Annotated in this window: 48 protein-coding genes, 2 rRNA genes and 2 pseudogenes (1 of these 52 running past the window's edge); 24 read left to right on the top strand and 28 right to left on the bottom strand. The window is 61.5% G+C overall.

What is annotated here, in order from left to right; all coding sequences use genetic code 11:
- Positions 1-263: 263 nt before the first annotated feature.
- The 3 genes from K5Q02_RS09670 to K5Q02_RS09660 all read left to right on the top strand — a co-directional run bounded on the left by K5Q02_RS09670 (position 264) and on the right by K5Q02_RS09660 (position 3017).
- Positions 264-452: a hypothetical protein gene (locus K5Q02_RS09670; protein WP_225838629.1), complete on the top strand. Its 189-nt coding sequence runs from the start codon at positions 264-266 to the stop codon at positions 450-452.
- Between the two features lie 265 nt (positions 453-717).
- Positions 718-2094 carry an AAA family ATPase gene (locus tag K5Q02_RS09665; RefSeq protein WP_225838626.1) on the top strand — a complete coding sequence of 459 codons (1377 nt, stop codon included), beginning with the start codon at positions 718-720 and terminating at the stop codon, positions 2092-2094.
- Positions 2091-3017, top strand: coding sequence for a DUF4435 domain-containing protein (locus K5Q02_RS09660; RefSeq protein WP_225838624.1), 927 nt, complete (start codon positions 2091-2093; stop codon positions 3015-3017). Before K5Q02_RS09665 ends, K5Q02_RS09660 begins: the two co-directional genes overlap by 4 nt.
- A 207-nt stretch (positions 3018-3224) precedes the next feature.
- Here K5Q02_RS09660 and K5Q02_RS09655 read toward each other — a convergent pair whose 3' ends face one another.
- Entirely contained in the window at positions 3225-3512 is a 288-nt protein-coding gene (locus K5Q02_RS09655) for a hypothetical protein (protein WP_225838623.1), read from the bottom strand.
- 228 nt (positions 3513-3740) lie between these two features.
- On the opposite strand from K5Q02_RS09655, the gene K5Q02_RS09650 reads away from it, so the two are divergent.
- The 3 genes from K5Q02_RS09650 (at position 3741) to K5Q02_RS09640 (ending at position 8025) form a co-directional block, all read left to right on the top strand.
- Entirely contained in the window at positions 3741-6794 is a 3054-nt protein-coding gene (locus tag K5Q02_RS09650; RefSeq protein WP_225838621.1) for a sensor histidine kinase, read from the top strand.
- Positions 6791-7429 (top strand): response regulator, encoded by a 639-nt coding sequence (locus K5Q02_RS09645; protein ID WP_225838619.1) that lies wholly within the window; start codon positions 6791-6793, stop codon positions 7427-7429. Before K5Q02_RS09650 ends, K5Q02_RS09645 begins: the two co-directional genes overlap by 4 nt.
- A 158-nt stretch (positions 7430-7587) precedes the next feature.
- Positions 7588-8025, top strand: a complete 438-nt coding sequence (locus tag K5Q02_RS09640) for a helix-turn-helix domain-containing protein (protein ID WP_225838617.1) — start codon at positions 7588-7590, stop codon at positions 8023-8025.
- Here the strand turns inward: K5Q02_RS09640 and K5Q02_RS09635 are convergent.
- The 9 genes from K5Q02_RS09635 to K5Q02_RS09595 all read right to left on the bottom strand — a co-directional run bounded on the left by K5Q02_RS09635 (position 8022) and on the right by K5Q02_RS09595 (position 18850).
- Positions 8022-9467, bottom strand: a complete 1446-nt coding sequence (locus tag K5Q02_RS09635; protein ID WP_225838616.1) for an ATP-binding protein — start codon at positions 9465-9467, stop codon at positions 8022-8024. The two genes, K5Q02_RS09640 and K5Q02_RS09635, sit on opposite strands and share 4 nt — an antisense overlap.
- A gap of 217 nt (positions 9468-9684) precedes the next feature.
- Positions 9685-10641: a GlxA family transcriptional regulator gene (locus K5Q02_RS09630; RefSeq protein WP_225838614.1), complete on the bottom strand. Its 957-nt coding sequence runs from the start codon at positions 10639-10641 to the stop codon at positions 9685-9687.
- A gap of 167 nt (positions 10642-10808) precedes the next feature.
- Entirely contained in the window at positions 10809-11711 is a 903-nt protein-coding gene (locus K5Q02_RS09625; protein ID WP_225838613.1) for a LysR substrate-binding domain-containing protein, read from the bottom strand.
- A 51-nt stretch (positions 11712-11762) separates the two neighbouring features.
- On the bottom strand, positions 11763-12389 hold the full coding sequence (gene ycaC / locus K5Q02_RS09620; RefSeq protein WP_225838612.1) for an isochorismate family cysteine hydrolase YcaC: 627 nt from the start codon (positions 12387-12389) through the stop codon (positions 11763-11765).
- Positions 12386-14038, bottom strand: coding sequence for an MFS transporter (locus K5Q02_RS09615; RefSeq protein ID WP_225838610.1), 1653 nt, complete (start codon positions 14036-14038; stop codon positions 12386-12388). Before K5Q02_RS09615 ends, ycaC begins: the two co-directional genes overlap by 4 nt.
- 744 nt (positions 14039-14782) lie before the next feature.
- The gene (locus K5Q02_RS09610; protein ID WP_225839635.1) at positions 14783-16624 is read right to left on the bottom strand and encodes an amidohydrolase; all 1842 of its coding nucleotides are present in this window, start codon (positions 16622-16624) and stop codon (positions 14783-14785) included.
- A 148-nt stretch (positions 16625-16772) separates the two neighbouring features.
- Positions 16773-17591, bottom strand: coding sequence for an alpha/beta fold hydrolase (locus K5Q02_RS09605; protein WP_225838609.1), 819 nt, complete (start codon positions 17589-17591; stop codon positions 16773-16775).
- Positions 17592-17628: 37 nt separating this feature from the next.
- Entirely contained in the window at positions 17629-18192 is a 564-nt protein-coding gene (locus K5Q02_RS09600) for an antibiotic biosynthesis monooxygenase (protein ID WP_225838607.1), read from the bottom strand.
- 268 nt (positions 18193-18460) lie between these two features.
- Positions 18461-18850 carry a DUF3592 domain-containing protein gene (locus tag K5Q02_RS09595; RefSeq protein WP_225838606.1) on the bottom strand — a complete coding sequence of 130 codons (390 nt, stop codon included), beginning with the start codon at positions 18848-18850 and terminating at the stop codon, positions 18461-18463.
- A 219-nt stretch (positions 18851-19069) separates the two neighbouring features.
- On the opposite strand from K5Q02_RS09595, the gene K5Q02_RS09590 reads away from it, so the two are divergent.
- From K5Q02_RS09590 to K5Q02_RS09580, 3 genes are all read left to right on the top strand, one after another.
- Complete coding sequence (locus K5Q02_RS09590) at positions 19070-19432, top strand: RcnB family protein (protein WP_225838604.1); 363 nt, start codon at positions 19070-19072, stop codon at positions 19430-19432.
- A gap of 120 nt (positions 19433-19552) precedes the next feature.
- Positions 19553-19999, top strand: a complete 447-nt coding sequence (locus tag K5Q02_RS09585) for a hypothetical protein (RefSeq protein WP_225838602.1) — start codon at positions 19553-19555, stop codon at positions 19997-19999.
- Between the two features lie 191 nt (positions 20000-20190).
- Positions 20191-20850 carry a DedA family protein gene (locus tag K5Q02_RS09580; RefSeq protein ID WP_225838600.1) on the top strand — a complete coding sequence of 220 codons (660 nt, stop codon included), beginning with the start codon at positions 20191-20193 and terminating at the stop codon, positions 20848-20850.
- 66 nt (positions 20851-20916) lie between these two features.
- Here the strand turns inward: K5Q02_RS09580 and K5Q02_RS09575 are convergent, their stop codons facing one another.
- The 3 genes and pseudogenes from K5Q02_RS09575 to K5Q02_RS09565 form a co-directional block, all read right to left on the bottom strand.
- A complete protein-coding gene (locus K5Q02_RS09575; RefSeq protein ID WP_225838598.1) occupies positions 20917-22365 on the bottom strand; it encodes an AdeC/AdeK/OprM family multidrug efflux complex outer membrane factor in 1449 nt (482 codons plus the stop codon).
- Positions 22362-25504, bottom strand: a pseudogene (locus K5Q02_RS09570) (efflux RND transporter permease subunit). Before K5Q02_RS09570 ends, K5Q02_RS09575 begins: the two are co-directional and overlap by 4 nt.
- 14 nt (positions 25505-25518) lie before the next feature.
- The gene (locus K5Q02_RS09565) at positions 25519-26664 is read right to left on the bottom strand and encodes an efflux RND transporter periplasmic adaptor subunit (RefSeq protein WP_225838596.1); all 1146 of its coding nucleotides are present in this window, start codon (positions 26662-26664) and stop codon (positions 25519-25521) included.
- Between the two features lie 202 nt (positions 26665-26866).
- Here K5Q02_RS09565 and K5Q02_RS09560 point away from each other — a divergent pair, with 202 nt between their 5' ends.
- The 3 genes from K5Q02_RS09560 to K5Q02_RS09550 all read left to right on the top strand — a co-directional run bounded on the left by K5Q02_RS09560 (position 26867) and on the right by K5Q02_RS09550 (position 29042).
- Complete coding sequence (locus tag K5Q02_RS09560; RefSeq protein ID WP_225838595.1) at positions 26867-27502, top strand: TetR family transcriptional regulator; 636 nt, start codon at positions 26867-26869, stop codon at positions 27500-27502.
- A 153-nt stretch (positions 27503-27655) separates the two neighbouring features.
- A complete protein-coding gene (locus tag K5Q02_RS09555) occupies positions 27656-28501 on the top strand; it encodes a DMT family transporter (protein ID WP_225838593.1) in 846 nt (281 codons plus the stop codon).
- Positions 28502-28559: 58 nt separating this feature from the next.
- Positions 28560-29042, top strand: coding sequence for an LEA type 2 family protein (locus K5Q02_RS09550; RefSeq protein WP_225838591.1), 483 nt, complete (start codon positions 28560-28562; stop codon positions 29040-29042).
- Here K5Q02_RS09550 and K5Q02_RS09545 read toward each other — a convergent pair.
- On the bottom strand, positions 29035-29928 hold the full coding sequence (locus K5Q02_RS09545; protein ID WP_225838589.1) for a YihY/virulence factor BrkB family protein: 894 nt from the start codon (positions 29926-29928) through the stop codon (positions 29035-29037). The two genes, K5Q02_RS09550 and K5Q02_RS09545, sit on opposite strands and share 8 nt — an antisense overlap.
- A gap of 227 nt (positions 29929-30155) precedes the next feature.
- On the opposite strand from K5Q02_RS09545, the gene K5Q02_RS09540 reads away from it, so the two are divergent.
- Positions 30156-30560, top strand: a complete 405-nt coding sequence (locus K5Q02_RS09540) for a RidA family protein (protein ID WP_225838587.1) — start codon at positions 30156-30158, stop codon at positions 30558-30560.
- A gap of 77 nt (positions 30561-30637) precedes the next feature.
- Complete coding sequence (locus K5Q02_RS09535; protein WP_225838585.1) at positions 30638-30976, top strand: zinc ribbon domain-containing protein YjdM; 339 nt, start codon at positions 30638-30640, stop codon at positions 30974-30976.
- A gap of 32 nt (positions 30977-31008) precedes the next feature.
- On the opposite strand, the gene K5Q02_RS09530 is transcribed toward K5Q02_RS09535, so the two are convergent.
- Complete coding sequence (locus K5Q02_RS09530; protein ID WP_225838583.1) at positions 31009-31806, bottom strand: hypothetical protein; 798 nt, start codon at positions 31804-31806, stop codon at positions 31009-31011.
- A gap of 300 nt (positions 31807-32106) precedes the next feature.
- Here K5Q02_RS09530 and K5Q02_RS09525 point away from each other — a divergent pair, with 300 nt between their 5' ends.
- Positions 32107-33024 carry an ABC transporter substrate-binding protein gene (locus K5Q02_RS09525; protein ID WP_225838581.1) on the top strand — a complete coding sequence of 306 codons (918 nt, stop codon included), beginning with the start codon at positions 32107-32109 and terminating at the stop codon, positions 33022-33024.
- 217 nt (positions 33025-33241) lie between these two features.
- Here K5Q02_RS09525 and K5Q02_RS09520 read toward each other — a convergent pair whose 3' ends face one another.
- Positions 33242-34177, bottom strand: coding sequence for a DMT family transporter (locus tag K5Q02_RS09520; RefSeq protein WP_225838580.1), 936 nt, complete (start codon positions 34175-34177; stop codon positions 33242-33244).
- Positions 34174-34815 (bottom strand): carbonate dehydratase, encoded by a 642-nt coding sequence (can, locus tag K5Q02_RS09515; protein ID WP_225838579.1) that lies wholly within the window; start codon positions 34813-34815, stop codon positions 34174-34176. The genes K5Q02_RS09520 and can overlap by 4 nt, the downstream gene beginning before the upstream one ends.
- 176 nt (positions 34816-34991) lie before the next feature.
- Between can and K5Q02_RS09510 the strand changes: the two genes are divergently transcribed.
- On the top strand, positions 34992-35219 hold the full coding sequence (locus tag K5Q02_RS09510; protein ID WP_225838577.1) for a hypothetical protein: 228 nt from the start codon (positions 34992-34994) through the stop codon (positions 35217-35219).
- Position 35220: 1 nt separating this feature from the next.
- Here the strand turns inward: K5Q02_RS09510 and rimI are convergent, their stop codons facing one another.
- The 3 genes from rimI to K5Q02_RS09495 all read right to left on the bottom strand — a co-directional run bounded on the left by rimI (position 35221) and on the right by K5Q02_RS09495 (position 37757).
- Positions 35221-35673, bottom strand: coding sequence for a ribosomal protein S18-alanine N-acetyltransferase (gene rimI / locus K5Q02_RS09505; RefSeq protein ID WP_070881155.1), 453 nt, complete (start codon positions 35671-35673; stop codon positions 35221-35223).
- Positions 35670-36479 (bottom strand): energy transducer TonB, encoded by an 810-nt coding sequence (locus K5Q02_RS09500; RefSeq protein ID WP_225838575.1) that lies wholly within the window; start codon positions 36477-36479, stop codon positions 35670-35672. Before K5Q02_RS09500 ends, rimI begins: the two co-directional genes overlap by 4 nt.
- A gap of 144 nt (positions 36480-36623) precedes the next feature.
- Positions 36624-37757, bottom strand: a complete 1134-nt coding sequence (locus K5Q02_RS09495; RefSeq protein ID WP_225838572.1) for a lactonase family protein — start codon at positions 37755-37757, stop codon at positions 36624-36626.
- 169 nt (positions 37758-37926) lie between these two features.
- On the opposite strand from K5Q02_RS09495, the pseudogene K5Q02_RS24550 reads away from it, so the two are divergent.
- Together K5Q02_RS24550 and K5Q02_RS24545 are read left to right on the top strand one after the other, a co-directional pair.
- A pseudogene (locus tag K5Q02_RS24550) lies at positions 37927-38649 on the top strand (MCP four helix bundle domain-containing protein); the annotation flags it as partial.
- 39 nt (positions 38650-38688) lie between these two features.
- Positions 38689-39552, top strand: a complete 864-nt coding sequence (locus K5Q02_RS24545) for a methyl-accepting chemotaxis protein (protein WP_442963996.1) — start codon at positions 38689-38691, stop codon at positions 39550-39552.
- A gap of 66 nt (positions 39553-39618) precedes the next feature.
- Here the strand turns inward: K5Q02_RS24545 and K5Q02_RS09485 are convergent, their stop codons facing one another.
- Complete coding sequence (locus K5Q02_RS09485) at positions 39619-40509, bottom strand: LysR family transcriptional regulator (protein ID WP_225838568.1); 891 nt, start codon at positions 40507-40509, stop codon at positions 39619-39621.
- Between the two features lie 371 nt (positions 40510-40880).
- Here K5Q02_RS09485 and K5Q02_RS09480 point away from each other — a divergent pair, with 371 nt between their 5' ends.
- The 3 genes from K5Q02_RS09480 to K5Q02_RS09470 are packed head-to-tail and all read left to right on the top strand — an operon-like array spanning position 40881 to position 43916.
- Positions 40881-42230 (top strand): acyclic terpene utilization AtuA family protein, encoded by a 1350-nt coding sequence (locus tag K5Q02_RS09480; RefSeq protein WP_225838567.1) that lies wholly within the window; start codon positions 40881-40883, stop codon positions 42228-42230.
- A complete protein-coding gene (locus K5Q02_RS09475; RefSeq protein WP_225838565.1) occupies positions 42230-42553 on the top strand; it encodes an AtuA-related protein in 324 nt (107 codons plus the stop codon). The genes K5Q02_RS09480 and K5Q02_RS09475 overlap by 1 nt, the downstream gene beginning before the upstream one ends.
- 55 nt (positions 42554-42608) lie before the next feature.
- Complete coding sequence (locus tag K5Q02_RS09470; RefSeq protein WP_225838564.1) at positions 42609-43916, top strand: CitMHS family transporter; 1308 nt, start codon at positions 42609-42611, stop codon at positions 43914-43916.
- A 188-nt stretch (positions 43917-44104) separates the two neighbouring features.
- Here K5Q02_RS09470 and K5Q02_RS09465 read toward each other — a convergent pair whose 3' ends face one another.
- A complete protein-coding gene (locus K5Q02_RS09465) occupies positions 44105-45349 on the bottom strand; it encodes a saccharopine dehydrogenase family protein (protein WP_225838562.1) in 1245 nt (414 codons plus the stop codon).
- A gap of 197 nt (positions 45350-45546) precedes the next feature.
- Positions 45547-46644, bottom strand: a complete 1098-nt coding sequence (locus K5Q02_RS09460; protein ID WP_225838560.1) for a carboxynorspermidine decarboxylase — start codon at positions 46642-46644, stop codon at positions 45547-45549.
- 270 nt (positions 46645-46914) lie between these two features.
- On the opposite strand from K5Q02_RS09460, the gene mksB reads away from it, so the two are divergent.
- The 3 genes from mksB (at position 46915) to mksF (ending at position 51758) form a co-directional block, all read left to right on the top strand.
- A complete protein-coding gene (gene mksB / locus K5Q02_RS09455) occupies positions 46915-48159 on the top strand; it encodes an Mks condensin complex protein MksB (protein WP_225838559.1) in 1245 nt (414 codons plus the stop codon).
- A gap of 72 nt (positions 48160-48231) precedes the next feature.
- Positions 48232-48927, top strand: a complete 696-nt coding sequence (mksE, locus tag K5Q02_RS09450) for an Mks condensin complex protein MksE (protein WP_225838557.1) — start codon at positions 48232-48234, stop codon at positions 48925-48927.
- Entirely contained in the window at positions 48924-51758 is a 2835-nt protein-coding gene (mksF, locus tag K5Q02_RS09445; RefSeq protein WP_225838555.1) for an Mks condensin complex protein MksF, read from the top strand. Before mksE ends, mksF begins: the two co-directional genes overlap by 4 nt.
- Before the next feature lie 60 nt (positions 51759-51818).
- Here the strand turns inward: mksF and K5Q02_RS09440 are convergent, their stop codons facing one another.
- From K5Q02_RS09440 to K5Q02_RS09420, 5 genes are all read right to left on the bottom strand, one after another.
- Positions 51819-54116: a PqiB family protein gene (locus tag K5Q02_RS09440; protein WP_225838553.1), complete on the bottom strand. Its 2298-nt coding sequence runs from the start codon at positions 54114-54116 to the stop codon at positions 51819-51821.
- Positions 54109-54732, bottom strand: a complete 624-nt coding sequence (locus K5Q02_RS09435) for a paraquat-inducible protein A (protein WP_225838551.1) — start codon at positions 54730-54732, stop codon at positions 54109-54111. The genes K5Q02_RS09440 and K5Q02_RS09435 overlap by 8 nt, the downstream gene beginning before the upstream one ends.
- Positions 54719-55378, bottom strand: coding sequence for a paraquat-inducible protein A (locus K5Q02_RS09430; protein ID WP_225838550.1), 660 nt, complete (start codon positions 55376-55378; stop codon positions 54719-54721). The genes K5Q02_RS09435 and K5Q02_RS09430 overlap by 14 nt, the downstream gene beginning before the upstream one ends.
- A 414-nt stretch (positions 55379-55792) precedes the next feature.
- Positions 55793-55908 (bottom strand): 5S ribosomal RNA (gene rrf / locus K5Q02_RS09425).
- 140 nt (positions 55909-56048) lie between these two features.
- Positions 56049-56373 (bottom strand): 23S ribosomal RNA (locus K5Q02_RS09420); it runs 2568 nt beyond the window's last position.

Below are 56373 nucleotides of genomic sequence, written 5' to 3'. Positions count from 1 at the left end.
AGCTACGGGGCTAAAGGAAGAAAGGTGCAAGACGATCCGCTACGACAAGCGGGCAAACCTACGCACCAATGAACTGGACTTGATAGCAAATAGCTATCCTGAGTACTCTTTATGGCTCAGGACTGGTATGACTGCGCCTGAAAACGGCCAGATAGATCCAGATTATGCAGAAGCTGATCGAAACTTGACCGGTCAAAACGCGGGATAGCAATAACTCAGGAAGTAGCTAGACGCTGGTACGCCCGAAGGAATGGAGACCTCACGTGAAGAAGCTTTTGCTTGCCCTCGCAATTTTTTCAGCCCCTGACATTGCTGAACAATCAAAGCCAGTTGCCGCACAAGCAGAAGACACCATGCGTCCTACTGCTGAAGCCATAGGCAAGGGCACGAACGAGCTAGTTTATGATTTTCTCCTGACTCTTATAAAAATGCATGCAGAGCCCCTTAGCTAAATCCCCAATTTAAAAAATGGCAGCAGAACACAGCCATTCGCTAGGCGAGGCAATCTATCAAAAGTGCATTACGCCCAGTAGCTTAATCGATGATGAGGTGACGCGATGCATGGAAAATATGCATACGAACACTTATAAAAAATATCAGCCCAAACTTATGAACATAACAATATGTACAGATGCATCAATTCAAAGTTTTGAAATCAAAAAAAATAAATTAGGTGCTGAGAAGCCCTCCCACATAAACCACTAGGGATAACAGGAATTGGGATCAATAATTGAGTACTTTGCAATCTATGGACTACATGGATTCAAAGACGTAAAGATAGAATTTACAACTCCCTACAGCATACTTTTATCTGAGAATGGGCAGGGTAAAACAACAATATTAAAAACAATAGACGCAGCCCTAAGCGGTAATGTAAAAAAACTAAAGGAAATAAGCTTTTCCTCAATTGAAATAAAATTCAGAAAACTAAGAAACCCCATTTCTATTTTGAAAAATGATCTTGAGTACGAATGGGAATCAAGAGCATATGAGCATATAAAAAATAAAATAGATGATGAGTCCCTGTCAGACGTCCTTGACATGATTTCTAAACACTCATCCTATAAACAGCTACAAACATCAGTAACAAACTATTATCAAAATAAATACTACGAAACCCAAACTAAAAGTGCCATCAGCCATCTGAGGATATCTGCTGGCAAGAACTACCCCTTCAGTTCAATGGCGTTACGCGAGCTTTTTGAAGAGAGAGATTCAGTCGCGCTTAAGAAGCAAAATCTTAGCTTCTTTAATTCCATAAGAGAAAATTTCCCTCTAAAAACTCTTTACCTACCAACTTACCGTCGAATAGAAGACTTGATTTCATCCATCAAAGATGATGACGGGTTAACGGGCAATGAGCATATTCGTTTCGGAATGTCCGACGTAGAAGCCAAACTTGAGTCAATAAAGAAAGAAATCCTGACTTCTTGCAACGACTCAATGTCAAGAATAAACGGGGAAATATTAAACAGGCTCGTGAAAGGGCTTACCGTAACAACCGAAGATCGCAAAATCATAACAAAAAACCGCGACTCTCTTATGCTCGTACTAAATAGATTCGGAAGATCCTTGTCTGCAGACGATAAAGCTTTAATCATAGACAAGGTTAAATCAGAAGAAGACTTCAACAGCCCTAAAAATGAGGTGCTAGTTTACTTTTTGTCAAAAATGTACGACGCCTTCCTAGAACAGAGAGAGAAGGATAACGCCCTAAGCAAGTTTGCCTTTATATGCTCAAAATATTTTGTTAACAAGGGAATGACATATGATGAAACAACCCTTGAAGTTTTTATCACCTGCAACGATACAGGCAACGAAATTAAATTTGAGCAACTATCATCAGGCGAAAAGCAAATAGTATCTCTTTTCTCAAAACTTATCCTAGAAAAAAACAGAGGTTATTTCGTACTGTTTGACGAGCCTGAACTATCACTTTCAGTGGAGTGGCAAAGACTGCTATTACCAGACGTCGTTGATAGCGAAAGCTGCGAGATGCTTATCGCTATGACCCATAGTCCTTTCATAATCTCAAACATGGTGGATTACACAAGCGATTTGAAATCGTACTTTTTAGAGAAGCGTGAACAATGACCAGTCGCCTTAACTTGTTTATGGAGTACGCCGAAGGCGAAGAAGTACATTTCGTAGAGTATATAAAAACAAGACCCGCTGATGGGCTGTCCAAAGCTGTGATGGTATTAGAAGGGAAGGATGACCCAAAGTTCTACACCCCCAAATTTAGCTCCCTATTAAATCGAGAATGGACATCTATTTCAGTAGGCGGAAAGTCCAAGGTTTTGGAGCTTAGGAAAAAAATCAGATCACACCCAAAATTCTTTAACGATCTAACTTTTTTCTTCGTAGATAGAGATTACGACCAAACAATTACATTCAAAGACACATATGTAACACCTACTTACTCAATAGAAAATCTTTACTGTTCGAGAGAAACGGTAAAGCGCCTTATTGAGGCGGAGTGCGGACTAACCAGATCAGACATTACGAACCGGCTCGAAATAATAGATTTCCTATTAGAAGAGTATGAAAGTCTACGGAAGAAATTTCACACCAGTAGAAGCGTCAAGTTTTTAAATTCTGTATTTTATTATGTACGAACACAAAAACAGAATAAAAAAATCAGCTTAGATAAAGTCTTAAAACTTGAAGCATTGATAGAGAAAGACAAACTAAAAATCATTTTGACAAAAAATGAGCTGTTTATAAAAAACAGGAAAATCGAAAGAGAAGACTATATAAAAGCAATAGCAAATTCTTCTTGGCTAGCAATAGCCAATAACCCTGCAGATCGCTTTAGGGGAAAACAAGAGATATTGATTTTAAGGCTATATGTTAGAGAGCTCAAAAACTCTGGCTCAATTGCAAATAAAGCATTAGCCAAGTTTGGAATGAAAATATGTACTGAAAACCCATCAATGTCAGATCATATTTTATCTACCGCGTCTCAGTATGTACCCTCACCTAGGTGCCTAACGAAATTCCTTGCATCCATTTGAGTGACTACAAAACCATATTTTTTCTGAATTTATATGGTTTATGAGCATGGCAATATGCCATTTCTTCCGTTCTATGGGCTGTAGAGGGAATACAGGGCGGTGCTCAGGTGATTCATAATGCCTAGCGTGTATCCTCCCCCAAAAAACAAAAGGCTTATCAAACGATAAGCCTTTTCTCTTCAAGCATCGGCGCGAGCTAAACAACACCTAAAACACAAAATACCCCACCACCACCATCGCCCCACAAGCAACCGCACCCACGATAAGCAGCACTATGCTGGTTCTTGCGCCAGTGCGTGCCTCGTGGTGCTGTTCGTGCAGGTGCTGATAAGAAGGGGGCGTAGCCAGTTTGGTGGGGCGCTGGATTCTGAGGAGCTCGCTGGCAGCAAGCGTGGGGAGTCGGGGGTCAGGTTTTACCCTGAAGTTGTCCCATGATGCGTTATGTCCCTGCTGGCGGCGTTCTTCGCGCCACCATTCGTGGTCTTCCAATCCCATGATTCAGCCCTCCTGGCTGGTGATGTTCAACCCAGATGCTCATTCAGAGCGACGTTTGCAGCTCTGAGTTCAGTGCATAGCTGTAAACCGCTGAGTGCTGGTCGTTGGGTGTTAATTGTAGTCCCACTAACATTCCTTGTGCTGTGCTGCCTGTCACCGTAACGCTCTGGCATCGCCGCAAGCCTGGGCGCACAATCGCGGTTTCCGCGTTTGCCCTGACTGCCTGCCGTGAACTGCCCTCCCCCGACTCTAGCCGACGGCCCGCCTGTATTGGCAAGGCGCTGCTGCGCCTGGCTGTTGGCTGCACTGCTGGGGTTTGTCGCGCTGACGGCTCAGGCCGAGCCATTGGCAGTACGCGAGCACCACCGCTGGACGACGGCGGACGATAACGGCCCCAACCAGGTAGGCGCACTGGCGCAGACGGCGGATGGTTATCTGTGGCTGGGCAGCGATGACGGATTGCTGCGCTTCGATGGCTTCAATTTCGTGCGCTATCGACCCGGCGATGAACAGCCCTTGGGCACGGTCGCCAGCTTGTTGGCCGTGGACGATGCCTTGTGGGTTGGGCTGCGCGCCGGTGGTGCGCGGCTGGTCGCGGGGCAGGCCTCCCGCTATTTCGCGCCTGGGGATGGGCTGCCGACCGGCGCCCTCTACGGTTTCGCCCGCGAGGCCAGCGGCACGCTCTGGGCTGCGGCCCATGACGGGCTGGCACGTTTCGACGGGCAGCGCTGGCAGCGGGTAGGTGAAGCCGAGGGCTTTACCGCGAACAGTGCCCGCGCGGTATTCATCGACCGGGATGGCGGCGTATGGACGGCGAGCAGCGAGCGCTTGTACCACCGCCCTGCCGGTGTACAGCATTTCACTGAAGTCGCCGGCGAACTCGATTGGGCCAGCCAGATCGCCCAGGCGGCGGACGGCACGCTATGGGTCGCCGAGCGCTACGTGAATAAGCTGCACCACGTCGTGCAAGGGCCGGCGCCGCACTTGCAGAGCCAAGAGCTGGACTCGCCCATCAACGGGTTGTTGTTCGACCACAGCGGCGGGCTTTGGGCCAGCACGCCCGGCAACGGGTTGCGCCGCTATCCAGCCGCGAACGCCACGTTGCACAAAGCCGATGCCGAGCAGCTCACCAGCGCCCAAGGGCTGAGTGCCGATTACCTGTGGCCCTTGCTGGAAGACCGCGACGGCACGGTGTGGGCTGGCAGCAGTGGCGGCCTTGATCGTTTTCGCCTGGGCGAGCTGAGCGCCGCACCGCTACCCGCCGGCACGCTGAATGCCGCACTGGCGGTAGCGACTGACGGCGCGCTATGGGCGGCCAGCAATAACCAGGGATTGATGCGCCTGCAGGGCAACGACTTGCAGCGCTGGCCGATCCCCGAGCCGGTCACCAGCCTGATCGCCGCTGCCGACGGCACTGTCTGGATCGGCGGCCCCCATGGGGTCTGGCGCGGCACACCAGCGGGCATCGTGCTGCAGGCCAAGCTGCCCGAGCAGGCGCCGGCAGATGCCTCGATACGGGCGATGGCAGTGGGCACGGACGGCAGCTTGTGGGTATCGATCAACCGACTCGGGCTGTTCGTGCTGCACGGTACGAATTGGCAGCCAGTGGCCGGCCCCAGTGAAGCGCCAAGCCAGCTGATGCCGGTCAGCGCCGGGACGGATGACCAGGGCCGCCTGTGGTTCGGCTACCGGGACAATCTGCTGGTCACGCGCCAGGGCGATCAGGTATGCCAGTGGGGCGCGGCGGATGGCCTGACTATCGGCCACATTACCGCTCAGTTGCACCACGGCGGTATTTCCTGGGTGGGCGGCCAGCACGGCCTGGCGCGCTTCGATGGCCAGCGCTTCCAGACCCTGCACCTGCCGGACAACGGCCAGTTCGAGAATATCTACGCGATCCTCCCCGGCACCGCTGGCGACCTGTGGGTGCATGGCAAGGCCGGCATCGTGCAGCTGCCTGCGGCCGAGTTGCAGCGCGCCCTGGCCGAGCCGCAGCACCGCCTGCGCTACCGTTCCATCGGCCTGGACGGCAGCCTGGCCAACGATCCCTACCGGGTGCTGCCCTTGCCCACGGCGCTGGCCGGGCCGGATGGGCGGCTGTGGTTTTCCACCAGCGCCGGGGTGAGCTGGATCGACCCGGCCCGCCAACTGCCCGCCCCGCCGCTGCCGCCGGTGGTGATCGAAGCATTACAGGTGGACGGTGCGCCTATGCCGCTGCAAACCGCACTGCAATTAGCTGCCGATACGCAACGCATCGTCATCGATTACACGGCGCTGAACCTGCGAGCGCCGCACAGCCTGTCGTTCCGCTATCGCCTGCGGGGTTACGACCGTGACTGGATCGAAGCCGGGCGCCAGCGCCGGGCCACCTATACCGGCCTACCGGCTGGAGACTTCCGCTTCGAGGTGCAGGCCTTCGACCAGGGCGGTGGCGAGCCGGCGGCGCCGACAGTGCTGGCGTTCAGCGTCGAGCCGGTGTTCTACCTGCGGCCGCTCTTTTATCTGCCGCTGGCCACCACCCTGCTGCTTGGCTTGTGGTGGCTGCACCGCCTGGTGGTGCACAGGGATCGACGGCGCCTGCAGCTCCGGCTCCAAGCCCAACAGAGCGAACGCGAGCGGATCGCCCGGGAGTTGCACGACACCCTGCTGCAAGGCTTGCAGGGCCTGATGCTGCGCTTCCAGGCGGCGACCGACACATTGACTGTCGACCACCCCGCGCGGCCACGGCTGGAACATGCGCTGGATCGCGCCGACGAGGTGATGCACGAAGGCCGCGAGCGCGTGCAGGAGCTGCGTCAGCCGAGCCCAGGTATCGACTTGCCCGCCGCGCTCGAGCGCCTGGGGGCAACGCTGGATGAGCCGGGCATTACCTTTACCGTACAGGTCAAAGGCCACAGGCGCGCATTGCAGGCAGCAGTGCACGACGAGGCCTACCGCATCGCGGCCGAGGCCATCGGCAATGCGCTACGCCATGGCGCCGCGCGGCGGATAGAGATCGGGCTGGTGTATGGTGCGCGGTGCTTCCAGCTGCACATCGATGATGATGGCCAGGGCATCCCCGCCTCGTATGCCGCAGCACAAGGCCGGCCAGGGCGCTGGGGCATACGCGGTATGCACGAGCGCGCCAGCGGTATCGGCGCACGGCTCGAGGTGCGGCCGCTGCCCGCTACCGGAACCCGCGTGCAGCTGGAACTGAGCGCCCGCTTGGCGTATCCCGGTCCAACCCGAAGTGTCTGGCGGCGCTGGCTGACAGCGCGCCCCCGAACGGAAGACGATGCATGAACGACGCCCCCATCCGCCTGCTGGTAGTCGACGATCACCCGCTACTGCGCGAAGGCATCGCCGCGGTGCTCGAAGCCCACGATGACATCCTGCTGGTTGGCGAGGCCGCCGATGGCCTGCAGGCCGTGGAGCGCTTCACGGAGCTGCGCCCGGACGTGACCCTGATGGATCTGCAGATGCCCGGCCTCAACGGCACCGAAGCGATTCAGGCGATTCGCCGGCAGTTCAGTGATGCCTGCATCGCCGTGCTCACCACCTACAGCGGCGACGCGCGGGCCTTACAGGCGGTGCAGGCCGGAGCCCGTGGCTACCTGCTGAAAAGCATGCTGCGCAAGGAGCTGGTCACGGCCATCCGCACCTTGGCGGCGGGCAAGCGCTACTTCCCTGAACCGATCGCCAGCGAGCTGTTCGACGCCATCGCCCAGGACACCCTCACCGCCCGCGAAACCCAGGTGCTCAACAGCGTTGCCCAGGGTCTGGGCAATAGCGATATCGCTGCCCAATTGGCGATTTCCGAAGACACGGTGAAGGGCCATATGCGCAGCATCATGGACAAGCTCAAGGCGCGTAACCGCACCCACGCCGTGGCCATCGCAATGCAGCGCGGGGTCATCGATGCCTGGCCACAGGGCTGAGATGTCGCAACGTTAACCGCCGCCCTTAACCTTAATTAACATTACGCAACTCGCCCCCACCGCCCCACTCTCCAACAATCCGTATCGCCCGCGGCGTTCCCTGTAACGCCGCGCAGTTCCGCGCTCCTGCGGCGCTGCCAGCGAATACGGACATCACCATGAATCGAGTAGCACAGCCCCGCCCCACCCTCGTCGCCCGTGTGGCCGCGCCCGTGATCGGCAGGCTCACCGCCTGGCAGGAGGATGTTGCCAAGCAGCTGATGCTCGACCATCTGGATGCCGGTATTTCGGTGGCCGAAGTGGCCGAGGCCTGCGCCCTGTCACGCAGCCATTTCACCCGCAAGTTCAAGGAAAGCACCTGCCTGTCGCCCCATGTATGGTTGCGCCAGCAGCGAGTGGAAAAGGCCAGGGAAATGTTGCTGCAATCGTCGCTGTCGCTGTCGCTGACGGCTATCGCCATGGACTGCGGCTTCTTCGACCAGGCGCATTTCTGCCGGGTATTCGCCAAGAGCATGGGCATGAGCCCGCTGGCCTGGAAGCGTCAGCAGATGGCCGCGCAGCCAGCGGTGGCGATGCTCCAGCAGCTCGCCTGCTAAGCCGGTATAGGCAGCACCTGAGCCGCAACGATGGCAGCCTGGCGACGCTTCTCGGCAGCATAGGCGCGGGTGCTGTTGAGCATGTGGTAATAGACCAGATCGCCGTCGCGGCGCAGGCCGATCAGCGACAACGAGACCAGCCGTGACAGTGAACCGCAGCGCTCGCTGTCGCTGATCGGCAACCCTGCCAGCGCACTACGCACATCGGCCACGGTGAAGTATTCGTCGCACACCGACAGCCCGTGCAGGCAGTTACGCTGGTGCGCGTCGAGCAGCGCGTAGCTCCAGTCCAGCGAGGCCATCAGGCTGGAATGGCGAGCCGGCGTAGTGCGCCGCCCGAGCAGGCTCAGGTAACTGTGGTTTTCCAACTGGGCGAGGATGCCTTCCAGGCTCTGGGTGTCGAGCTGCGCCGCGGCCAGTTCAATGGCCAGGGGCAGACCGTCGAGCCGCCGGCAAAGTTCGACGACCCGCGGCACGTCGGTCTCGCGCAGGCGGAAGCCCGACTGCCGTGCGCGGATGCGCCGGGCGAGCAACTTCACGGCGGGATAGCGCAAGGCCGCAGCCAAACGCAGGTGGCTGCCTAGCGGTGGCATGTCCAGCGGCGCCAGCGCTTGCACGTATTCCTCACGAGTGCGCAGGGCCTCGCGGCTGGTGGCGACAATGCGCAGCGCTGGCGCAGCCTGCAGCAGGGCTTCACAGAGCGCGGCGCAGGCGTCGATCAGGTGCTCGCAGTTGTCCAGCAGCACCAGCATGTGGCGATCCGCCAGGGTGGCGAGCAGAAAGGCCTGAGCATCCTGACCGGGCGGTAACACGAGGCCCAGCTCCGAAACGAGCGCGGTGGGTAGTTGAGCCGGATCGCTGACCATCGCCAGGTCGACGAAGCGCACACCGTCGCGGAAGTGGCCGAGCTGCTGCTGGGCAACGCGCAGAGCAACGGTGGTCTTGCCGACGCCGCCAGGGCCGATCAGCGAGATGTGCCGGCGGCTCTGCAGACGGCGGGTCAGCTCGGCGATCAGCTTATCGCGGCCCTCGATGCGTACCGGCCGCCCAGGCAGGCTTGGTACGCCGCAGGGCTGCAGGTCGAGATCGCCAGTACGCTGGCTGACCTGCTCGACGTAGGCGACGAAGCTGTAGCCGCGCTGGCGCACGTTGGTGATGTAATCCCGCGACTGCGGGCAGACCCCCAGGGCACGGCGCAGAGCCGAGATGTGTACGCGCAGGTTGATCTCTTCAACGAAGGTCTTCGGCCAGACCTGGGAGATGATGGTCTCCTTGCTGACGATCTTGCCGGCGCTTTCCACCAGCACCAGCAGAATGTCGAGGGCGCGGGCGCCTATCGGCAAAGGCCGGTCACCATCGAGCAGCAGGCGACGCTGCGGGTGCAGTTCGAAACGGCCGAAACGCAGGACTGTGTCTTCGCCACCGGTGTCGAGATCGTGCATGACCGTTTCAGCGCCCCGCCAAGCCGAACCCAGTGGGTCTCGACCAGTCGGCAATACGCCGCTCCTTGCTGTGATAAGAGAATCATTCTCCGCCGTTCGCCGGCAGCACGACATCAGTAATGGGGTGTCGATTCGGCCATACAGGTGCCCATCACGGACAACAGGCGAACCGCTCTGGCATGGGCTTCATGGCCATTTAACAGCATGCCGACAGCGGTCAGCCGAACTGGTGGCGGTACTGCACCGGGGTCAGCCCCAGGCGTTTGTCGAACATCTGGCGCATGTGCCGGGTGCTGCCGAAACCGCTGCGAAAGGCCACGGTTTTCAGCGGCAGGTCGGTGCTTTCCAGCAGGCTGCGGGCGTGGTCGATGCGGGCGTTGAGCACGAAATCCATGGGCGTCATCTGCAGCTCACGGGTGAATACCCGGGCGAAGTTGCGCACGCTCATGGCGGCCAGCTCGGCCAGTTGCTCGACGCTGAACGGTTCCTGAATGTTCTCCAGCACGTGCTGCTGCACCCGCTCGAGGGGCGTGGCGCCCTGCCCGGTCGGCGGCAGCAGCGGGCTGAACTGGGCCTGACCGCCCTGGCGCTTGATCACCACCAGCAGCACCTTGGCCACATCCAGCGCGAGCTTCTTGCCGTGGTCGTCGGCGAGGATCGACAGCGCCAGGTCGATGCCCGCCGTTACGCCGCCGGAGCTGAGCAGCTTGCCGTCCTTGGTGAACAGTTGATCGCTTTCCAGGTGCGCCTTGGGATATCGCTTCGCCAGGCGATCCAGATAATGCCAATGGGTGGTCACACGATGGCCGTCGAGCAAACCGGCTTCACCGAGGATGAAGGCGCCGGTGCACACCGCGCCATGCCGACGCGACGCCGCAGCGGCGTCCCGCAGCCAGGCGTGCAGATGTGGGTGACTGGAGTTGTAGGCACCGGGGCCACCCGGCACCAGCAGGGTGTCGTAGGCGACCGGCGCCTCTTCGGCCAACTGATCCGCCTGCATGACGATACCGTTGGAAGCGCGCACGGCCAACGACGATGCTCCCAGGGTGACGATGCGGTAGTGATCGCTCTCGGGCAGATAGCGGTTGGCGACCGAAAACACCTCGATGGGGCCGGCCACGTCGAGCATCAGCACATCGGGAAAGAGCAGGATCGCCACGGTCTTGGTGGGCATGCGGATCTCGAAACACGGAGAGACACGGCCAGGCGTGGATGTCTGGCAGGTGTCGGGTGAATAATCGTACGCCGATTATCAGGGTACGACAGCCTGCGCGGCAGACCCGCAAGGGCTGCCTCAACGCAACCCTAAAGTGTTGCTGGCACGCGGCCAGAAAGGCGGAATCAGACGCCCATGAAACGCAGGATCTGCTCACGCAGCCAGCGCTCGGCGGGATCCATATCCTGAGCGGCGCGCCAGACCATGGTCAGTTGCGCGGCGACGATCTCGAACGGCGGCTCCTCCATCACCAGGCCGCCGCCCTGCACCAGCGCTGCGGCGGCGTAGTCCGGAATGGTGGCGATCATGTCCGAGTTGCGCAGCAGCGCACCGAGGCCATTGAAGTGCGGTACCGCCAGGGCGATCTTGCGCGAGCGCTCGAGGCGCGCCAGATCCTGGTCGATGTTGCCGCACAGGTCGCCGGACATGGACACCAGCGCATGGGGCCGCGCGCAGTAGTCGTCCAGGCTCAGCGGCGGCGAGCCGTCAGCGGCGCGGATGACCATGGCGCGGATGTCGCGCAGGCTGCGGCACTTGGCGTTGGCCGGCAACTGCGTGGTGTAGCTGATGCCGATGGACACCTCGCCCGTAGCGAGCAGGCCCGGCAGCAGCAGGAAGTTGGCGTTGCGTACCACTAGAACGCAATCGGGCGCCTGTTGGCGCAGGTGGGCGAGCAATTGCGGGAGCAGGCCGCACTCGACATCGTCGGACATGCCGATGCGAAACACCGCGGTGCTGCTGCTCGGGTCGAAGTCCCTCACTTCGCTGATCGCCTGGGAAATGCCATCCAGCGCCGTTGGCAGGCGGCGGAAGATTTCCAGGGCACGGGGCGTGGGCTCCATCTCGCGGCCGTTGCGCACCAGCAGCGGGTCATTGAAATAGTCGCGCAGACGGGTCAGCGACGCGCTGATCGCCGGCTGGCCGAGGTACAGCTTCTCCGCCGTACGCGTGAGGTTGCGCTCGTGCATCAGGCTTTCGAACACGACCAGCAGGTGCAAGTCGACTTTGCGAAGATCGCTACGGTTCAAAGAGGTGCTCCAGAACCGGCCGCAGTGCTCGAGCACCGCGGCCGGATGTCATCACTTGTTGGCGGTCAGCGTGAAATAGCTGGTCATCAGGTTGCGGTAGTTGGGGATGTGGTTGGACAGCAGCGCGCCCAGGCCTTCGATATCGTTGCGCCAGTCGCGGTGCAGCTCACAGGCCACGGAGAACCAGTTCAGCAGTTGTGCACCGGAAGCGCTCATGCGGTTCCAGGCAGCTTGCTGCACGGTCTTGTCGAAAGTGCCGGATGCATCGGTGACCACGAACACGTCGAAGCCTTCGGCAATGGCCGAGAGGGTCGGGAACGCCACGCAGACGTCGGTGACTACGCCGGCGATGATGATCTGCTTCTTGCCGGTGGCCTTGACCGCCTTGACGAAATCTTCGTTGTCCCAGGCATTGATCTGGCCAGGGCGGGCGATGTACGGCGCGTCCGGGAACAGCTCTTTCAGCTCGGGAACCAGCGGGCCGTTGGGGCCTTGCTCGAAGCTGGTGGTGAGGATGGTCGGCAGGTTGAAGAACTTGGCGCAGTTGGCCAGGGCCAGCACGTTGTTCTTGAAGTCGCTGGGGCTGAAGTCCTGAACCAGGGAAATCAGGCCGGCCTGGTGGTCGACCAGCAGAACGACGGCGTCATCTTTGTTGAGGCGCTTGTAGGGAACGGTCATGGTGATACTCCTGTTGCGTTAGGGGTGTTTGATAAAGGGGCTTGCGGTGTGCGCGGTGCCGGCACGCCAAGCAGGTGGCGAATGCGCACGGCGACGCCTTCGCGCTGGTACTGCCGGGCGTTGGCCTCGATACGCTGTTCGGCGACGGTGACGCGGCCGTGGTGACGCAGGTGTTCGAGCCAGGAGGCGTCGAAGAAGAATTCCTGCCAGAGCTGCGGGTTTTCGCTGTCCTGCAGCAGGCCCCAGGACAGCGCACCGTTGCGCCGGCGCATGGCGCGTACGGCGAGCATGGCTTCGCTGAACGCGTCGGCATGCTCGGCGGGGATGTCGTACTCCAGGGTGACCATCACCGGGCCGCGCTCGCGATCCATGTCGGCGCTGAGTACCGGCGCGGGCCAGTGCACGGAAGGCGCCAGGTCTTCGGCAGCGGTGATCGGCAGGTGGAAGCGCCAGGACAGCAGCACGCCGAGCAGCAGCATTGCGCCGCCACCAGCCAGCGCGACGGTCAGCGAAAACTCACTGGCCAGCGAACCCCAGACGATGCCGCCCAGCGCGCTGCAGCCGAAGAACACCAAGATGTACACCGCCAGCGCCCGGGCCCTTACCCAGCTCGGCACGGAGGTCTGCGCGGCCACCTGCAGGTTCGACAGCACGCAGATCCAGGCGGCGCCGCTGACCAGCATCACCGGAATCAGCAGGCTGAAATCGCGGATAAAGGCCAAGCCGAACAGCACCGCGGCATAGGCGACACTGGCAGCGGCGACGATTACATCGCTGCGCAGCCGCTCGCGCAGCTTGGGCAGGAACATCGCCCCGGCGATAGCGCCAATGCCCACGCAGCCGAGCAGGATGCCGAAATCCGCCGCTGTACCCTGCAGCTCGCGACGCACCAGTAACGGCAGCAGCGACATGCCGGCACTGGCACCGACAAAGAACGCCAGCGTACGTACCAGTACCGCCTGCAGCGGTTTGGCGCTGCGCGCATAACGCACGCCGAGGCGCACCGCACCGAACAGCCGCTCGGCCGGCAGGATGCTCACCGTGGGTGTGCGCTTCCAGGCATACAGCGCGGCGATCACCGCAAAGAACGACACAGCGTTAAGGGCGAAGGTCAGCCAGGGGCCGCTGAGGCTAACCAGAATCCCGGCGATGGCCGGCCCGATGGCCCGCGCCACGTTCATGCCCAGGCTGGACAGCGCCACCGCGGCGGGCAGTTCATCCTTGCCGACCAACTCCGGGGTCAGTGCCGACCAAGCCGGCATCATCAGCGCGGTGCCGATGCCCATGGCCAGGGTCAGCAGGAGCAGCAGCGGCACGTTCATCCAGCCGAGCAGCGTCAGGCTGGCGAGCAGCACCGCCACGCTGGCCATCCACAACTGCACGGTGAGCAGGTAGCGACGCTTGTCGACGATGTCCGCCAGGGCGCCAGCGGGCAGTGCCAGAAAGAACATCGGCAAGGCCGCTGCCACCTGCACCATCGCCACCGCTAGCGGGCTGGCCGACAGCGAGGTCATCAGCCAGCCAGCGCCCACCTCGTGCATCCAGGTGCCAATGTTCGAGGCGATACTGGCCAGCCACAACCAGCGAAACACGCTGCTGCGCAATGGGCTCCAGGGGCTGGCGGGTGTTTGTTTGATGACGCTTTCCATGGCTACTCTCGTAAACCGCCCAATGACGATCGGTGTTCGTTGAAAAAATGCGCGTGCCTGCGGTGGATACGTCTGCCCCCGTAGGAGCCGGCTTGCCGGCGAAGCGATTTCAGCCGCGACGCCTGCTTGAAACCCACCAGCGCTTTCGCGGGCAAGCCCGCTCCTACAACTCCGTAGGGTGGATGACGCCTCACCTATCCACCGGAACCTCGATAGCGTGGTGGATGAAAAATCGTCATCCACCACAAGGCGCTGCAGTGCAGACGTCAGCTCCCGTAGGAGCCGGCTTGCCGGCGAAGCGATTTCAGCCGCGACACCTGCGTGAAACCCACCAGCGTTTTCGCGGGCAAGCCCGCTCCTACAAACCCAGTAGGGTGGATGACGCTTCACCCATCCACCGGAACCTCGATAGCGTGGTGGATGAAAAATCGTCATCCACCACAAGGCGCTGCAGTGCAGACGCCAGCTCCCGTAGGAGCCGGCTTGCCGGCGAAGCGATTTCAGCCGCGACACCTGCGTGAAACCCACCAGCGTTTTCGCGGGCAAGCCCGCTCCTACAAACCCAGTAGGGTGGATGACGCCTCACCCATCCACCGGAGCCGCGATCGTGTGGTGGATGAAAAAAACGCTATCAACCTACGGCTGTGGGAGCGCGCCATGCGCGCGAATCGCGGGCATGGCCCGCTCCCACAGATCCAGTCGTTCTCACGTGCCCAGTAGGTCTCCTAGCTCTTTAAACAGGGCTCAGAACGCGAAGCACGAGCAGCCGAAGGCGCCCCAGAAGCCGGCGTAGTCGCTGATCGGCACCTTGCTCTGCCGCGCCCGCTCATGGCTGTGGGCGTGTACCGCGCAGGAGCCGATGCACTGGTGCACGGCGGCTTGCAGCGGTGCGGACGGTTTCCAGTGCCCAGGTACCTTGGCCACCGGCGACCATTCCGGCAGTACCGGCAGCGGCGGAATGCCGAGCGTGTCGAACTCACCCGCGCCGTAGACGACCTTGCCGCCAACCACGGTGAGTACCGACTCGAGGTGCTTGATGGCTTCTTCGGTCACGCTGAAGTAATCCGCCGAGAGCACCGCCACGTCGGCCAGTTGCCCGACCTTGATCTGGCCCTTCTTGCCCTGCTCGCTGGAGAACCAGGCGCTGCCCTGGGTGAACAGTTGCAGCGCAACGGCGCGAGACAAGCCTTCGGGATACAGCGCGGTGCCGCCCACGGTCTTGCCGCTGACCAGCCAGTACAGCGATGTCCAGGGGTTGTAGCTGGCCACGCGGGTGGCGTCGGTACCGGCACCGACCGGCACGCCTTCGGCGAGCATGCGTTTGATCGGCGGCGTGGCTTCGGCGGCCTTGGCGCCGTAGCGGTCGACGAAGTACTCGCCCTGGAAGGCCATGCGGTGCTGGATGGCGATGCCGCCGCCAAGCGCCCTGACCCGCTCGATGTTGCGCGGGGTGATGGTTTCCGCATGGTCGAAGAACCACGGCAGGCCATTGAACGGGATGTCACGGTTGACCTTCTCGAACACGTCGAGCATGCGCGAGATGGATTCGTCATAGGTGGCGTGCAGGCGGAACGGCCAGCGGTGCTCGACCAAGTGGCGCACCACCGGTTCGAGATCGGCCTCCATGCCGGCCGGAAGATCCGGGCGCGGCTCGAGGAAATCTTCGAAGTCGGCAGCGGAGAACGCCAGCATCTCGCCCGCGCCGTTGTGGCGGAAGTAGTCGGTGCCCTGGCCGTAGGTGACGGTCTTCGTCCATTTCTGGAAGTCGGCCAGTTCTTCCTTGGGCTTTTGGGTAAACAGGTTGTAGGCGATGCGCACGGTGAGCTGGTCGTTGTCGGCCAGCTGCTGGATCACCTGGTAGTCGTCGGGGTAGTTCTGGTAACCGCCGCCGGCATCGATGGCGCTGGTCAGGCCCAGGCGGTTGAGTTCGCGCATGAACTGGCGGGTCGAGTTGACCTGGTATTCCAGTGGCAGTGCCGGCCCTTTCGACAGCGTCGAGTAGAGGATCATGGCGTTGGGGCGGGCGATCAGCATGCCGGTCGGGTCGCCGTTACTGTCACGCTGGATCTCGCCACCGGGCGGGTTCGGCGTGTCCTTGGTGTAGCCGACCACACGCAGTGCGGCGCGGTTGAGCAAAGCACGGTCGTAGAGGTGCAGCAGGAACACCGGGGTGTCTGGCGCCGCCTGGTTGATCTCGGCCAGGGTCGGCATGCGCTTTTCGGCAAACTGGAATTCGTTCCAGCCGCCAACCACGCGTACCCACTGCGGCGTGGGGGTGCGATCCGCCTGGTTCTTGAGCATGCGCAGGGCATCGGCCAGGGACGGCACGCCCTCCCAGCGCAGCTCCAGGTTGTAGTTCAGGCCGCCACGAATCAGGTGCAGGTGCGAGTCGTTGAGGCCGGGAATCGCGGTGCGCTTGTTCAGGTCGATGACCTTGCTGCCTGCGCCCTTGGTGGCCATGGCTTCGGCGTCGCTACCCACGGCGATGAAGCGGCCATCTTTGATGGCGACTGCGGTGGCGTGCGGCCGCTCGGGGTCGACGGTGTGGAATTTACCGTTGAGCAGGATCAGGTCAGCGTCGTTCATGTTCGCTCCGAATGCGTAGCCGGCGCGACCGGCGAAAGGTAAGGCAGACCAGAGCGCGCCAGCGGCGCCAAGCAGGCTGCCGGCAGCGACGACCTGGCGGCGCTTGGGATCTTTGGGATCTGAAGTCATGGCTGGGCGCTCCGGGTGATCAGCGGGACACGAAGGCCAGCAGGTCTTCGTTGAGGCGTTGCTGGTGGGTCACGGCGAAACCGTGGGGCGCGCCCTCGTACACCTTCAGCTCGGAGCCCTCGATCATCTGCGCGGCAAGCCGGCCGGTGGTCTCGAACGGCACGATGGCGTCGGCATCGCCGTGAATCACCAGGGTCGGCACATCGACCTTGGCCAGGTCGGCGCGGAAGTCGGTTTGCGAGAACGCGGTGACGCAATCCACCGTGCCCTTGAGCGATGCCAGCAGGGCGATATTGAGGGTCTGGCTGAGCACGCCATCGGAGACCTGCTGGCCCTTGTCGATGCCATAGAAAGGCGTGGCGAAATCGGCGATGAACTGTGCACGATCCTTGAGCAGACCGGCCTTGATGCCAGCGAACACCGACTCATCGACACCTTCGGGAAAATCCGCTGCCTTGCCGAAGATCGGCGTGACCGCACCGAGCAGCGCCAGCTTGGCGACCCGCGACGTACCGTGGCGACCGATGTAACGGCTGACATCGCCGCCGCCCATGGAGAAACCGACCAGGGTCACGTCACGCAGGTCGAGGTGCTCGATCAGCTCATGAATGTCATCGGCGAAGGTGTCGTAGTCATAGCCCGTCCACGGCTGGCTGGAGCGCCCGAAGCCGCGGCGGTCGAAGGCGATGGTGCGGTAGCCGCGGCTACTCAGGTACTCCATCTGGTATTCCCACATGTCCGCGTCCAGCGGCCAGCCATGGCTGAACAGCACGGGCTTGCCGCTGCCCCAATCCTTGAAATATATCTCGGTGCCGTCGCGGGTCGTGAAAGTGCTCATGGGCGTGTCCTCTCGGGTATCGCAATGGATGGGAAAATCAACGGGCGCTCAGCCAGCCCGCGCAGCAGCGGGTGACCACCGGCATGATCCAGAACACCACCGGCACGACGATGCACAGGGTGATCAGCAGGTTGCTCGGTACCACTCCGCCCAGGGCCGGGTACTGCTGGAACAACGGCAGCCACAATTGCGGGATGAGCATGGTCAGCGGGCAGATGACCAGATAGGTCAGCACCGCCTGCTTCCACTTCGGTGGCTGCGGCGCCTGAGCGTGTTCGGGGGTGAACCAGAATTCGTGATCGCGGCTGACCTGGGTCTGGTCGCCGCCGTCTAGCAGTGGCAGCACCTCGTCGATCAGCAGGCGGCGACGGTCGGAGGCGATCCACTCGTCCAGCTGCCAGCTTTCGGCGAAACGCAGAACGGTGGTGAAGGTGTCGCTCTGCCCGTCCGAGCGGATCACGTTCACGCCCAGGTGACCGCTCTGCTGCTCGGCGGCCGTCAGGGCACGTTTGAGCCAGGCCTCGTAGGCCGGCACATGACCGGGGCGCACCTTGTGCTGGATGACCAGAGTCACCACGTCGTGGGGTTGAACGGCAGTCATGTCACCGGCCTCCTGCCAGGTGCACGCAGCCAAGCCACGCACTGAGACGCTCGAAGGCGGATGACGACGCGCGGAGCAACGGCTTCAAGGGCATCTCCCGTAGCGAAATCGACGAACCGCATGGCCATACAAGGGCCAGCGACGTGACAAGTGACGGGCGCTCAGGCGCACGACGACCGTGCGGCCACTATGCCGCCGGGGTCGGCTTATCGATTGGACGTATGTGCTGAATCGTCGCAGGCCGAGGGGGATCGACCGGAGGGAGTGGTTACTGCAGCACCAGCTCGACGAGCAGGAACAGACCGGCGATGCTCAACAGCAGCACGCCCAGCCAGAAGAACGAGGCACCACGCTGTACCGGGGTGTCGATCACCGCGCGCTTGGGGAAGGCCGGATCGTAGCGCACCGCTACCGCATCGCCTTTGCGATAGTGGCGCCAGCTGCTCATGCTGCTCTCGTGCATGTGCAGCTTGCCGTGTTCGTCGCGCCATTCGAAACGCGGATAGCGGCTCGAGGTGTTGAGCCCCCACTCGCTGGCGATGATTCGCCCCTGAGCCTGTAGCCAATCCTGGCTGGCGCGGCGACGGGACATGCCAATGCCCACCAGCACAGCACCGACGCAACCGAAGACCAGGGCAAGAAACACGGAAACAGGCATGATTGACTCGAATAGCTGAACGTCAACAATAGGCGCACTAGCGCAGCGAAGGTTCATGGAGAAACACCACCGTTCGGCGGTTGTATGATCTCCCTCTTGCCGTATGTAACACCGCACGTCCGAAATATCAGGCCGCAGACTGCACCTGAAAATTTAGGTTGAGTTTTCTGCAACCTCCTCCTGTCCATAATCATGGACACGGATTAAGGAGAGTCACCGATGAAAACCACGCCTACCCTCAGCGTTTTGCTTGGCACTTTGATGGTCGCCGGCCTTGCCCATGCGGCCGATCCGGCAGAGCAGGAACCGGCCCGTGAGGTCTATCAGGAGCAGGTGCTCAAGCAGCAACCTGATCAGGAAGACCCGCAAGCCAAGGATCCGATGCACATCGGCGATCTCAAGGAAGGTACCCCCGCGCCACACAAGTACTGGCGCGAAGATTACGCCATCAAAGATCTGAAAAAGCACGACCTGCCCGAGCCGGAAGACAAGGAACACGAGCACTGGGTGAAGATTGGTACCGACTATGTGTTGTTGAATAACAACACGGGCACCATCCAGCGCATCATCAAAGGCAAGTAGCCGCTCTGGCGCAGCATTTCGAGACGGAAATAAAGCTTATCAGCGCCGCGTAAGTGGCTATCATTCACGAACGTTTCCGCCATGATCATGTGTCGGCCCTTTCTCTTCTAGGGATGGATGATGAAAGCTTCAGTTCGTAACCCTCATAGCCCGCATAGCGAGCTCATACGCGGTGCCGCGGCGATTGCCGTTGGCGCCGCACTGGCTTATGGCAGTGTCTATCTGTTCGCTCTGCTGCGACCCGCACCTCAGCCCACGGCACCGGAAGCAGTCACCGCAGCAGCGCCCCTTGCAGTGCGCCAAATGCCGCCACCGATTGCCCCCCCGGCCCCTGGCGAAGATCCCTGGTGGCGTGGCGACAACGCGTTCTGGCAAGAGCAGGCGCGTCTCAACAGCGCAGCGGTCGCCCCTCAGTATCGCGACCTGCAACTCGCCTGGTCCGAACAGATGGCGGCCACTGCCAAACAGCGTGCGCTGCAGGATGCCACGGGCAGCGACTCACTTGCGGTTCCGGCCAAGGAAGCCCAGACCACCGAGCTACATATCCCCGAGAAGCCGCGCCACTGAGCGTAGCCCTTCCCCGTTTCGGGGCTTTCGTCGCCCCGCGACCAATCCACGGAACGCTTGCCCTCCAGACGGCTCAAACTCCTACCTTAACCCATGCAGCATGCGCCTTTGCACGCTGACGCGAGCATAATGCCGCCCCCAAGCAGCCCGCCCCTGAACGCGCCGGGCCGCGCATATCGTTGGAGCCCTTGATGGAATTCATTCACCTGGTTATCGATTTCATTCTGCATATCGACCAGCACCTGGCGGCCTTGACCGCCCAATACGGCACCTGGATCTACGCGATCCTGTTCTTGATCGTGTTCTGTGAAACCGGCCTGGTGGTGACGCCCTTCCTGCCAGGCGACTCGTTACTGTTCGTGGCCGGCGCCATCGCGGTACACGGCACCATGAACGTGCATCTGCTGGTGCTGCTGCTGATCACTGCAGCGATTCTCGGTGACGCACTGAACTACACCATCGGCCGCTTCATGGGTCAGAAGCTGTTCAGCAACCCGGACTCGAAGATCTTTCGCCGTAGTCACCTGGAAGTAACTCAGGGCTTCTACGCCCGCCATGGCGGCAAGACCATCATCCTCGCGCGCTTCGTGCCCATCGTGCGTACTTTCGCGCCTTTCGTAGCCGGCATGGGCCGCATGAACTACGCCCACTTCGCCGCCTACAACGTGGTCGGGGCGATTCTCTGGGTCACCCTGTTCACCTACGGCGGCTACTTCTTCGGCAACCTGCCGGCAGTACAGAGCAACCTGCATTATCTGATTATCGGCATCATCGTGGTCTCGATCCTGCCGGGCGTGATCCAGCTGATCCGCCACAAGATGAACCGCTCGGCCCGTGTACAGACGCCGTAACCGGCAAATCGCGGATATGAAAAAGCCCCGGAATTCCGGGGCTTTTTTTGGCCTGGCCGCAGTCGATCAGGACTGCGGTGCAGCGACGACGGGTGCTGCCTGAGTACGTTCGTTCCAGCCGCCACCGAGTGCCTTGTAGAGGTTGATCTCGCTGGTGAGCTGCGACAGACGCACACCGATCAGTTCCTGTTGCGCGCTGAACAGCTGACGCTGCGCATCGAGCAGGGTCAGGTAGCTGTCCACACCGGTACGGAAGCGGCGGTCGGCGAGGTCGTAGTAGTTCTCGGAGGTTTCCACCAGGCTGCGCTGAGCCTGCAGTTGCTCCTCAAAGGTGCCACGGGCGGCCAGGCCGTCAGAGACTTCCTGGAAGGCGGTCTGGATCGCTTTCTCGTAGCTCGCCACCTGGATGTTCTTCTGGATCTCGGCGTAGTCGAGGTTGGCGCGCAGACGCCCGGCCGTGAAGATCGGCAGGTTGATCTGCGGCTGGAACAACCAGGTGCCCGAACCGCCATCGAACAGACCCGACAGCTGGCTGCTGGCAGTGCCAGCGTTGGCGGTCAGGCTGATGCTCGGGAAGAACGCGGCCCGTGCGGCACCAATGCTGGCATTGGCGGCAAGCAATTCACGCTCGGCCTGCAGCACGTCGGGACGGCGCTGCAGCAGATCGGACGGCAGACCAGCCGGGACTTCAGCCAACAGTTGCTTGTCGAGACCTTCGCCTTGCGGCAGATCGGCCGGCACGGCACCGCCGAGCAGCACGCCCAGAGCGTTACGATCCTGGGCAACCAGGCGGGTGTACTGCGCCAGATTGGCCTGAGCGGTCTGCACCGAGGTGCGCGACTGGCTCAGGGCCAGAGCATCGGTCACGCCTACGTCGAAGCTGCGCTGAGTCAGTTCCAGGCTGCGCTGGAAGGTACCCAGCGTTTCGCGGGTCAACTTCAACAATGCTTCGTCGGCCTGCAGGGTCAGGTAGGCGTTGGCCACACTGGCGATCAGGCTGATCTGCGTGCTGCGCTGCGCTTCTTCAGTGGCGAAGTACTGCTGCAGGGTCTGCTCGTTGAGGCTGCGCAGGCGACCGAAGAAGTCCACTTCCCAGGCATTCACACCGACGGTGGCGCTGTACTGCCCGCCAACGGTGGAGCGGCCGGTCTGCGACAGGTCGGCTGGCGTACGCTGACGGGTACCGCTGCCATCGGCCGAGATGTTGGGGAACAACTCGGAACGCTGGATGCGGTACTGCGCGCGGTAGGCCTCGACGTTCAACGCGGCGACGCGCAGGTCGCGGTTGTTGTTCAGCGCGGTTTCCACCAGGCGCTGCAGCGCCGGGTCACGCAGGAACTCGCGCCAGCCGAGATCGGCCGCTGCGACCGAGCCCTGTACGGTGCTGCCCTCGTACGCCTGGCCCTGTGGCCAGGCGCCTTCCACCGGCGCCCCAGGGCGCTGATAGTCGGGGATCATGGTGCAGCCGCTGAGCACGATGCTCGCGACTGCCAGAGACAACAGGGACTGCCTCACTGGACGGCCTCCTCATCATTAGTTTTTTTGGCGCTCTTGTCCTTGAACATGGAGCTGACCATCACATAGAACAGCGGAATCCAGAAGATAGCCAGAACAGCTGCTGTCAGCATGCCGCCAATCACACCGGTACCGATGGCGTGTTTGCTGCCGGCACCTGCACCACTGGAGATCGCCAGCGGGATCACACCGAGGATGAACGCCAGCGAGGTCATGATGATCGGGCGCAGACGCATGCGGCAAGCTTCCACAGCCGCCTCGAGATGGCTCATGCCCTGTTCGTGTAGCGACTTGGCGAACTCGACGATAAGAATCGCGTTACGCGCCGACAAGCCGATGGTCGTGATCAGGCCCACCTGGAAGAACACATCGTTCGACAGCCCGCGGCCCAAGGTGAACAGCAGCGCACCGATGATGCCCAGCGGAACTACCAACATGACCGAGAACGGAATCGACCAGCTCTCATACAGCGCTGCCAGCGCGAGGAACACCACCAGCAAGGACAGCGCATAGAGTGCTGGCGCTTGCGAGCCGGAGAGAATTTCCTCGTAGGACTGGCCCGTCCAGTCGAAACCGATGCCTGGCGGCAACTCGGCGGCGATGCGCTCGACTTCCGCCATGGCTTCACCGGAGCTGTGGCCTGGCGCTGGCGCACCGAGAATCTCGATAGCGCTCACCCCGTTGTAGCGCGACAGCTTCGGTGAGCCGTACGTCCACTCGCCAGAGGCGAAGGCACTGAACGGCACCATCTGCCCTTGGTCGTTGCGCACGTGCCACTTGCTCAGATCCTCCGGGTTCATCCGCGAGGTGCTGTCGCCCTGCAGATAGACCTTCTTCACTCGACCACGGTCGATGAAGTCGTTGACGTAGCTACCACCCCAGCCAATCTGCAGGGTGCTGTTGACGTCGGACAGGGAGACACCCAGGGTGCGTACCTTTTCGTCATCGATCAGCAGCTTGTACTGCGGCTCGTCGAGCAGACCGTTGGCCCGCACGGCGCTGAGCACAGGGCTCTGGTTGGCCAGTTGCAGGAACTTGTCGCGGGCCTCGTTCAGGGTGGCCTGACCGACGCCGGCGCGATCCTGCAGGAACAGGTTGAAGCCGGTGGCGTTACCCATTTCCATTACTGCTGGCGGGGCGAAGGCAAACACCATGGCATCGCGGAATTCACCGCCGAAGAATCGACCCTGTGCACGTTGTGCCAGCTCGAATACGCTGGTACCGGCGGCAGTACGCTCGACCACGGCTTGAGCATGATGAACGCCATACCCGAGCTCTGACCACGGCCAGCGAAGTTGAAGCCGGTCACGGTGAACACCGAGTTGACCACGTCCTTCTCGTCTTCGAGCAGGTACTTGCGCATGTCATCAACGACAGCTTGGGTACGCTCGGCGCTTGAGCCTGACGGGGTTTGTACCTGGGCGAACAGCACGCCCTGGTCTTCCTCAGGCAGGAACGCCGACGGAATCAAGGTGAACAGCCAGACCATTGCCGCGACGATGGCCGCATAGATGATCAGGAACGGTGCCTTGCGCTTGATCACACCGCGCACGCCACGCTCGTAGCTGTTGACGCTGCGCTCGAAGGTGCGGTTGAACCAACCGAAGAAGCCACGTTTCTCGTGGTGATCGCCCTTGGAGATGGGCTTGAGCATGGTGGCGCACAGCGCCGGCGTGAAGATCAGCGCGAGGATTACCGAGAGCACCATGGCCGAGACGATGGTGATGGAGAACTGCCGGTAGATGACACCCACCGAGCCGCCGAAGAAGGCCATGGGCAGCAGTACCGCCGACAGCACCACGCCGATGCCCACCAACGCGCCCTGGATCTGTCCCATGGATTTACGCGTCGCTTCGAGCGGCGATAGCCCCTCTTCGCGCATCACCCGCTCGACGTTTTCCACCACCACAATGGCGTCGTCCACAAGCAGGCCGATGGCCAGAATCATGGCGAACATGGTCAAGGTGTTGATGCTGTAGCCGAACATCGCGAGCACACCGAAGGTACCCAGCAGCACCACGGGCACGGCGAGGGTCGGGATCAGGGTGGCACGGAAGTTCTGCAGGAACAGGTACATGACCAGGAAGACCAGCACGAAGGCTTCGATCAGGGTCATGATTACGCCGTGAATCGACTCCTGCACCACGGGGGTGGAGTCGTACGGCATGACCACTTCCATCCCTGCCGGGAAGAAGGGTTTGAGGTCATCGATGGTTGCGCGGATCGCCTTGGCGGTATCCAGGGCGTTGGCCCCGGTGGCCAGCTTGATGGCCAGACCAGATGCCGCGTTGCCGTTGAACTGTGCACGAATGTTGTAGTTCTCGCCGCCCAGTTCGACCCTGGCGACATCGCCAAGACGTACCTGGGAGCCGTCACGGTTGACCTTGAGCAGAATGTCGCGGAACTGCTCGGGCGTCTGCAGACGGGTCTTGCCGATGATGGTGGCGTTGAGTTGCTGGCCTGGGCCAGCCGGCAGGCCACCGAACTGACCAGAGGAAATCTGTACGTTCTGCGCCTGGACGGCGGTGCGTACATCGACCGGGGTCAGCTGGAAGTTGTTGAGCTTGGCCGGATCCAGCCAGATACGCATGGCGTACTGGGCACCGAACACCTGGAAGTCACCGACGCCCGGGGTACGGGAAATCGGATCCTGCATGTTGGCGACGATGTAGTTGGAGAGATCCTGGTTGCTCATGCTGCCATCGGTGGAAACCACACCGATCACCAGCAAGAAGTTACGCACCGACTTGGTGACCCGTAGCCCCTGCTGTTGCACTTCCTGAGGCAGCAATGGCGTCGCAAGCTGCAACTTGTTCTGTACCTGAACCTGGGCGATATCCGGATTGGTGCCCTGGTTGAAGGTAACGATGATCTCCATGCTGCCATCGGAGTTGCTCGCCGAGCTGATGTAACGCAGCCCGTCGATACCGTTCATTTGTTGCTCGATCACCTGAACCACAGTGTCCTGCACGGTCTGTGCAGAAGCACCCGGGTAGTTGACCTGGATGCTTACGGCCGGGGCCGCGATACTCGGGTACTGGTTGACCGGCAACTTGAGGATGGACAGACCGCCCACCAGCATGATCACCAGCGCGATCACCCAGGCAAAAATCGGCCTGTCGATGAAGAAATTCGACATCGTGTAATCGCTCCTTAACGGTTGTCAGCCTGGTCGGAAGCCGACGCCTGCTGCGGTTCTGCCACGTTCTTCGCGTCGGTGGTCTTCACCTCGGCGCCTGGCTGCACGAACTGCAGACCTTCGGTGATCAGCTTGTCGCCAGGGTTCAGGCCTTCGAGGATCAACCAGCGGTTGCCCGCGGTACGCTCGGCCTTGAGCTGACGCAGCTCGACCTTGTTCTCGGCGTTGACCACCAGAGCGGTCGGGTCACCTTTGGGGTTGCGGGTGACGCCTTGCTGTGGAGCGAGGATGGCTTGCTGGTTCACACCGGCAGCCAGACGCGCATGCACGAACATGCCGGGCAGCAGGTTGTGATCAGGGTTGGGGAACACGGCGCGCAGGGTGACCGAGCCGGTGCCCTCATCGACCGACACTTCGGAGAATTCCAGGGTGCCTTCATGCTCGTAGTTGCTGCCGTCTTCGAGACGCAGCTGAACCTTGGCGGCGTTGTCGCCTGCTTTTTGCAGTTGACCGCTTTCAAGCTCGCGGCGCAGACGCAGCAGATCCTTGGTTGGCTGAGTCACGTCGACGTAGATCGGATCGAGTTGCTGAATGGTCGCCATGGCGTTGGTCTGGCCGTTGCTGACCAGAGCACCCTCGGTAACCGCAGAACGACCGACGCGGCCGGCGATGGGCGCCATCACCTTGGTGTAACGCACATTGATGCGCGCTTGCTCGAGCGACGCTTCGGCCTGCAGTCGGGCGGCCTGGGCTTCGTCGTAAGCCTGGCGGCTCACGGCCTGATCGGCGACCAGATCCTTGTAGCGCTCAGCCAGCGACTTGGCTGACGCCAGAGTGGCCTGAGCGCTCTTGGCAGCGGCTTCATAGACCGATGCATCGATCTGATACAGCTGCTGGCCGGCTTTGACTTCCGTGCCTTCCTTGAACAGACGCTTCTGGATGATGCCATCGACCTGCGGACGCACTTCGGCGATCCGGAAGGCAGCAGTGCGCCCCGGCAGCTCGGTGGTCAGGGTGTAGGGCTCGGCCTGCAGGGTCACGATACCGACGGTAGGCGCCTGTTGCGGTGGTGGCGCGGCATCTTCGCTGCAACCAGCGAGTGTCAGCGTGGCCAGAGCGATAGCGGAAACCATAGCGGCGAAGGCTGGCTTCTTCTGCATCTGAAAGGGCCTCTCATTTTCATATTGATTCGAGCCGCACGGGCGGTACCTAGGCAGATAGCCGAGGTGGATAGTAGGAATAGACGGTAAATATACTTACATCCGAGAATGTTTGTAAACGCATCTTTTATGTAACACTGTGGACGCCTAAGACCCTGCATGAGGGTTTTCATCCACTTTTTCGACCGTGGAACCTGCCCACATGGTGAGACGCACCAAAGAGGAAGCCGAAGAAACCCGTACGCACATTCTTGATGCGGCCGAGCGGGTGTTCTATGCCAAAGGCGTATCCAGCACTTCGCTGGCCGATATCGCGACCTCGGCCGGTGTGACGCGCGGCGCCATCTACTGGCATTTCCAGAACAAGGTCGACGTATTCCAGGCCATGCTCGACCGCCTCATGCTGCCCCAGGAAGAGCTGGCCCGGGCTTGCGAAAGCGAGGACGAGCCCGACCCGCTGGGCAGCATGCGCCAGTTATTGGTGCAGCTACTTCTGCGCATGTACAGCAACGCCCAGTGCCGCCGCGTGGGAGAAATCCTGCAATACAAATGCGAATACACTGCCGAACTCGGCGACCTGCGCCAACAGATGCAAACATTCAACCAAGATTGCGATCAGCGCATTGCAAAGACGTTACGCAACGCAGTGAACCGCGGCCAGTTGCCTGTCGACCTCGACTGCCAGCGCGCAGCGATCTGCCTGCACGCCTACATGGATGGCATCCAGGCACACTGGCTGCTCAACCCCGAGGCCTACGATCTCGGTGCCCATGCCCATGCGATGGTGGAAGCGATGATCGACATGCTTCTGCACAGCAAGGCACTGCGCAGCGCCTAACGCCCCGCTGCTGTCCTGCTCTAAGACCTTCTGGGCATACTCCGGCAACATCAGCTGTGTTTACATCCGTCCACCAATCAGCGCAGAGGTAGCAGACTGCCGCCGCACCTGAGCGGCTCGATTCATCGCCAGACCTATACAAAAGGATGGCCAATGCCAGTACGCACTCTGCTCCTCACTGCCGTTGCCATGCTCGCCTTCGCGGGCAACTCTCTGCTTTGCCGTCTGGCCCTGACAACCACGCAGATCGACCCCGCCACCTTTACCAGCCTGCGCCTGCTCAGCGGTGCGTTGATGCTGGCGTTGCTCCTGCGCCTGCGCCACCGCAGCTTCCCCGTCGGTGGTAGCTGGTATGGCGCCAGCGCACTGTTCATCTATGCGGCAGCGTTCTCCTTTGCTTACGTCAGCCTGGATGCCGGCGCAGGCGCTCTGCTGCTATTCGGCGCGGTGCAGATCAGCATGTTGCTATGGGGCTGGTGGCAGGGTGAGCGGCCAAGCCCGGCGAGCCTTGCCGGTTTGCTGCTGGCCTTCGCCGGGTTACTGGTACTGCTGCTGCCCGGCGCCAGTGCACCCGCACTTGTTCCCTCGTTGCTGATGCTGATCGCGGGCGCGGCTTGGGGCGCCTACTCGCTACTGGGTCGCGGTGCCAGCGACGCACTTGCCGCCACCACCGGCAACTTCCTGCGCTGCGTGCCAATCGCCGTGCTGCTCAGCCTGGTGCTGATGAGCAGCGCCAGTTGGGACATGCCCGGCGTTGTCTATGCCCTGGCATCTGGCGCCTTGGCGTCCGGCCTCGGTTACGCGATCTGGTACACAGCCATCAGCGAGCTCAAGGCCATTCAGGCGGCCACCGTGCAACTGAGCGTGCCGATCATCACCGCCCTGGCTGGCAGCCTGCTGCTCGGCGAAGCGCTGAGCCTGCGCTTGAGCCTGAGTTCACTGGCCGTACTGGGCGGAATCGCGCTGGTGCTTGGCGCCAAGCAGCACGCAAAGGTCTGAGTCGAACGATGCCACGCGCTGTCACAACTGCATGATCGACTGCCATCGGAGATATGCCATGCGCTTCGCAGCATCCCTGCGCCACCTGACCATCCTGCTCCTGGTCGCGGCGCTCAGCGCCTGCGCCAGCTGGGCGCCGCGCGACCCGTTGCATATCGATCTGGTCGGCCTCGAACCACTGCCGGGTGAAGGGCTGGAAGTACGTTTCGCGGTAAAGCTGCGGGTACAGAACCCCAACGAAAGCGCCATCGACTTCAATGGCGTGTCGCTGCAGCTGGATATCAATGATCAGCCCCTGGCCCGGGGCGTCAGTGACCAGAGCGGCCAGGTGCCGCGTTTTGGCGAGACCGTGATCAGCGTGCCGGTAACCATCTCCGCCTATTCAGTGTTCCGGCAGGCCTGGGGCGCCAGCGGCTATCAGCCTGGCCAGAGCTTGCCGTATCAACTACGCGGCAAACTCGCCGATGGCCTGTTCGGTACCCGCCGCTTCAACGACAGCGGGCAACTGACTTGGCCACCGGCACAGCCCGCCGTCAGGTAGCGGGCTCGTTTTCTGGCAGGATCTCCTTGTCCCCCGGCTTCTTGCCCTCTTGCGAGAAATGCTCGATCACCGCATTCAGCTCGGCGCCGAACAGCAGCACCGCACAGGAAATATGCAGGTAGAGCAGGAAGATGATGATCGCCCCGATGCTGCCGTAGGTGGCGTTGTAGTTGGCGAAGTTCTGCGCGTAATAGGCGAAGCCCAGCGATGCAGCGATCCACACGACCACCGCCAGCACCGAGCCCGGGGTGATGAAGCGGAAGCGCTGCTCGACATCGGGCGCCACGAAATACACCACCGCCACGACGATCATCAGCAGGGAAATCGCCACCGGCCAGCGCAGCCAGTTCCACAGGGTAACGACGATCTGCTCGATGCCGATCTGCTGCGCCAGCCAACTCATCACCTGCGGGCCGAGCACCATCAGTGCAGCAGCGGTGAGCAGCGCGGCGGCGATACCAATGGTGTAGAGCAGCGACAGGGGAATGCGCTTCCAGGGCTTGCGCCCCTCTTTCACGCCGTAGGCCTTGTTCATCGCGTCCATGGTCGAGCGCACCGCCGACGAGGCCGTCCATAGCGCCACCACGATACCAATCGAGAACAGGCCGGCCTTCTGGGTCTGCAGTTGATCGATGACCGGGTTGACCAGCTCCACCGTCGATTGCGGCAGTACCAGTTCGGCCTGCTGCCGCAGCCAGTCGAAGAACGGCTGCATGTCCAGCAAGCTGATCAGCGCGACCAGAAACAGCAGAAAGGGAAACAACGAGAAGAACATCTGAAAAGCCAGGGCTGACGCGTAGGTGGGCAGCTCGTCCTCGATGAAGTCACTTACCGTTTTCTTCATCACCTGGAACAGGCTGACACCCTCTAACTTGGGTAAAAACATAGCGCCTCCACTGGCTATGCCGGATCGCCCGCTCGCGGCCCGGTGAATCATTGGCAGATGCAGCACGCGATCCCGGATAAGGTGGCTGCTACCGGTTGGAGGTACCGAACACGATAGGAGTTCGGGTTATCCACACCTGCATCGTACAACTGGCAATACTCTCGGATCATCCCACGCACAAGTCTGGCCTAGACTGCCTGGCCATTTTTATGGCCACGGAGGCATCGATGCACAGGCAGACACTGAACCCGGATTCGGTATTCGACACTCTGCAATATGGCTTCAGTCAGGCGGTAATCAGCCAGGGCGGACGGCGTATTCACCTGTCCGGGCAGATCGGGGTGGACGCCCAGGAACGCCTGGTTGGCGAGGATCTGGCCAGTCAGACCGTCGCCGCCTTGCACAACGTTCGCAAGATCCTCGAACACGCTGGCGGCAGCATGACGGACGTATTGGTGCTGCGCATCTATATCGCTGCTGCAGCCCGCGACGAGCAAGCCTGCATCGTTGGGGCACTGCGCGAGTTCTTCCCCGAGCGACCTCCCGCAACATCCTGGATCGTGGTCACTGGCCTGTCGGAGCCCGAGTGGCTGATCGAAATCGAAGCCGAGGCGCTGCTCCCGGACGCCTGAAACAGCGATCAACCGGCAACAGCTAAAACCCTATATAATCTGCGGCCTTTTTATCATTGGTCTCAGAAGGATCCCCCGTGAGCACGCTGCCACCCTGCCCCGCCTGCAACTCCGAATACACCTACGAAGACGGCACCCAACTGGTCTGCCCGGAATGCGCCCACGAGTGGTCGGCCAACGCCAGCGAAGCGGCCGATGACGCCAAGGTGATCAAGGATTCGGTCGGCAACGTGCTGCAGGACGGTGACACCATCACCGTGATCAAGGATCTCAAGGTCAAGGGCTCGTCGCTGGTGGTCAAGGTCGGTACCAAGGTCAAGGGCATCCGCCTGGTCGATGGCGATCACGACATCGACTGCAAGATCGACGGTATCGGCGCAATGAAACTCAAGTCCGAGTTCGTCAGGAAGGTCTGATCAGCTAACTGCTCGCCTGCGTTGGCGAGCGTTCACTGCACCGGCAGGAAGTTCAGGAACATCAGGCTATGGGCGTAATTCACGCCGATACGCCGGTAGCGCTCGTCGAGCACGTCGCTGAGGTAATCCAGGCGCGCAACGATCTTGCCGAACTCCACGGCGAAGCTCAGGTTGCGACCCTGGTCGGATAGCTCGTTGGACAGCAGCAACGGATTGCCCTGAGCATCCCGCCGGGTCGCCAGTAGCCAGGTGGCCTTCTCGATATTGCGCGCGGCGTTGTGCACGAACTGCGCGTCGATGGTGTCGGTGATGTAGAACTGGGTGTTGCCGCCATGGGCGGTGACCAGCATGCTGCCGATGGCATAGATGAAGGCACCGACCCGATCCCCCTGGAACTCTGGGCTTAGCGCGTAGCTGAGGGCGACGATATCCTGCCGGCCTTGCAGTGAGGCAGGCGGCCTGCCCTGCTCGATAGCCTGTTGTACCGCCCGTTGAGTGGCCTCGCGATCACCCAGTCCACTCTTGCGCCATTCGCGCGGATTGCGCTGGTAGAGCTTGCCCATCAGGCGATACAGGCTATTGAGATTGTTGCGCATGCCGATGGTGGCAAGCCGGTCTGAATGCGTCTGGAACAGTTCGCTGGGCGCTGCGGGCGAACTGTTGCTGAGGAAAGCGCGGTTATCCTGATTGCGGGCGCAGCCACTCAGAAAGAGCGCCAACACCAGCAGTATCAGCGCCTGCCAACATGCCTCGCGCAGAGGCACGAGAGGCGCCGCCAGCGCAGTGGCGGTAGGTGTGTTGAAAGCTCGAGAGGCGTGCGAGTAATCCATTAACTCACGATCCATCCTTCCGCAGATGACATAACACTAGCAAGGTTTTGCCGTTATGCCCGTTACGGCGCTGCGCTCAAGACGCATGCCAGCCTGCGACATAGACCGCCGAACACCGTGCAAAGTTTTCCGACGGCGCAAATTAGCCTTACAAAGCCCACGGTCAAAGGCTTTCAGCGTGTACATTTGCAATCTTTACCCGTTGAGAAAGCTTCTCGATCAGCAACGAATGCTATGTTCCCCGCCCTGAAGATTTCGGCATATCAGTCGAGATCCAGCACGCCAAGGAGCATCATTGAGGTGAAGAAGGTCACTCTGCTTACACTGCTGGCACTGGCCATTGCTGGCTGCAGCCACGACACCCAGCAACGTGCCGCCACCATCAGCGTCGCCCAAACCGATGGGCAGGTCGATGTCGCTCGCGATCCGCAGCGGGTCGTCAGCTTCGATTACGGCAGCTACGACACGCTGATCGCCCTCGGCGTTGGTGATCGCGTGGTGGCAACTCCCGCCAGTGTGCCGCCCTACCTGGCGGACAAGGCCGGTGAGTTGCGCGATGCCGGCGGCATGAAGACCCCGGACGTGAACACAGTGCGTGCCCTGCAGCCGCAACTGATCCTGATCACCGGGCGCCAGGGCGAAAGCCGCGATGCTCTGCAGCAAGTGGCACCGACTCTGGATATGGGCATCACGGCGGGCGACTACTTCGACGGTGTGGCTCACAACGTCGAGCTGCTCGGGCAAATCTTCGACAAATCCACCGAGGCGCAGCAGGCACTCGCCGCACTGCGCAGCAAAGCCGACCAGGCTCGCGAAGTCATCGCAGCCTCAGGCAAACGCACCCTGGTGCTGACCCACAACGATGGCCGCTTCTCGCCAACCGAGCAGCCGGTGATCTATTCGCTGCTGCAAGCCCAACGCACCCTGCCCGCTCCAGCGCCTCAGGCACCCGGCGCGCCCCGTCAGCGCCCGCAAGCGATAACGGCAGAGACCATCGCGGCTGCCAACCCGGAAGTGATTTTCATCATCGACCGCAGCGCTGCCATTGGCGCAACACCGCTGGACGTAGCCACCCTGGCCCACTCGCCACTGGCCACCACACCAGCCGCCCAGGCCAAACGTATCGTCTACCTGGATCCGCCGCTGTGGTACCTCTCCGGTGGCGGCCTGCAGAGCCTGGATCTGCAGATCGACCAGGTGCTGGCGGCTTATCGCTGACAATGCCGGTGGGCTCGGATAGCCCCCGGCCCACCCTACAGCTCGCATGATTCGTAGCCTGGGTTGAGCGAAGCGATACCCAGGGAAGCGGTTTCCCAGGTGTATCGGTGTGAGGCCTGCTGCGAGCTTGGTGGGCTGAAGCCCACCCTGCTGTTGAACCGCACTCTGAACGGGGGATCGTCATGGTGGATGAAAAGAGCGTCATCCACCCTACGCGCTATGAGCTTCGGCCTGCGGGCTGTAGTGAGCGCTTCGGCAGTGTCGCGATAAGCAGGCCGGCGAAAATCATCGCACCGCCCAGCCAGTGGAATAGCTGCAGGGCCTCGTTCAGCAGGATCCAGCCGAGGATCGCGGTGAATACCGGCATCAGGTAGTTGCCCATGGCAGCTGTCGATGCACCGAGCACCTTCACGCCATGGTTCCAGCCCAGATACGCCACCAGCGAAGCGAACACCGCGGTGTAAGCGATGGCGGCCAGGTTGGCGGGAGTCGCCAGCAATTGCGCGCCGCTGGCCAGTTCGTAGAGGTACAGCGGCAGGATCAGCGGCACGCCGAGCAGCATGAAGATGCCCAGCAGCGCCAGTGGCGGGATCGGTGCCAGGTACGCAGCCCAGCGGCGTAGCAGTACGGTGTAGAGCGCCCAGTCGAGCACCGCCAGCAGCATGATGAGGTCGCCACGGTTGAACGCCAGACCGGCCAGGGTCTGCCAGTCGCCACGGCAGATCAGCACCAGCAGCCCCAGCACGGCCAGGGCCATGCCCCACCAGGCGCGGCGGGCCGGCCACTCGCCAAGCAACAGCCCGGCGCAGATGAAAGTCATCAGCGGAATGCAGGTGTTGACCAGAGTGATGTTGATCGCCTCAGTGGTCTGCGCAGCGCTGTACAGGAAGGTGTTGTAGCCCGCGATGCCGAACGCGGCGATGACCAGCAGGCGCCAGCCGGCATGTCGCAGGGCGGCGCGATGACGCCACAGCGGCAGCACCACGAACGGCAGCACGATGACCAGCGCCAGACTCCAGCGCCAAAACGCCAGGGCCAGGGGCGGAATCTCTCCAGCGAAGGCCCGCGCCACCAAAGCATTGCCAGCCCAGCACAGCACCGCCACCAGCACACCGGCAATCGCCAACTGGCGTGAAGATACGCTCGCGCTCATGACTGCAGCGGGCGCAAGCGGAACTGCTCGGGTAGTTGCTCGGCGCCGGTGACGGTCACGTCGAGATCCTTCCAGCGACCATCTTTCAGGCCATAGATGCAGCCATGTACCGACAGCGGCTGGCCACGGTGCCAGGCATTCTGGACGATGCTGGTGCGGCTGACGTTGGCCACCTGCTTCATCACATTCAGTTCGCACAGGCGGTCGACGCGCGCTTCCTCGTCAGCCAGCAAAGCCAGGTGCTCATACTGCTCGTAGTAGAGGTCACGGATATTGCGCAGCCAGCCATCGATCAGGCCGAATTGCTCATCGTGCATAGCCGCACGCACGCCGCCACAGCCGTAGTGGCCGGTCACCAGAATATGTTTGACCTTGAGCACATCGACTGCGTACTGGATTACCGACAGGCAGTTGAGATCCGTATGCAGCACGACATTCGCCACATTACGGTGCACGAACAACTCACCGGGCAACAGCCCAACGATGTCGTTGGCCGGCACGCGCGCATCCGAACAGCCGATCCACAGATACTCCGGTGTCTGCTGGCGAGCCAGGCGGGGAAAGAAGTCCGGGTCATTGTGGGTGATGGTTTCAGCCCAGCGCTCATTGTTGTCGAACAGGTGCTTGAGGTCGCTCATGCCAGCGGCTCCCGGAAAATGTCGATGTGCACCATACGGATGCATCGCCCTTTTTGACAAGGCGATTTCCATGCACTCCAGGCGACGCAGACAAAGGCACCGAGCAGGAAAGGCTGAATCTTTAGGTACGCACAGCCGTCCATTGCCTATAGCCATCGACTGATTTGGAGTTCGTCATGACTGACAAGACACCGGAAACCCAGAGACCGCTGAGCGACGAAAAGCTCAACGAGCCACCTATTCTCCGCGACGTAGTGGAAGACATTGCGCACCGGAGAGTGCGCGAGGCCAGCACGGGCGATGGGCGCAACGACGTTGAGAAGGCGCCACTATTGTCGGATGAATACGACCTGAGCCTGGTCGATGAGGAGCGCGAGCTGCGCCGTCAGGCACGCCGCTGGTAGGTCATTCGACCAGCGTGCAGGCCATCACCAATGCATCTTCACGGCCGCCCGGGGCTGGGTAGTAGTCGCGACGCCGGCCAATCTCGTTGAAGCCGTAGCGCTCGTACAGGCGGTAGGCAGATTGATTGCTGGAGCGCACTTCGAGAAAGCACTCCCCTGCCTTGAGCTGAGCGGCGCGCTCCATCAGATGTTCGAGCAGGCGCAGGCCCAGCCCGCGGCCTTGGCTTTCCGGCTTGACGGTGATGTTGAGCAGATGCGCCTCATCGATGATCACGTTGATCACCCCGTGGCCAACCTGCTGGCTGCCTTCGAACATCAGCCAGACTTCGTAGGACTTCAGGCTGTCGAGGAAAATGCCGCGTGTCCAGGGGTGGCTGAAGGCGGCGTATTCGATCTTCAGCACGGCGTCGATATCCGCCTCGGTGGCGCGGCGGAAGGAGATCGCGTCACTCATGCCGATGCCTCCAGCCAGCGCCGGCGAACCCGCTGCATGGCCTGCCACAGTTCGCGTTTGCGCTGCGGCTCATCCATCAACAGCTCAAGGCCCGGAAGCGCCCAGGCGGCGCCCAGTTCTTCGACCTGCAGCTCGCGGTTGTAGGCCTCTGCATCGGCGTCGCCTGCGAAACGAATCGCTGGTAGACCGATCAGCCACAGGCAGGCACAGGGCTCCTGCTCTTCCAGCCGCGCACCAATGAAACTCTGCACGAAATCCAGGGCTGCCTGCGGCCCCTGATCCATATTGCCGCGCACCAGCAATGGCCAGCGCACCGGCTCGCCGATGATCTGCGGGGCGTCTGGCAGGCCGGCGGCACGTAACAGATCCTTGAGCAACAAATAGGCCGGATCACGGCTCTGGAACGGTTCGCCGGTTGGCAGCTCGACCAGCAGCGCACAGCTGCCGGCACGCAGCAACTGCAGAGCGAAACGCGGTGGCGGTGCTGGGCGTTCGCGGGACGTAGGCGCACTGATTTCGGCCGTCGCCGCAGGCTCGCTGGTCTTGGTTGCAGAACCGGGCTTGGGTACTTCGATGCGTGGCCGTTCGCGAACCACTTCTTTAGCCGCTGGCGCGACCACAGGAGCGGCTGCCGGTGCCTTGGTCTGCACCTGAGGTGCCACGACCGCTTCAGGCTCCGGCTCTGGCTCGAAAGAAACCAGCAGCTCAGGCCGCGAAGGCGCCGCGAAAGGCAGTTCGACACGGGGCAGCCAACTGGCCACTTGCATGGCATCCAGATAGGCGCGGCGTCGCAGCTCGGTGTTCAAACGTCAGGTACCCGGCACTTCGATTTTCGAGGGCGCTGATTGTCGCGTGAATCGGCTGCTGCGGGTAGCCCCAATGATCCAACCAGGCCGCAAAGAAAAAGGATCGCCGCAGCGATCCTTTCCGAATAGCGCAGCGGCCCGTAATCAGGGCTTGGGCTGGAGGATCTCGATCCACAAGGCGCCATCACCCGCCGGCGCCTCACCGACCCGTGTGATGCTTCCGTTATCGCCAATCGCATAGCTGCCCACGGTCTGGCTTTTCTCGCCGGTCACCAGCAGCCACTTGCCGCTCGGAAAGAAAGCGATATTGCGCGGCTGCTTTTCCTTCAGCGGGTAGTTGCCGATAAAGCTCAGGCCACCACTCTGCGGGTCGACCTTGAAGGCAGACACAGAACTGGTGGTGCGCTCGGTGATGTACAGCAACGTGCCGTCTGGTGACAGACGAATATCAGCAGCCCAGATGCGCGGCGTGGGGTCGTCCTTGAGGTCGTTGTTAGCGGCGCTGCGGGCCTCGCCCCGGGCCAACCCCAGGCTCTCGGGAACACCTTCGGCAAGGCTGACCTGCTTCAGCGCGCCAGTGTCGGGGTCGATGGCATAGCCCGTGACACTGCCGCTGAGCTCACCGACCACATACAGGAACTTGCCATTGGGCGAGAACGCGATGTGCCGCGGGCCGGTTTTGGCAGCCGTGCTGGCAAAGCCGTCACCGATGGGCGTCAGCGCGCCGGTTTTCTTGTCCTGGCTGAACTGCAGCACCTTGTCGACGCCCAGGTTGCCGGCATACACGAAGCGGTCGCTGATATCGCTGCGGATCGAGTGGGCGAACGGGCCGGTTTTGTAGACCTCGGCCTTGTCCGACACACGCTGCTCGGCATCAATGGCTTGAACGGTGAGCACTGCACCGCCATAGGACGCGCCCATCAGAAAGCGCCCGCTACGATCAGTCGACAGATACGCCAGGCTGTCAGCCAACGGCGCCTGACTGAGCTTGTGCAGCTGCCCGGTTTTGCCGTCGATGCTGTAAACCAGCACGGTAAATGGCGCAACGCGTTGTGCGGCGAACAGCGTCTTGCCGTCGGGCGAAAGCGCCATCGGGTTGACCTTGTCCCCTGCCTGCGTCTGCTCGACGAGCGAGATCGCACCGTTGCTTTCGTCCAGTCGGTACTGGGAAATCAGGCCGTCGTTGGGGCTGGAAATGTAGGCGAAGGTCGTGGCGGCATGAGCCGGTGCGGCAAGAGCCGAGGTGAGCGCAGCAGCGAGCAGGAGCGGCTTGAACATGGTCGAGTGGCCTTTCTGTTGTGATTATTGTGGTCAGTCATCGTATGACCACACAATTATTACGGCAAGGGTCGCGCCCATACACACCCTGCTGCTGACCATGCTCAAGCACGGCTGGCAGCCGCCGATACGCTAATTACAACAATATCTGCCGACCAAAGAGGTCTTCATGTCATTACGCAATTTGAATATTGCTCCTCGAGCTGCCCTTGGGTTTGGCTTGATCGCGCTGATGGTGGCCTTCCTCGGCATTTTCTCGCTGACCACCATGTCGAGCATTCGCGACCGAGCCTCCACCATCGAAACCGACTGGGTGCCCAGCATCCGTACCGTCGATACCATTCGCGAAAACATGCTGCGCATCCGCACCATTTCCCTGCGCGTGGCACTCGACCCCGATCCCAAGAACATCGACATCTATGTCGGCCAGTACGAAGCACGCAACAAGATCCTGATGCAGAACATCCAGGACTTCGAGCCCTTCGTCGATACGCCGGACGAGCAGCGCATCTACGACCAGTTTCGCAAGGACTTCGCCGCGTATCAGCGGGGTATGGGTGAATCCTTCGTACTGGCGCGCAGCGGTGATCGGCAAGCGCTGAACAAGCTGCTGCTGGTAGACATGAAACCGGTCGTCGATGGCACCGGGGCACAACTGGCCGAGCTGGGCGAAATCTACGGCAAGGGCATCGAAAACGAAGGCAAGGTTTCGGCGGATGAATATGCCCAGTCGCGCCTGGTGGTCATCGCCGTCATCGTGCTTGCCGCACTGATTACCGTGCTGCTGGCCTGGCTGCTGACCCGCAGCATCGTTGGGCCGTTGAAGAATGCCGTACAGGCCGCGCAATACGTTGCTGACGGTGACCTGACCAAACGCATCGAAGTCGACGGCAGCGACGAGGTCAGCCAGTTGCAGACCTCACTGGCGCAGATGCAGCAGCGCCTGCGTGAAACCCTGGCGGAGATTTCCGGCTCCTCGACGCAACTGGCAGCGGCTGCCGAAGAGCTCAACATGGTGACCGAGGAAGCCGGTCGTGGGCTGCAGCAGCAGAACGACGAGATCGAACAGGCCGCCACCGCCGTCAACGAAATGAGCGCGGCAGTGGACGAGGTGGCGCGTAACGCGGTATCCACCTCGGAGGCCTCGAAGGCGTCCAACCAATCGGCCCAGGTTGGGCAAAGCCGAGTCTCGGAAACCATCGCGGCCATCAGCGGCCTGTCCGGCGAAGTGGAAAGTACCTCGGCACTGGTGCAGCGCGTGGCCGAGCAATCCCAGGAAATCGGCAAGGTGCTGGACGTGATCCGCGCCATCGCCGAGCAGACCAATCTGCTGGCGCTCAACGCGGCTATCGAGGCGGCACGTGCCGGTGAATCCGGGCGCGGCTTCGCAGTGGTGGCCGATGAAGTGCGCGCGCTGGCCCATCGTACGCAGAACTCCACCCAGGAAATCGAGCAGATGGTTTCCAGCATGCGTACCGGCGCCAGCCAGGCGCTCACCTCCATGCAGTCCAGCACCAGCAAAGCTCGCGAAACCCGCGAACTGGCACAGAGCGCTGGCACGGCGTTGAGCGACATCACCAACGGGATCAGCGAGATGTACGAACGCAACCTGGTGATCGCCAGCGCGGCGGAAGAGCAGGCTCAGGTGGCCCGTGAAGTCGACCGCAACCTGGTGAACATCCGTGACCTGTCGGTACAGTCCGCCACCGGCGCCCACCAGACCAGCGCCTCCAGCCACGAGTTGTCGCGCCTGGCTGCGGATCTCAGCCGATTGGTCGGGCGCTTCAGCGTCTGAGCAAAACCTGGGGCCAAAGAAAAGGATCGCCTCGGCGATCCTTTTCTTCATCACGGTGAGCGTCGCTCAAACGGTCGCGCCAGCATGCTGCTTGAGCAGGCTGACGAAAGCCTGGGCCGGCGGGCTCAGGTAGCAGGGTTTGCGCTGTAGCACGCCGATGCCACGGGCCGGTGCAGCCGGCAGCGGGTGGACGGACAGACTGCCATCGGCGTTGAAGGTGTCCGCCACGCTCGCCGGCAGCAGCGCATAGCCCAGCCCTGCCCGCGCCAAAGCGGCAGCGCTGCTCATGTAAGCGACCTCCCACGCGGGCTCGCGCAACAGACCCATGCGTTCGAGGGTCTGGTCGGCCATGGTGCGCAGGCTGGTATCTCGGGTGGTGGCCACGTATTCGAGATCCTGCAGGGCAGCCACCAGCTTTTCGCCACGCAGCCTGGCCAGGCCTCGCACCAGCAGCACCAGGCTGTCGTTGTAGAGGGGCTGAAAATCCAGCACGCCGGGTTCTTCCGCCACCGAGGTGATGGCGAAGTCCACTTCGGCGTTGCTCACCCACTGACGGATTTCCCCGGCGCGGCCATCGCGCAGGCTGATCTCGATCCCCGGATAGCGCTGGCGATAGTCGACCAGCACCCGGGGTAGCGGCTCGATGGCGACCGAGGGCAGCACCGCGATGCGCAGCGAACCGCTCTGCAGGTGCAGCTGTTCATGGGCGTCGTGCACCGCGTTATGCATGTCACGCAGCAAGCGGCGAGCCTGCTCGAGAAAGCGCACCCCGGCCTCGGTCAGCTCCACGCTGCGGGTGTTGCGCGCGAACAGCGACAGCCCCAGCGCCTCCTCCAGCTTGCGCAGGCTGTAGCTGAGAGCCGGTTGCGACAGATGGATCTGCTCGGCAGCGCGACTGAAGCTGCGCTGCTCGGCGATCAGCACGAAGGCTTGAAGCTGGCGAAAGCTGATATCCATGATCACCGCTTTTATAAAATTAACTTATCAATTGATATCACATTTCGAATTCACAACTAAATCCAGACACTGCAGGCTGCACTAAGGGTCTGTTGACGTTTCACGCACGGCCACGCCGGTGCTCGTTTTGCCGCGAGGCAAGGCACGAGCCGCGAAGTTTAGCGGGCTAAATGAGCCGGCGAGAAACGCAGCATCGCGGCAAAACGAGCCCGGCCCTGCGGGTTGCGCGGGAAATCTCGCCATGCGTCATTGGAGGACTTGAAAAGGGAACGCCATTCCCTGCGTCCTCCGCCTCACTTGGCGAGATTTCTCGCGGCAACGTGGCTCGCGCTGAAACGTCAACAGACCCTTAACCTCGACCTGGATCAATAATGATGACAACAGTCCATATCGGTTGTGGGGCAGGCTTCGCCAATGATCGGCCCGATGCCGCCCTAGCATTGGCGAGCGACCTGGCCGCTCGCGACGGCCGCCGCTTCCTGTTCTTCGAACTGCTCGCCGAACGCACCCTGGCCGAGGCGCAGCTGCGTCGCCTGGCCGACGCTGAAAGCGGCTACGCCACCCGCCTGTTCGACTTTCTCGAGCCAGTGCTGGAGATCTGCCTGGATGCCGGCATCCCGATCATCACCAATGGCGGCGCAGCCAATCCCAGCGCTGCGGCCCGGCGCTTGCGCAAGCAACTGCAGGATGGCCGATTCGCAGCGGCGCGAATTGCCTGCGTACTGGGTGACGATCTGCTCGACTCGGGTGAAGCGCTGCAACGCTGGTTGCCTGAGACGCTCAACGGCGAGGTGGTGTCGGTCAACGTCTACACCGGTGCCGACGGCATTGTTCAGGCCCTCGACGAGGGTGCAGATATAGTCCTCTGCGGTCGCGTGGCCGACCCCAGCCTGGCGGTTGGCCCGCTCCGCCATGCCTTCGGCTGGCAGGCCGAGGATTGGGATCGCATCGCCCTGGCCACCGCGGTTGGCCATTTACTCGAATGCTGCACCCAGGTCAGCGGGGGCTACTTCGCCCATCCGGGCCTCAAGGACGTACCGGATCTGGCCAACGTCGGCTGCCCGATCGCCAGCATCAGGGCCGACGGCCATTTGACCATCGGCAAAGCCGCCGGCACCGGTGGCTGCGTCAGCGAACGCACGGTCAAGGAACAGCTGCTCTATGAAGTCCATGACCCCGCCGCCTACCTGACCCCGGACGTGACTCTGGACCTGAGCCAGGCAACAGTGCGGCAGGTCGGTCGTGATCTTGTAGAGGTCGACGGCATACGTGGTCATCCACGCCCGGCCGAACTGAAAGGGCTGGTCGGTCTGCGTGGCAAATGGTTTGCCGAGGCGGAAATCTCTTACGCAGGGCCTGGCGCCCTCGCTCGCGCCGCCCTGGCCCGGGACATTCTGCTGCAGCGCTGCGCCCGCCTGGCGCCGCGGCTAACCCCCTGGATCGACCTGATCGGCGTCGCCAGCCTGTTCAACGACGCGCGAGGCGAGTGGCTACAGCAGCGCCTGGCCGAAGCAGCGGACCCGCAGGATGTGCGTCTGCGCATCAGCTTCGTCGACCACGACAAGGCCCTGCTGGAAAACCTGCTGCTCGATGCCGAGTCGCTCTACACCAACGGCCCGGCGGGCGGCGGCGGTGTGCGCCGGCACCTGAGCGAATCCCTGGGCACGGCGAGTTTCTTCATCCCTCGCACCGCGGTGCAGCAACAGGTGGAGTGGTTCTGATGAGCGACAAGGTACTGCTATGCGACTACGCCCACGCCCGCGCTGGCGACAAGGGCAACATCCTCAGCGTGGCGGTGTTCGCCTATGACCCGGCGCATTACGCCTGGCTGGCCACCGAGCTGACCAGCGAGCGGGTGGCGGGCTGCCTGGCTCACCGGCGGATCGGCAGCGTGCGCCGTTATGAGTTGCCGAATCTGGGCGGCCTCAATTTCGTGGTGGAGAACGCGCTGGAAGGCGGCGTCAACGCCAGCCCCGGCATTGACCGGCATGGCAAAAGCCTGAGCTATGCACTGCTCGATCTGAGGCTGCCCGCGCCCTCCTGAACTCACGCAACGCCAGACCCGCGACTCCAACAATAATAAAACCGGAGAGATCGTCATGATCACCGCCCTCGGCTTCACCCTGATGTTCGCCATCGTCATCCTGATTCTGATGCGCCGCATAACCCCACTGGTGGCCTTCGTCACCCTGCCGGTCATCGCCTGCCTGCTGGCCGGTTTCGCGCCTGCAGAAATTGGCAAATTCATCACCGAAGGCCTGAAAACCGTGGCGCCCACAGCCACGCTATTCATCTTCGCCATTCTCTACTTCGGCATCATGCGTGATCGCGGTCTGTTCGACCCGCTGGTGCGCTTCCTGCTCAAGAGCACCAAGGGTCGCCCGCTGGCGGTCGCCATCGTTACCGTCGCGGTGACGGCGGTCACTCACCTGGACGGCATCGGCGCCGCCACCTTTCTGCTGGTGATTCCCGCCCTGCTGCCGCTGTACCTGCGCTTGGGCATGAGCCGGCAGATGCTGCTGTGCCTGGTGGTGCTCAGCGCCGGGGTGATGAACATGGTGCCCTGGGGCGGCACCACCACGCGCGCTGCCGCGGTGTCCGGGCTGGATGCTTCGCAGTTGTGGATATCGCTGATCCCGATTCAGGCCATCGGCCTCGCCCTGGTCATGTCGCTGGCGGTATTTCTCGGCCTGCGCGCGCAACGCAGCTTCGCCGCCAGCGGCGGGGTGATCGCCGACAGCGAACCAGCCGACGCGCCACAGCCCGACACCTCGCAAATGCTCGCCCCCAACACCTGGCGCTACTGGGCCAACCTGGCGCTGACCGCGGGCATTCTGGCCTGCCTGTTCACCGGCGCCTTCCCGCTGTTCGCCTGCTTCATGGTTGGTTTGGGTGTAGCGCTGCTGCTCAACTATCCAAGCCTGGACGAACAGAACCGCGCCCTGCGCGCACACGCCACCGATGCCATGCAAATGGCCCTGGTGATGCTCGCTGCCGGCATCCTGCTCGGGGTACTGGCCGGCGCCGGCATGTCCGACGGCATGGCCCACTGGATGATCAACGTGCTGCCCGAAGGCTCGGCCAACTGGATTCACGTGATCATCGGCGCCTTTGGCGTGCCGCTGGGCATGCTGTTCTCGCCGGATGCTTACTACTTCGCACTACTGCCCGTGATTCGTGATGTCGCGGTAGCGGCTGGTGTCGATCCGGCAGCTGTGGCCAGTGCCATGCTGATCGGCGAAAACACCGGTTTCGGCGTCAGCCCGGTGGTGCCCAGCGTGTACCTGGCCATCGGCCTGGCCGGCGTCGAGCTGTACAAGCACATTCGCTATACCGTGCTGTGGGCCTGGGGCATCAGCCTGATCATGCTGGCCTCGGCCGTGCTGCTGGGAGTGGTGACGGTCTAGACGAGTTCGCGCGAATCCGTAGGAGCCCGCTTGCGGGCGATGCGGTGGCAGGCTATGTCGGTATTGGCGTCATAGCCGCCATTCGCCGGCAAGCCGGCTCCTACAGGATCGTGGTGATCTTGCAGGGCGTGGAAATGAAAAAGGATCGCCGAGGCGATCCTTTTTTGCAGCAATTAAACCAGCGCGTCTTACAGCGCCTGATCCCACGCACGGTCGCCGTGCTCATCCTTGATGCGCGTCGGCAAGCCCATCACATCCAGCGCCTTGAGGAATGGCTGAGCCGGCAGCTCCTCGACGTTGACCATGCGCTGCACGTCCCACTCGCCACGAGCGACCAACAGGGCTGCCGCCACCGGTGGTACGCCTGCGGTGTAGGAGATGCCCTGGCTGTCGGTCTCGGCATAGGCTTCTTCATGGTCGGCCACGTTGTAGATGAACACTTCGCGCGGCTGGCCATTCTTGGTGCCTTTGACCAGATCACCGATGCAGGTCTTGCCGGTGTAGCCCGGCGCCAGCGAGGCGGGATCAGGCAGCACGGCCTTGACCACTTTCAGCGGCACGACTTGCAGACCCTCTGCTGTGGTTACCGGTTGTTCGGAGAGCAGGCCAAGGTTCTTCAGCACGGTGAACACGTTGATGTAGTGCTCGCCGAAGCTCATCCAGAAACGCACGTTGGGCACGTTGAGGTTCTTGGAGATCGAGTGCACTTCATCGTGACCGGTCAGGTACAGGTTCTGCTCGCCAACAACGGGCAAGTCGTCGGTGCGCTTGACCTCGAACATGGTGTTGGTCGTCCACTGGCTGTTCTGCCAGCTGTACACCTGCCCGGTGAACTCGCGGAAATTGATTTCCGGGTCGAAATTGGTCGCGAAATACTTGCCATGGCTGCCGGCATTGACGTCGAGGATGTCGATCGACTCGATCTTGTCGAAATGCTCTTGCTGGGCCAGGGCTGCATAGGCGTTAACCACACCTGGGTCGAAACCGACGCCGAGAATGGCCGTGATGTTCTTCTGCAGGCATTCCTCGAGGTGTTTCCACTCGTAGTTGCCGTACCAGGGCGGGGTTTCGCAGATCTTGCCCGGCTCTTCGTGAATGGCGGTGTCCAGATAGGCCACGCCGGTATCGATGCAGGCACGCAGCACCGACATGTTGAGGAAGGCGGAACCGACGTTGATGACGATCTGCGATTCGGTCTCGCGGATCAGCGCCTTGGTCGCCTCGATATCCAATGCATTGAGCGAGAAGGCCTGGATGTCAGCGGCAACCTTGAGGCTACCCTTGGCCTTGACGCTATCGATGATGGCCTGGCATTTGGAGATGTTCCGTGACGCGATGGCAATACGACCGAGTTCGTCGTTGTGCTGCGCGCACTTGTGGGCCACCACCTTGGCGACACCTCCTGCACCAATGATAAGGACGTTCTTCTTCAATTGTTTCACCTCCAGGATACTGCGTTGCTGAGTCAGTTACTGCGTTATCAATGGCCTGCTCGCGGCCTCGCAAGTCAGGCTGTCGTAGCCGTAGGATGGATCGAGCGAAGCGATACCCATCGAAGCCAGCGGCGATCACCGTGATGGGTATCGTCGCTGCGCTCCTCGACCCATCCTACGAACAACAAATTGCGGTATTACGAAAGGCTCGACAGGTAATCGTCGAAACCGAATTCACGTACCACCTCGACACTGCCATCAAGTTGCTTGACCACGATGGCCGGCATCTTCAGGCCGTTGAACCAGTTCTTTTTGACCATGGTGTAACCGGCCGCATCGACGAACGACAGGCGATCACCGATCTGCAGCGGTTTCTCGAACCCGTACTCGCCGAAGATATCGCCGGCCAGGCAGGATTTACCGCACACCATGTAGGTGTGCTCACCCTCGCTGGGCGCCAGCTTGGCGTTGAGGCGATAGATCAGCAGGTCGAGCATGTGCGCTTCGATGGAGCTGTCGACCACGGCCAGGTGCTTGCCGTTGTAGAGGGTGTCGAGCACGGTGACTTCCAGCGATGCGCTGCCGGTGATAGCCGCTTCGCCTGGCTCCAGATAGACCTGCACGCCGTACTTCTCGGAGAACGCCTTGAGGCGCGCGCAGAAGGCGTCCAGCGCATAACCTTCGCCGGTGAAGTGGATGCCGCCACCGAGACTGACCCACTCGACCTTGTGCAGCAGGTGGCCGAAGCGCTCTTCGATGTGGCTGAGCATCTGATCGAACAGGCCGAAGTCGCCGTTCTCGCAGTTGTTGTGGAACATGAAGCCGGAGATCTGCCCGATGACCGCTTCGATCTTCGCCGGATCCCACTCGCCCAGGCGGCTGAACGGACGTGCCGGGTCGGCCAGCAGATAATCCGAGCTGCTCACCTGCGGGTTCACGCGCAGGCCACGCACCTTGCCTTCGGACGCCTCAGTGAAACGCTCGAGCTGGCCGATGGAGTTGAAGATGATCTTGTCGCAGTTGGCCAGCATCTCCTCGATCTCGTCGTCGGCCCAGGCCACGCTGTAGGCGTGGGTCTCGCCGGCGAACTTCTGGCGACCGAGCTTGAGCTCGTAGAGCGAGCTGGACGTGGTGCCATCCATGTACTGCTGCATCAGGTCGAAGACCGACCAGGTGGCGAAGCACTTGAGCGCCAGCAGCGCCTTGGCACCGGAGTGTTCACGCACGTAGGCGATCTTCTCCATGTTGCCCAGCAGCTTCTGTTTGTCGATGAGGTAGTACGGCGTTTTGATCATTGCGCAGTCCGTAATAAAGGTCGGCCAACAGGAGCCCGCCAGCCTCCTGAAAAAAGCGGACGCGAATTGTGCCGACAACCGCCACAGATCGAAAGACCGCTGAGCATATTTTGTCCATTTACGGATATTTCAGGCCGCGACCGGAGCAGCGCCGTTCAGCCGATTCGCCGCCGAGCATGCCCACCGGCGATGACGGCTGCGTGACAATGCAGCGACGTGCCGCTTTCCCGTACAATTGGCGTTTTTTCGAAATCGAGCGACAGCCCCGCGATGATCGATCCCAAACGCGTATTGCGCGCCCTTGCCGAGCACTGGGCGCTGCTCGAACCACTCTGCGAAAGCTTCGACAGCGGCACCCTGAGCCTGGTGGATCTGCGCAAGCAGCTCACCGCGCAGTTACCGCCGCAAAGTACCGCGGTGGACGTCACCGCGCTGCTCGACCAGTGGATCCGCCTGGACATCCTGGTGCCGGTGGCCAAGAGCCCCAACCGCTTCGAGCTCAACGCGCAGATTCACGACTTTCTCGCCTACCTGCGTCGTGAGCATCGCCTCGGTCTGTGCCTGGAAATCGAAGCCTACCTGCGCCATCTCGAGCGCCTGGCGGGCTATATCCAGGATGCCTTCGAGATACGTGACGGCAACGACCTGGCCCGTCAGTTGCGCCTGCTCGACATGCGCGTTCGCGACGTCCTGAAGAAGCTCGGCAACGATGAGCAGGCACTGGTAGGCGTGGCCGAACGGGCCAAGACCAGTGACCGGCAGATCCCGCTGCGCCAGCGCTACGCCGAAGTGCTGGCTACCTGGGACGAGTATGTCGAACCGATGATCCAGCTGGTCGCCGCCGACGGCGCCTTCGAGCAGGGTGTGCGCCGCGTCGAGCAGGTGCTGCTCAAGCTGCTCGGCGAACAGCAGCGCCTCGGCCAACTGGTCGATGATGACCTGCTGCTGCGCACCCACGCGCGCATCCTGGAAATGCAGACCACCGCCCAGTTGACCCTGCGCAAGGCCCGCGAGCTGCTGCTGCCGCTGCGCGAGGAAGCACGTCGCCACAACGCCGTGACCCGCGGCGCTGCGTTGGCCCTGTCGGTAATCCGCAAGAAGGGCATCGAGGCGGTGCCACAGGCAGCCATGCCGATGTTCACCCGTCCGCAGAGCAACTTCCTCGGCAGCGCGTCCCAGGTCGAGGCTTATGTGTATGCCCTGGCTCGCTTCGAGGCCAAGCCCAATCATTTCCCGAAGGCCAGCGGCAAGCGCAAGGGCGACAGCCCACGGGCACCGAAAACCGCCCGGGAAATGATCGACCGCTGCGAACAGTCACTGCCGCTGCCGGATCTGATGACCTGGCTGCTGGAACAGGAGCCCGAAGGCGCCACCGACGAACTGCTCTACTGGTTCTCGCGCCTGTCGCGCGAAGGCCGCTTCCAGCGCGATCGCCTGGAGCGCCAGGTCTATCTGACCCGCGAGCACGAGATCAGTATCAGCTCCTATGCCCTGGTGGGTCGCCCGAGTGCCTAGCCCCTCGTCCACCACCGGCCATCACGAATTCTCGGCTGTAGCCCAGGCTCCAGCTGCCAACGAGCACCGCACATGAATATCGACCTGAAAGAAATGACCCAGCTCGCGGCCGCTTTCCGCGACCTGTTCAAGGGCTACCACATCTCCCGCAGCGAGCCCGAGTGCTACGCCCAGCTGTCGAGCATGCAGGATCAGTATCGCGCCCTGTTCCGCGCCCTGGGCTTCGAGCTGGTGTGCGACCCACGCGGCTTCTACTACTTTGTACCGGAACAGGCCGCGCCGCAGGTCAACAAGACCGCCCAGCGCCTGGCGCTGTTCACCTTCATCCTGGTCGAGCACCTGGCCGATCAGGGTCGTGACCCGCTGTCGGTGCTTGACGGCGGCAGCATCGGTCGCGATGAATTGCCGGCCCTGCTCGACAAGTACCGCGACCTGTTTCTGCAGGCCGAAGTCACCACCCATGAAGAGCTGGAAGACAAGGTCATCCGCCGCCTCACCCAACTCGGCTTCGCCGAAGACAGCAACGGCGTGTACCGCTTCCTGCCGCCGATGCATCGTTTCCTCGACGTCTGCCTGGCCGTGCAGCACGACCGAGACCTGGCCGCCAGCCTGCACAGCACCGACCTGCCGCTGCCGGCCCCGATACTGATCGACGATGACAGTGGTGACCCGATCATCACCCTCGACGATGCCGTCGAAGAATCCGAGGAAGAAGCCATGGCCCGCGCCCTGGCTGAAGAGCGCGCTGCACAGGAGCAAGACGCATGACCCAGGAACGCTACGGCATCCGCCGCTTCGCTCTACTGAACACCGCCGGCTACAGCCTCGGCCTGTTTCCGCTGGAAAACCCGCTGTCGGTGTATGGCGCCAACAACCTCGGCAAATCGGCGTCGATCAACGCCCTGCAGTTTCCGATTCTGGCGCGCATGTCGGACATGAGCTTCGGCAAGTACAGCCTGGAGCAGTCGCGCAAGTTCTACTTCGCCACCGACACCAGCTACATCCTCGTCGAAGTCGCCCTGCCTCACGGCCCCCACGTAATCGGTGTGGCTGGGCGCGGCCCCGGTGGCGGCTTCGGCCACCAGTTCTTCGCCTATGCGGGCGAGCTGGATCTGGATCACTACCAGCAGGGCGGCACCTGCCTGCGTCAGCGCGAGCTGTTCAAGAACCTCGGCCAGGCCGGCATCACCGCCTATGAGCTCAAGCCCGACGAACTGCGCCGGCTGCTGGTCGGCGGGCACACCAGCATCCCGCTGGATCTGACCCTGATTCCGCTGCGCTCGACCAGCGAGCAGAGCCTGAAAACCTTCCGCGCGCTGTTCATCAACCTGCTGCACATGCGCGAGATCACCGCCGCCAAGCTCAAGCAGCTGTTCCTCGATGCCTTCGAGCACAGCCTGCGCTCCGGCAGCGTCGACTACATCGCCGCCACCGAAGAAGCGTTCCGCGACGTGCGCCGCATGGAGCAGGACTACCAGGCGCTGGTCACCGCCGGCCCGCTGATCGAGGCCCTGGCATCCGGCGTGAACCAGCGCGAACACCTGCGCGGCAAGCTGCATCGCCTGTCGCCGCTGCTCGACTCGTTGCTCGGCACCTGGCACGACTACGCCGATGCCCGCAAGGAAGAGCTGGTGATCCAGGCCGAGCACTACCGTAACGAGCAGGATGGCCTGCAGAACGATCAGCGCGGCGGCACCCAGGAACTGATGCGCATGGAGCGCGAGATCAGCGAGATCCAGCGCTGGCTCGGTGAACTGGCGGTGCTGAAGAACCGCTTCGCCCTGGTCGACGACGTCAAGGTACTGGAGGCCCAGTTGCTGGCCGCCAAGGATGCCCACGACGAACTGGCCGGCGCTCTGGCTCAGTCCCGTCAGTTCTCCAGCGAAGACCTGGACGAACGTCTGCGCGATCTGGAAAAACGCCTCAAGTCGGTCAAGCAGCAGCTCGACCACGCCGACAACAACAGCTACTCGCGCCTGCGCGAAGAGTTCTCCCAGGCTGACGTCGATCGCCTGATGCGCCTGTTCAACGGCCAGTTGTTCAGCCTGCCGCTGGGCGAGAAGGGCATTCAGCTCGACGACGGCGACGTGTGGGTCAAATCCCTGGAAGCGATTCTCGACAGTTTCAAGGGCGAGCACTTCCAGGTGCCCGGTCTGGATATCGACCTTTCGAACATCGAGCCGCCTGCCCTGCAGGCCCTGGCCGACCGCGCCGCCCTGCGCGATCAGAAGGATCGCCTCGACCGCGAATACAAGCAGCTCAAGACCCAGCAGTCGGTGGCAGCCGACCGCGCCGCCAGCAAGGCCCAGGCCGAACAACTGTACCAGGCCGTACTCGACGCCCAGAAGGCGCTGGAAGACTTCCGTCGCAGCCAGACGCTGACTGCCGAGGAAGACGGCAAGCTGGAAAAACTCGCCCAGCTGGAAGGCGCCCAGGACGAACTCAAGCGTGCCAGTGATGCCTTCACCGAGCGCGTCCAGCAACTGTCCGCCAAGCTGCAACTGATCGGCCGTCAGATCGCCGACCTGGAGGCCAAGGAGCGCACGCTGGAAGACGCCCTGCGCCGTCGCCAGTTGCTGCCTGCCGACCTGCCCTTCGGCACCCCTTACATGGAGCCGGTCGACGACTCACTGGACAACCTGCTGCCGCTGCTCAACGACTACCAGGACACTTGGCAGGGTCTGCAACGCAGCGACGGGCAGATCGAGGCGCTGTACGCCCAGGTGCGCCTCAAGGGCGTCGCCAAGTTCGACAGCGAAGACGACATGGAGCGTCGCCTGAAACTGCTGGTCAACGCCTACGCCCACCGCCAGGACGAGGCCCTGACCCTGGCCAAGGCGCGCCGTGCAGCAGTGACCGACATCGCCCGGACCCTGCGCAACATCCGCAGCGACTACGACAACCTCGAGCACCAGTTGGCACTGTTCAACCGTGAGATCAACAAGCGTCAGGTTTCCAACCTGCAGAGTTTCCGCATCGTCCTCGCGCCGAACAAGGATGCCCTGCGGCATATCGATCAGATCATCCACAGCGCCGGTCAGTACGAAGAAGGCGAAACCCTGTCGGTATTCGACCTGCAACAGAGCAGCGAGCAGGATGTGAAGAACGAAGAAGCCAAGGACTACCTGTCGCGCCTGGTGGCTGCCAACGGCAACCAACTGGGCCTCAAGGATCTCTTCGAGCTGGCCTTCGAAATCACCAAGGTACACGGCCAGCCGGTGATCCACACCGACATCGACGGCGCTGCTTCCAACGGCACCACGATGACCATCAAAGCGCTGACCAACATGTACCTGCTGCTGCACCTGATGGATCGCGATCAGGCCGGCCGTGTACGCCTGCCCTACTACCTCGACGAGGCAGCGGACATCGACGAGCGCAACCAGCAGGCGCTGATCGAGACCAGCCTGCAGCTCGGTTTCGTGCCGATTCTCGCCTCGGTGAAACCCCAGGTCTCGGCCACCGTGGCCATCGACCTGGAAGGTGGCAGCGGGCCGAACGGCATCTACATCGACGAAGCCGACTGGAAGTACATCAAACGCCGCGAGCAAACCGAAGCACCGGCAAACAGCGAGCAGGGTGCAACCGAGCCGGCCTGATAGCGCTGCACAAAACAAAAGGCCCGCGTTTTTACGCGGGCCTTTTGCATTCAGTGACGCTTATCTGGGCAGGGCTATTTTCGGCGCCCACTCCAGCCACTCCGGCTGATACTCGTCGAACAACGCAAAGGTCTGTCCAGGCCTGGCGGTATTGCTCTCGGTATCTGGCGTTGCGAAGGCGACGCCACCTGCGACCAAGGTTTCCAGCGACTCGGTGCGCACCGTCATGCCTTTGAACAAGCCGATATCGACACCGAACCCCGAGCTGTTCCAGAAGCGGCTACCGGTCTTCACCAATCCGGCATAACGCGGCTCGATAAGAATCTGGATCAGCACTCGATCTGCAGTGGCTCCCAGCTCGTAGCTAGTCACTTTGCCAACCTGAATCTCGCGGTAGGTGACCGGCGCACCGGCCTTCAGAGAGCCACGCCTCGCGGCGCTCAACACCAGGCGCAGCCCCGGCTCGTCGATCACCTGCTCGGGAGCGCTCTTGAGCGCAACGAACTGGTTCTGCCGGCCATCTTTCTGCTCCGATGGCAGCACCTCGATGTATTGGCCGCCGATCAGCGTGTCGAGATTCTGCGCGCCGCTCAAACTGACTTCCGGCTTGACCACCCAGAAACGCGACCCAGGGCGCAGCACCTGCCGAGTCGCAGTGGTTATGCGCCCATGCAGAGTGACCGCTTGCAGGTCGTCGGTCAGCTCGACCCGCTCGATCTTGCCGATATCCAGCCCCTTGAAGCGGATGGCGGTACCCGGCGACATGCCGTCGCCACGCTCCACGCGAATGCTGATTACATCGCCTTCCTGCCTGGCCGCTTCCTGGTCGGCAAACAGGTTGAAGCGCTGCACGCGCTTTTGCTCAGCCGGAGCCTTCAGGTCATCGGTCTCGAAGGCAATGCCTCCCGACATGAGGGTCTGCAGCGATTCGCTCTTGACCTCGATGCCGGACAAACCACCCTTCAAGGTGATGCCGCTGACATTCCAGAAGCGCGTGGTTCGATTCACCAGCCCGGCGTATTCGGGCTCGATATGCACGCCGAGCACGACCTGCTTGTTGTCCCGCGACAACTGGAAGCTCTGCACCGTCCCCACTTTCATCTGTCGGTAGAGAATCGGGCTGCCCACGTCCACTGAGCCGAGCGTATCGCTGAACAGCACCAGGTGCAGTCCTTCGGAACCTAGATCCAGCGGCGGCGCCTTGGCCCGTGCAACGAACTCGCGACGTGGCGCACCGCCCAGCTCACCGGGGCGAATGGCGATGTAGTTACCTTTGACCAGCGCCTCGATACCGGTAATGCCTGCCAGCGAGATCGACGGTTTGACCACCCAGAACTGGCTGCCTTCAACCAGGTAATCCTCAGCCAGGGGATCCATGGCCAATTCCGCCGTGGCACTCTTCAAATCTGGATCGACTTTCAGGTTCTTCAACGTACCGGCCTGAATGCCTTTGTACATCACAGGTGTACGCCCGGCCTGCAGGCCCTCGAAATCGGTCAATTTGACCACGGCCTTGATGCCCGCCTGCGCGGCATCGAAGTCCTCATAAAGCCGGAAGGGTTTGCTCGGATCGGTGGGCGGGCTGTCCTTGCGGTGCTCCGGCGTCGCAAAGGCGATGCCGCCCGCCACGATGCTGGCCAGGGACTCGCTACGAACCTTCACTCCCGAGAAATTGGCATCGATGCTGATGCCGCTGGCGTTCCAGAAACGCGTATGTTTGCGCACGAGGTCGGCATAGGCCGGCTCGATGAATACCTTCACATCGACCGAAGTCTGGTCATTGGCGAGCTCATAGCTTTTTACTCGACCGACCTGGATCTGCTTGTAGAACACAGGACTGTCACGGTTCAGCGAGCCAAGTCGCTCGGCCTTGAGGATCAGGTGCAGGCCGGGCTGCTCATCCGATAGAGGAGGTGCCTGAGGCAGCGCCTGAAAATCATAGGTCGGCTCACCGGTTCCTGGACTAACGGAGATGTAGTTCCCGGAAACCAGCGTCTCCAGCCCAGTGATACCCGCGAGGCTAACGCTCGGTTTGACCAGCCAGAAGCGCGTACCAGAACGCAACTGGTACTCGACGTCTTTGCTCATCTCCAGCGTGGCGATCACTCCGCGCTGCTTCTCACTCTGATCCAGGGTCAGGCTCGATACCTTGCCGATCGACATGCCTTTGTAGACCACCTCGGTCTTGCCGGCCTCGATGCCTTCACCGCTGGCGAATACCACCTGAATCTCGATGCCCGCCTCACTGTAGGCACGCCAGCCCAGCCAGCCACCGATCAGTAAAGCAATCAGCGGCAGCACCCATATCGCAGACCAGTTGGAAGCCGGACGCGTCCTGGCCGTGGGCAGATCATTCATGGTCGTCATCCGATTCCGTGTTATCCCAAATCAATCGAGGGTCGAAGGTCAGTGCTGCCAGCATGGTCAGAATCACCACACTGGCGAAAGCCACCGCTCCCATCCCAGGCTCGACGCTCGCCAGACTGCCGAATCTGACCACCGCCACCAGAATGGCGATGACAAAGATATCCAGCATCGACCAGCGCCCGATCCATTCGATGAAGCGGTACATCAAAATTCGTTGGCGAGCCGACATCGGCTGATGGCGCTGCACCGAATAGAGCAGCAGGCCGATCCCGACCAACTTGAAGGTCGGCACCACGATACTGGCGATGAACACTACCGCCGCAATCGGCAACATGCCATGACCGACAAGGGTAATGACACCGGACATGATGGTGTCTGGCTGGCCCTTGCCAAGGGAGTTGATCGTCATGATCGGTAGTATGTTCGCGGGAATGTAGAGAATGGCGGCGGTGATCAGCAACGCCCAGGTACGTGCCAGGCTATTGGGCTGGCGTGGATGTACCCGTCCGCCACAGCGCGAACAGAACTGCCGCTTCACTTCGGGCTCGTGGCGATTGAGCTGGTGGCATTCGTGGCAGATCAGCAGCCCGGCATCAATGGCGCGCACTGATATCCTCCCCCGCCAGGGCTTCCCAGATCTGGTGAGGCGACATCGTCACCTCCAACCAGACCTGCACCAACAGCAGTGCAATGAAACAGACCAGGCCAAAGCCCAGCGACAAGGCTGCGATATCGGCCAGTTTGACGATGGAAACCAGAATGCCCATCAGGTAAACCTCGAGCATGCCCCACTCGCGCATATGGTGATAAATACGGTACAGCAGCAACCCGTAGCCACGGCCAACTTTCAGGCTGATGCTCAGGAGTACCAACAGCTGACAGAGCAGCTTGAGCAGCGGCACCGCCATGCTGCACAGGAACACCACCACGGCGATGCTTTGCATGCCACTGTTGTACAGACCGAGCACTCCGCTCCACACCGTGTCATTGGCGGTTTGCCCCAGCAGGGTCAGATGCATGATCGGCAGAAAATTCGCAGGGACGTACAGCAGAAGCGCGGCCAGAACCAGAGCCATGCTGCGGCGCACCACCTGATGCCGGTGGTTGTAGAGCTCATAGCCACAACGCGGGCATTCGACGCTCTCACCATCCCCGATGTGCGGCTTGCGCATGAGCAGATCGCATTCATGACATGCGACCAACTCCGTCAGAGGTACTTCAGCTAACGACTGCTGCTCGGCCGACTGGGGCATGGATGGAATTCTCGAAGGGATCGAACCATTCTAAACGAGACCCCGATAGCCGCGCACAGTTGTGCCGATTATTTCCGCTAGCGAGCATTCACCTGGCAGCGTCTGCTGCGCATGGGACAGAGCAGAAAGTTGAACGGCCCTGCGAGCCACCGGCCTGCCGCCCCTGGTTACGCCTTCGGCTAACCCAGGCTACAGAAGCCATCTCAGGTATCGTAGGGTGGAAGACGCCTCATCCTTCCACCACAGCTCTCGCCCGCTCCGCCCCGTAGCCTGGGCAGAGCGAAGCGACACCCGGGAAGGCCTTCAAACCCAAATCCCCCTTCACGCGCAGCACGCCCTTTGTAGGAGCCGTCTTTTTTGCGCCGAAAAGGCGAAACCCCAGACCTCTGTCGAGATCTGGGGTTTCTAGTAGAAGCTTGACGATGACCTACTCTCACATGGAGAAACTCCACACTACCATCGGCGATGCATCGTTTCACTACTGAGTTCGGGATGGGATCAGGTGGTTCCAACGCTCTATGGTCGTCAAGCAATCTGGTTGGGGAGTCGATGTTTAAGTCGCTTCCCCGAATTGGGTATGTGATATCAGTTGGTATTGCGTGTTCTTTTACAAATTTTCGGCATTACTGTCGACTTCTACCGTCTAACAGCCAAATTGTTTGGGTGTTATATGGTCAAGCCTCACGGGCAATTAGTACTGGTTAGCTCAACGCCTCACAACGCTTACACACCCAGCCTATCAACGTCGTAGTCTTCGACGGCCCTTTAGGGAACTCAAGGTTCCAGTGAGATCTCATCTTGAGGCAAGTTTCCCGCTTAGATGCTTTCAGCGGTTATCTTTCCCGAACATAGCTACCCGGCAATGCCACTGGCGTGACAACCGGAACACCAGAGGTTCGTCCACTCCGGTCCTCTCGTACTAGGAGCAGCCCCTCTCAAATCTCAAACGTCCACGGCAGATAGGGATCGAACTGTCTCACGACGTTCTAAACCCA

Origin of the sequence: Pseudomonas sp. MM211, assembly GCF_020386635.1 — a bacterium.
In the GTDB taxonomy this organism is placed as follows: Bacteria; Pseudomonadota; Gammaproteobacteria; order Pseudomonadales; family Pseudomonadaceae; genus Aquipseudomonas.
The sequence above is the reverse complement of the archived record's forward strand: the minus strand, read 5'-3'. Positions and strand labels throughout refer to the sequence as shown.

What these genes read in the sequence shown, in the direction of transcription:
- K5Q02_RS09660 (WP_225838624.1), top strand. Translation starts at nt 2,091, where the DNA reads ATGACCAGTCGCCTTAACTTGTTTATGGAGTACGCCGAAGGCGAAGAA.
- K5Q02_RS09655 (WP_225838623.1), bottom strand. Translation starts at nt 3,512, where the DNA reads ATGGGATTGGAAGACCACGAATGGTGGCGCGAAGAACGCCGCCAGCAG.
- K5Q02_RS09645 (WP_225838619.1), top strand. Translation starts at nt 6,791, where the DNA reads ATGAACGACGCCCCCATCCGCCTGCTGGTAGTCGACGATCACCCGCTA.
- K5Q02_RS09640 (WP_225838617.1), top strand. Translation starts at nt 7,588, where the DNA reads ATGAATCGAGTAGCACAGCCCCGCCCCACCCTCGTCGCCCGTGTGGCC.
- K5Q02_RS09635 (WP_225838616.1), bottom strand. Translation starts at nt 9,467, where the DNA reads ATGCACGATCTCGACACCGGTGGCGAAGACACAGTCCTGCGTTTCGGC.
- K5Q02_RS09630 (WP_225838614.1), bottom strand. Translation starts at nt 10,641, where the DNA reads ATGCCCACCAAGACCGTGGCGATCCTGCTCTTTCCCGATGTGCTGATG.
- ycaC (WP_225838612.1), bottom strand. Translation starts at nt 12,389, where the DNA reads ATGACCGTTCCCTACAAGCGCCTCAACAAAGATGACGCCGTCGTTCTG.
- K5Q02_RS09615 (WP_225838610.1), bottom strand. Translation starts at nt 14,038, where the DNA reads ATGGAAAGCGTCATCAAACAAACACCCGCCAGCCCCTGGAGCCCATTG.
- K5Q02_RS09610 (WP_225839635.1), bottom strand. Translation starts at nt 16,624, where the DNA reads ATGAACGACGCTGACCTGATCCTGCTCAACGGTAAATTCCACACCGTC.
- K5Q02_RS09605 (WP_225838609.1), bottom strand. Translation starts at nt 17,591, where the DNA reads ATGAGCACTTTCACGACCCGCGACGGCACCGAGATATATTTCAAGGAT.
- K5Q02_RS09600 (WP_225838607.1), bottom strand. Translation starts at nt 18,192, where the DNA reads ATGACTGCCGTTCAACCCCACGACGTGGTGACTCTGGTCATCCAGCAC.
- K5Q02_RS09595 (WP_225838606.1), bottom strand. Translation starts at nt 18,850, where the DNA reads ATGCCTGTTTCCGTGTTTCTTGCCCTGGTCTTCGGTTGCGTCGGTGCT.
- K5Q02_RS09590 (WP_225838604.1), top strand. Translation starts at nt 19,070, where the DNA reads ATGAAAACCACGCCTACCCTCAGCGTTTTGCTTGGCACTTTGATGGTC.
- K5Q02_RS09585 (WP_225838602.1), top strand. Translation starts at nt 19,553, where the DNA reads ATGAAAGCTTCAGTTCGTAACCCTCATAGCCCGCATAGCGAGCTCATA.
- K5Q02_RS09580 (WP_225838600.1), top strand. Translation starts at nt 20,191, where the DNA reads ATGGAATTCATTCACCTGGTTATCGATTTCATTCTGCATATCGACCAG.
- K5Q02_RS09565 (WP_225838596.1), bottom strand. Translation starts at nt 26,664, where the DNA reads ATGCAGAAGAAGCCAGCCTTCGCCGCTATGGTTTCCGCTATCGCTCTG.
- K5Q02_RS09560 (WP_225838595.1), top strand. Translation starts at nt 26,867, where the DNA reads ATGGTGAGACGCACCAAAGAGGAAGCCGAAGAAACCCGTACGCACATT.
- K5Q02_RS09555 (WP_225838593.1), top strand. Translation starts at nt 27,656, where the DNA reads ATGCCAGTACGCACTCTGCTCCTCACTGCCGTTGCCATGCTCGCCTTC.
- K5Q02_RS09550 (WP_225838591.1), top strand. Translation starts at nt 28,560, where the DNA reads ATGCGCTTCGCAGCATCCCTGCGCCACCTGACCATCCTGCTCCTGGTC.
- K5Q02_RS09545 (WP_225838589.1), bottom strand. Translation starts at nt 29,928, where the DNA reads ATGTTTTTACCCAAGTTAGAGGGTGTCAGCCTGTTCCAGGTGATGAAG.
- K5Q02_RS09540 (WP_225838587.1), top strand. Translation starts at nt 30,156, where the DNA reads ATGCACAGGCAGACACTGAACCCGGATTCGGTATTCGACACTCTGCAA.
- K5Q02_RS09530 (WP_225838583.1), bottom strand. Translation starts at nt 31,806, where the DNA reads ATGGATTACTCGCACGCCTCTCGAGCTTTCAACACACCTACCGCCACT.
- K5Q02_RS09520 (WP_225838580.1), bottom strand. Translation starts at nt 34,177, where the DNA reads ATGAGCGCGAGCGTATCTTCACGCCAGTTGGCGATTGCCGGTGTGCTG.
- can (WP_225838579.1), bottom strand. Translation starts at nt 34,815, where the DNA reads ATGAGCGACCTCAAGCACCTGTTCGACAACAATGAGCGCTGGGCTGAA.
- K5Q02_RS09510 (WP_225838577.1), top strand. Translation starts at nt 34,992, where the DNA reads ATGACTGACAAGACACCGGAAACCCAGAGACCGCTGAGCGACGAAAAG.
- rimI (WP_070881155.1), bottom strand. Translation starts at nt 35,673, where the DNA reads ATGAGTGACGCGATCTCCTTCCGCCGCGCCACCGAGGCGGATATCGAC.
- K5Q02_RS09495 (WP_225838572.1), bottom strand. Translation starts at nt 37,757, where the DNA reads ATGTTCAAGCCGCTCCTGCTCGCTGCTGCGCTCACCTCGGCTCTTGCC.
- K5Q02_RS24545 (WP_442963996.1), top strand. Translation starts at nt 38,689, where the DNA reads ATGCAGCAGCGCCTGCGTGAAACCCTGGCGGAGATTTCCGGCTCCTCG.
- K5Q02_RS09485 (WP_225838568.1), bottom strand. Translation starts at nt 40,509, where the DNA reads ATGGATATCAGCTTTCGCCAGCTTCAAGCCTTCGTGCTGATCGCCGAG.
- K5Q02_RS09480 (WP_225838567.1), top strand. Translation starts at nt 40,881, where the DNA reads ATGATGACAACAGTCCATATCGGTTGTGGGGCAGGCTTCGCCAATGAT.
- K5Q02_RS09475 (WP_225838565.1), top strand. Translation starts at nt 42,230, where the DNA reads ATGAGCGACAAGGTACTGCTATGCGACTACGCCCACGCCCGCGCTGGC.
- K5Q02_RS09470 (WP_225838564.1), top strand. Translation starts at nt 42,609, where the DNA reads ATGATCACCGCCCTCGGCTTCACCCTGATGTTCGCCATCGTCATCCTG.
- K5Q02_RS09460 (WP_225838560.1), bottom strand. Translation starts at nt 46,644, where the DNA reads ATGATCAAAACGCCGTACTACCTCATCGACAAACAGAAGCTGCTGGGC.
- mksB (WP_225838559.1), top strand. Translation starts at nt 46,915, where the DNA reads ATGATCGATCCCAAACGCGTATTGCGCGCCCTTGCCGAGCACTGGGCG.
- mksE (WP_225838557.1), top strand. Translation starts at nt 48,232, where the DNA reads ATGAATATCGACCTGAAAGAAATGACCCAGCTCGCGGCCGCTTTCCGC.
- mksF (WP_225838555.1), top strand. Translation starts at nt 48,924, where the DNA reads ATGACCCAGGAACGCTACGGCATCCGCCGCTTCGCTCTACTGAACACC.
- K5Q02_RS09440 (WP_225838553.1), bottom strand. Translation starts at nt 54,116, where the DNA reads ATGAATGATCTGCCCACGGCCAGGACGCGTCCGGCTTCCAACTGGTCT.
- K5Q02_RS09430 (WP_225838550.1), bottom strand. Translation starts at nt 55,378, where the DNA reads ATGCCCCAGTCGGCCGAGCAGCAGTCGTTAGCTGAAGTACCTCTGACG.